Origin of the sequence: Micromonospora sp. LOL_015 (assembly GCF_048060275.1) — a bacterium.
In the GTDB taxonomy this organism is placed as follows: domain Bacteria; phylum Actinomycetota; class Actinomycetes; order Mycobacteriales; family Micromonosporaceae; genus Micromonospora_E.
The window spans coordinates 1-57,671 of the sequence record NZ_JBHMIO010000019.1 but is presented as its reverse complement, the minus strand read 5'-3'; the positions used below and the strand labels follow the sequence as shown (position 1 = coordinate 57,671).

47 protein-coding genes, 1 tRNA gene and 3 pseudogenes (1 of these 51 running past the window's edge) are annotated in these 57,671 nt (G+C 71.0%); 22 read left to right on the top strand and 29 right to left on the bottom strand.

Going from position 1 to position 57,671, the window contains the following annotated elements; all coding sequences use genetic code 11:
* The 3 genes in view from ACFHWU_RS16885 to ACFHWU_RS16875 are tightly spaced (each overlapping or abutting the next) and all read right to left on the bottom strand, a layout consistent with a single transcriptional unit that may run on beyond the window.
* Nucleotides 1-609: the 5' portion of a sugar ABC transporter permease gene (locus tag ACFHWU_RS16885; protein WP_416590992.1), read on the bottom strand. Its footprint begins 252 nt before the window's first position; only the first 609 of its 861 coding nucleotides appear in the window; its start codon is at nt 607-609; its stop codon lies beyond the left edge, outside the window.
* The gene (locus ACFHWU_RS16880) at nt 606-2,147 is read right to left on the bottom strand and encodes an ABC transporter permease subunit (protein ID WP_416590991.1); all 1,542 of its coding nucleotides are present in this window, start codon (nt 2,145-2,147) and stop codon (nt 606-608) included. The genes ACFHWU_RS16885 and ACFHWU_RS16880 overlap by 4 nt, the downstream gene beginning before the upstream one ends.
* The gene (locus ACFHWU_RS16875; protein WP_416590990.1) at nt 2,147-3,406 is read right to left on the bottom strand and encodes a sugar ABC transporter substrate-binding protein; all 1,260 of its coding nucleotides are present in this window, start codon (nt 3,404-3,406) and stop codon (nt 2,147-2,149) included. The genes ACFHWU_RS16880 and ACFHWU_RS16875 overlap by 1 nt, the downstream gene beginning before the upstream one ends.
* A 153-nt stretch (nt 3,407-3,559) precedes the next feature.
* On the opposite strand from ACFHWU_RS16875, the gene ACFHWU_RS16870 reads away from it, so the two are divergent.
* Nucleotides 3,560-4,612 (top strand): LacI family DNA-binding transcriptional regulator, encoded by a 1,053-nt coding sequence (locus tag ACFHWU_RS16870; protein ID WP_416590989.1) that lies wholly within the window; start codon nt 3,560-3,562, stop codon nt 4,610-4,612.
* Nucleotides 4,613-4,743: 131 nt separating this feature from the next.
* Nucleotides 4,744-6,387, top strand: coding sequence for a glycoside hydrolase family 13 protein (locus tag ACFHWU_RS16865; protein WP_416591021.1), 1,644 nt, complete (start codon nt 4,744-4,746; stop codon nt 6,385-6,387).
* Between the two features lie 205 nt (nt 6,388-6,592).
* On the opposite strand, the gene ACFHWU_RS16860 is transcribed toward ACFHWU_RS16865, so the two are convergent.
* The 4 genes and pseudogenes from ACFHWU_RS16860 to trpS all read right to left on the bottom strand — a co-directional run bounded on the left by ACFHWU_RS16860 (nt 6,593) and on the right by trpS (nt 9,625).
* Entirely contained in the window at nt 6,593-7,012 is a 420-nt protein-coding gene (locus tag ACFHWU_RS16860; RefSeq protein ID WP_416556921.1) for a hypothetical protein, read from the bottom strand.
* 108 nt (nt 7,013-7,120) lie between these two features.
* A pseudogene (locus ACFHWU_RS16855) lies at nt 7,121-7,978 on the bottom strand (YihY/virulence factor BrkB family protein); the annotation flags it as partial.
* Nucleotides 7,979-8,048: 70 nt separating this feature from the next.
* Entirely contained in the window at nt 8,049-8,597 is a 549-nt protein-coding gene (locus tag ACFHWU_RS16850; RefSeq protein WP_416590988.1) for a 2'-5' RNA ligase family protein, read from the bottom strand.
* 2 nt (nt 8,598-8,599) lie between these two features.
* Nucleotides 8,600-9,625 (bottom strand): tryptophan--tRNA ligase, encoded by a 1,026-nt coding sequence (trpS, locus tag ACFHWU_RS16845; protein WP_416556908.1) that lies wholly within the window; start codon nt 9,623-9,625, stop codon nt 8,600-8,602.
* Between the two features lie 169 nt (nt 9,626-9,794).
* Here trpS and galK point away from each other — a divergent pair, with 169 nt between their 5' ends.
* Entirely contained in the window at nt 9,795-11,027 is a 1,233-nt protein-coding gene (gene galK, locus ACFHWU_RS16840) for a galactokinase (protein WP_416590987.1), read from the top strand.
* Between the two features lie 44 nt (nt 11,028-11,071).
* Nucleotides 11,072-11,620, top strand: a complete 549-nt coding sequence (locus tag ACFHWU_RS16835) for a hypothetical protein (RefSeq protein ID WP_416568999.1) — start codon at nt 11,072-11,074, stop codon at nt 11,618-11,620.
* Nucleotides 11,621-11,678: 58 nt separating this feature from the next.
* Here the strand turns inward: ACFHWU_RS16835 and ACFHWU_RS16830 are convergent, their stop codons facing one another.
* The 8 genes from ACFHWU_RS16830 to ACFHWU_RS16795 form a co-directional block, all read right to left on the bottom strand.
* Complete coding sequence (locus ACFHWU_RS16830; RefSeq protein ID WP_416556905.1) at nt 11,679-12,968, bottom strand: sulfate adenylyltransferase subunit 1; 1,290 nt, start codon at nt 12,966-12,968, stop codon at nt 11,679-11,681.
* On the bottom strand, nt 12,968-13,879 hold the full coding sequence (gene cysD, locus ACFHWU_RS16825; protein WP_416556904.1) for a sulfate adenylyltransferase subunit CysD: 912 nt from the start codon (nt 13,877-13,879) through the stop codon (nt 12,968-12,970). The genes ACFHWU_RS16830 and cysD overlap by 1 nt, the downstream gene beginning before the upstream one ends.
* Nucleotides 13,880-13,963: 84 nt before the next feature.
* Nucleotides 13,964-14,806 (bottom strand): 3'(2'),5'-bisphosphate nucleotidase CysQ, encoded by an 843-nt coding sequence (locus ACFHWU_RS16820; RefSeq protein ID WP_416556903.1) that lies wholly within the window; start codon nt 14,804-14,806, stop codon nt 13,964-13,966.
* 113 nt (nt 14,807-14,919) lie between these two features.
* On the bottom strand, nt 14,920-15,507 hold the full coding sequence (gene pth, locus ACFHWU_RS16815; protein ID WP_416556902.1) for an aminoacyl-tRNA hydrolase: 588 nt from the start codon (nt 15,505-15,507) through the stop codon (nt 14,920-14,922).
* Between the two features lie 74 nt (nt 15,508-15,581).
* Nucleotides 15,582-16,196, bottom strand: a complete 615-nt coding sequence (locus tag ACFHWU_RS16810) for a 50S ribosomal protein L25/general stress protein Ctc (protein ID WP_416556901.1) — start codon at nt 16,194-16,196, stop codon at nt 15,582-15,584.
* A gap of 295 nt (nt 16,197-16,491) precedes the next feature.
* Nucleotides 16,492-17,472 (bottom strand): ribose-phosphate diphosphokinase, encoded by a 981-nt coding sequence (locus tag ACFHWU_RS16805; RefSeq protein WP_416556900.1) that lies wholly within the window; start codon nt 17,470-17,472, stop codon nt 16,492-16,494.
* A 64-nt stretch (nt 17,473-17,536) separates the two neighbouring features.
* Nucleotides 17,537-19,027, bottom strand: a complete 1,491-nt coding sequence (gene glmU / locus ACFHWU_RS16800; protein ID WP_416556920.1) for a bifunctional UDP-N-acetylglucosamine diphosphorylase/glucosamine-1-phosphate N-acetyltransferase GlmU — start codon at nt 19,025-19,027, stop codon at nt 17,537-17,539.
* Between the two features lie 147 nt (nt 19,028-19,174).
* A tRNA-Gln gene (locus tag ACFHWU_RS16795) sits at nt 19,175-19,246 on the bottom strand.
* A 237-nt stretch (nt 19,247-19,483) separates the two neighbouring features.
* Between ACFHWU_RS16795 and ACFHWU_RS16790 the strand changes: the two genes are divergently transcribed.
* Together ACFHWU_RS16790 and ACFHWU_RS16785 are read left to right on the top strand one after the other, a co-directional pair.
* Entirely contained in the window at nt 19,484-20,449 is a 966-nt protein-coding gene (locus tag ACFHWU_RS16790) for an acyl-CoA desaturase (protein WP_416556899.1), read from the top strand.
* 183 nt (nt 20,450-20,632) lie between these two features.
* The gene (locus ACFHWU_RS16785; protein WP_281555416.1) at nt 20,633-21,238 is read left to right on the top strand and encodes a TetR/AcrR family transcriptional regulator; all 606 of its coding nucleotides are present in this window, start codon (nt 20,633-20,635) and stop codon (nt 21,236-21,238) included.
* A gap of 29 nt (nt 21,239-21,267) precedes the next feature.
* Here the strand turns inward: ACFHWU_RS16785 and ACFHWU_RS16780 are convergent, their stop codons facing one another.
* The 8 genes from ACFHWU_RS16780 to metG form a co-directional block, all read right to left on the bottom strand.
* Nucleotides 21,268-21,750, bottom strand: coding sequence for a DUF4383 domain-containing protein (locus ACFHWU_RS16780; protein ID WP_416556898.1), 483 nt, complete (start codon nt 21,748-21,750; stop codon nt 21,268-21,270).
* A gap of 125 nt (nt 21,751-21,875) precedes the next feature.
* Nucleotides 21,876-22,328, bottom strand: coding sequence for a DUF4383 domain-containing protein (locus ACFHWU_RS16775; RefSeq protein WP_416556897.1), 453 nt, complete (start codon nt 22,326-22,328; stop codon nt 21,876-21,878).
* 91 nt (nt 22,329-22,419) lie between these two features.
* Complete coding sequence (locus tag ACFHWU_RS16770) at nt 22,420-24,282, bottom strand: ABC-F family ATP-binding cassette domain-containing protein (protein WP_416590986.1); 1,863 nt, start codon at nt 24,280-24,282, stop codon at nt 22,420-22,422.
* A complete protein-coding gene (locus ACFHWU_RS16765) occupies nt 24,282-25,238 on the bottom strand; it encodes a 4-(cytidine 5'-diphospho)-2-C-methyl-D-erythritol kinase (protein WP_416590985.1) in 957 nt (318 codons plus the stop codon). Before ACFHWU_RS16765 ends, ACFHWU_RS16770 begins: the two co-directional genes overlap by 1 nt.
* Nucleotides 25,239-25,301: 63 nt before the next feature.
* Nucleotides 25,302-26,186: a 16S rRNA (adenine(1518)-N(6)/adenine(1519)-N(6))-dimethyltransferase RsmA gene (rsmA, locus tag ACFHWU_RS16760; protein ID WP_416556894.1), complete on the bottom strand. Its 885-nt coding sequence runs from the start codon at nt 26,184-26,186 to the stop codon at nt 25,302-25,304.
* A 4-nt stretch (nt 26,187-26,190) separates the two neighbouring features.
* A complete protein-coding gene (locus tag ACFHWU_RS16755; RefSeq protein ID WP_416556893.1) occupies nt 26,191-27,075 on the bottom strand; it encodes a TatD family hydrolase in 885 nt (294 codons plus the stop codon).
* 103 nt (nt 27,076-27,178) lie between these two features.
* Nucleotides 27,179-27,454 carry a hypothetical protein gene (locus ACFHWU_RS16750; protein ID WP_416556892.1) on the bottom strand — a complete coding sequence of 92 codons (276 nt, stop codon included), beginning with the start codon at nt 27,452-27,454 and terminating at the stop codon, nt 27,179-27,181.
* A gap of 3 nt (nt 27,455-27,457) precedes the next feature.
* The gene (gene metG, locus ACFHWU_RS16745; protein WP_416568995.1) at nt 27,458-29,260 is read right to left on the bottom strand and encodes a methionine--tRNA ligase; all 1,803 of its coding nucleotides are present in this window, start codon (nt 29,258-29,260) and stop codon (nt 27,458-27,460) included.
* 120 nt (nt 29,261-29,380) lie between these two features.
* On the opposite strand from metG, the gene ACFHWU_RS16740 reads away from it, so the two are divergent.
* Both ACFHWU_RS16740 and ACFHWU_RS16735 read left to right on the top strand, forming a co-directional pair.
* A complete protein-coding gene (locus ACFHWU_RS16740) occupies nt 29,381-30,226 on the top strand; it encodes a hypothetical protein (protein ID WP_416590984.1) in 846 nt (281 codons plus the stop codon).
* 116 nt (nt 30,227-30,342) lie between these two features.
* Nucleotides 30,343-32,007, top strand: a complete 1,665-nt coding sequence (locus ACFHWU_RS16735) for a dolichyl-phosphate-mannose--protein mannosyltransferase (RefSeq protein ID WP_416556889.1) — start codon at nt 30,343-30,345, stop codon at nt 32,005-32,007.
* A 328-nt stretch (nt 32,008-32,335) separates the two neighbouring features.
* On the opposite strand, the gene ACFHWU_RS16730 is transcribed toward ACFHWU_RS16735, so the two are convergent.
* The 3 genes from ACFHWU_RS16730 to ACFHWU_RS16720 are packed head-to-tail and all read right to left on the bottom strand — an operon-like array spanning nt 32,336 to nt 36,628.
* Entirely contained in the window at nt 32,336-34,213 is a 1,878-nt protein-coding gene (locus ACFHWU_RS16730) for a PAS domain-containing protein (protein ID WP_416590983.1), read from the bottom strand.
* Nucleotides 34,214-34,271: 58 nt separating this feature from the next.
* Nucleotides 34,272-35,864, bottom strand: a complete 1,593-nt coding sequence (locus tag ACFHWU_RS16725; RefSeq protein WP_416556919.1) for an ATP-binding protein — start codon at nt 35,862-35,864, stop codon at nt 34,272-34,274.
* Nucleotides 35,865-35,872: 8 nt separating this feature from the next.
* A complete protein-coding gene (locus tag ACFHWU_RS16720) occupies nt 35,873-36,628 on the bottom strand; it encodes a response regulator transcription factor (protein ID WP_416556887.1) in 756 nt (251 codons plus the stop codon).
* 188 nt (nt 36,629-36,816) lie between these two features.
* Between ACFHWU_RS16720 and ACFHWU_RS16715 the strand changes: the two genes are divergently transcribed.
* The 10 genes and pseudogenes from ACFHWU_RS16715 to ACFHWU_RS16670 form a co-directional block, all read left to right on the top strand.
* Nucleotides 36,817-37,710, top strand: a complete 894-nt coding sequence (locus ACFHWU_RS16715; RefSeq protein ID WP_416590982.1) for a polyphosphate polymerase domain-containing protein — start codon at nt 36,817-36,819, stop codon at nt 37,708-37,710.
* A 1-nt stretch (nt 37,711) separates the two neighbouring features.
* Entirely contained in the window at nt 37,712-38,389 is a 678-nt protein-coding gene (locus tag ACFHWU_RS16710) for a DUF4956 domain-containing protein (RefSeq protein ID WP_416556885.1), read from the top strand.
* Nucleotides 38,389-40,032, top strand: a complete 1,644-nt coding sequence (locus ACFHWU_RS16705) for a CotH kinase family protein (protein WP_416590980.1) — start codon at nt 38,389-38,391, stop codon at nt 40,030-40,032. Before ACFHWU_RS16710 ends, ACFHWU_RS16705 begins: the two co-directional genes overlap by 1 nt.
* 160 nt (nt 40,033-40,192) lie before the next feature.
* The gene (locus ACFHWU_RS16700; protein WP_416556918.1) at nt 40,193-43,171 is read left to right on the top strand and encodes a glycine--tRNA ligase; all 2,979 of its coding nucleotides are present in this window, start codon (nt 40,193-40,195) and stop codon (nt 43,169-43,171) included.
* Nucleotides 43,172-43,318: 147 nt separating this feature from the next.
* Nucleotides 43,319-43,915 (top strand): CDP-alcohol phosphatidyltransferase family protein, encoded by a 597-nt coding sequence (locus ACFHWU_RS16695; protein WP_416556883.1) that lies wholly within the window; start codon nt 43,319-43,321, stop codon nt 43,913-43,915.
* Nucleotides 43,912-44,529 carry a hypothetical protein gene (locus ACFHWU_RS16690; RefSeq protein WP_416556882.1) on the top strand — a complete coding sequence of 206 codons (618 nt, stop codon included), beginning with the start codon at nt 43,912-43,914 and terminating at the stop codon, nt 44,527-44,529. Before ACFHWU_RS16695 ends, ACFHWU_RS16690 begins: the two co-directional genes overlap by 4 nt.
* 249 nt (nt 44,530-44,778) lie before the next feature.
* On the top strand, nt 44,779-50,589 hold the full coding sequence (locus tag ACFHWU_RS16685) for a ThuA domain-containing protein (protein ID WP_416590979.1): 5,811 nt from the start codon (nt 44,779-44,781) through the stop codon (nt 50,587-50,589).
* Between the two features lie 94 nt (nt 50,590-50,683).
* Nucleotides 50,684-51,217 carry a hypothetical protein gene (locus ACFHWU_RS16680; RefSeq protein WP_416590978.1) on the top strand — a complete coding sequence of 178 codons (534 nt, stop codon included), beginning with the start codon at nt 50,684-50,686 and terminating at the stop codon, nt 51,215-51,217.
* 200 nt (nt 51,218-51,417) lie between these two features.
* Entirely contained in the window at nt 51,418-52,317 is a 900-nt protein-coding gene (locus ACFHWU_RS16675) for a sulfotransferase domain-containing protein (protein ID WP_416590977.1), read from the top strand.
* 275 nt (nt 52,318-52,592) lie between these two features.
* A pseudogene (locus tag ACFHWU_RS16670) lies at nt 52,593-52,896 on the top strand (non-reducing end alpha-L-arabinofuranosidase family hydrolase); the annotation flags it as partial.
* Between the two features lie 148 nt (nt 52,897-53,044).
* Here the strand turns inward: ACFHWU_RS16670 and ACFHWU_RS16665 are convergent.
* Nucleotides 53,045-53,455 carry a hypothetical protein gene (locus ACFHWU_RS16665; protein ID WP_416590976.1) on the bottom strand — a complete coding sequence of 137 codons (411 nt, stop codon included), beginning with the start codon at nt 53,453-53,455 and terminating at the stop codon, nt 53,045-53,047.
* Nucleotides 53,452-53,802, bottom strand: a complete 351-nt coding sequence (locus ACFHWU_RS16660; protein ID WP_416556877.1) for a hypothetical protein — start codon at nt 53,800-53,802, stop codon at nt 53,452-53,454. The genes ACFHWU_RS16665 and ACFHWU_RS16660 overlap by 4 nt, the downstream gene beginning before the upstream one ends.
* Nucleotides 53,803-53,911: 109 nt before the next feature.
* Here ACFHWU_RS16660 and ACFHWU_RS16655 point away from each other — a divergent pair, with 109 nt between their 5' ends.
* Nucleotides 53,912-54,781 (top strand): alpha/beta fold hydrolase, encoded by an 870-nt coding sequence (locus ACFHWU_RS16655; RefSeq protein WP_416556876.1) that lies wholly within the window; start codon nt 53,912-53,914, stop codon nt 54,779-54,781.
* Between the two features lie 183 nt (nt 54,782-54,964).
* On the opposite strand, the gene ACFHWU_RS16650 is transcribed toward ACFHWU_RS16655, so the two are convergent.
* Complete coding sequence (locus tag ACFHWU_RS16650) at nt 54,965-55,699, bottom strand: helix-turn-helix domain-containing protein (RefSeq protein ID WP_416569010.1); 735 nt, start codon at nt 55,697-55,699, stop codon at nt 54,965-54,967.
* A 147-nt stretch (nt 55,700-55,846) separates the two neighbouring features.
* On the opposite strand from ACFHWU_RS16650, the gene ACFHWU_RS16645 reads away from it, so the two are divergent.
* The 3 genes and pseudogenes from ACFHWU_RS16645 to ACFHWU_RS16635 form a co-directional block, all read left to right on the top strand.
* Nucleotides 55,847-56,344, top strand: a complete 498-nt coding sequence (locus ACFHWU_RS16645) for a VOC family protein (RefSeq protein ID WP_416590975.1) — start codon at nt 55,847-55,849, stop codon at nt 56,342-56,344.
* 271 nt (nt 56,345-56,615) lie between these two features.
* A pseudogene (locus ACFHWU_RS16640) lies at nt 56,616-57,347 on the top strand (IS110 family transposase); the annotation flags it as partial.
* A 21-nt stretch (nt 57,348-57,368) separates the two neighbouring features.
* A partial coding sequence (locus ACFHWU_RS16635) for a Scr1 family TA system antitoxin-like transcriptional regulator (protein WP_416590974.1) occupies nt 57,369-57,671 on the top strand: 303 nt, incomplete at its 3' end.

Here is a 57,671-nt window from a genome sequence, read left to right as displayed (position 1 = left end):
GATCGGCGCCACCAGCGGCAGCATGATCCGGAAGAACACCTGGGCGTGCGACGCCCCGTCCATGGTGGCCGACTCGTCCAACTCCCTCGGCAGGGTGTCGAAGAAGCCTTTCATCAGCCAGGTGTTCACCCCGAGCGCGCCACCGAGGTACAGCAGCATCAGCCCCCACGGGGTGTTGAACCCGATCGTCGGCCACAGGTCGGTGATCGTCGAGAAGATCAGGAAGATCGCCACGATCGCCAGGAACTGCGGGAACATCTGAATCAGCAGCAGCGACAGCAACCCGACCCGGCGGCCACGGAACCGCATCCGGGAGAAGGCGTACGCCGCCAGCGACGACAGGAACACCGACGCGAACGACGCCAGCCCGGCGATCAGCAGCGAGTTTCCGAACCACCGGCCGAACGACGTGTCGGTGAACAGCCGGCGGAAGTTGTTGCTCGACGCGCCGGTCGGGAACAGGTCGGTCGACGACAGGGTGCCCAGCGGGTTCACCGCCGCCGACAGCACGAACACGATCGGGAACAGCGAGAACGCCACGGCCAGCAGCGCCACCAGGTGCCGCCAGCCGACCCGACCCGCCCAGCGGGTCAGCGAGCGCTGCTTCATCCGTACACCTCTTCCTGTTGCCGGGTGCGCCGGAAGCTGACCGCGGAGATCACCGCGACGAGCGTGAAGATGAAGATCGAGACGGCGGCGGCGAAGCCGTACTGGGCGCCGGCCGCGCCGAACGCCAACCGGTACGTGTAGGTGATCAGCAGGTCCGTCGCGCCGACGCTCGGGTTGTCCGCCGGGAACGGCGCACCCGCGGTCGTCAGGTAGATCGCGTTGAAGTTGTTGAAGTTGAACGCGAACGAGGCGATCAGCAGCGGCGTCAACGCCACCAGCAGCAGCGGCAGCGTCACCCGGCGGAACGCCTGCCACGGGTTGGCGCCGTCGATCGAGCTGGCCTCGGTCAGCTCCTTCGGGATGGCCTGCAGCGCGCCGGTGGCGACCAGGAACATGTACGGATACCCGAGCCACAGCTGTACGCCGATCACCGCCAGCCGGGCCGACCAGTCCTGCCCGAACCAGTCCACAGTCAACCCGAAGAACTGGTTGATCAGCCCGAAGTCGGTGTTGAACATGTCCCGCCAGACCAGCAGCATCGCGAACGACGGCATCGCGTACGGCAGGATCAGCAGCACCCGGTAAAGGTTGCGGCCACGCACTCGGTCGGAGTGCAGGGCGATGGCGCAGAGCAGCCCGAGGGCGAAGGTGCCGCCGGTGGAGCCGATCGCGAAGGCGAAGTTCCAGACCAGGGTGCCGAGGAACGGCCCGGAGATGCTCCGGTCGGTCAGCACCCGGGTGAAGTTGTCCAGCCCGACGCCGACCCGCCAGCCCTGCAGCAGCCGGTCGCCGTCGGCGGAGACGAACGAGCCGGCGTCGTCGTCGGCCGTCCACACCGTGCCCGTCACGGTGTCGGTCACACAGTCACAATCGTCGTCGTACGCCCGGACCGCGACCCCTTCGTACGCCCTCGACAGCCCGATGGAGCGGATCGCCCCGTCGTCGGTCGGCACCGCCAGGTCGGTGATCTCCTGGCTGCGGGCGCTGGCCTGGCCGGCGTTGAGCAGCGTGTACCCGTCGGCCGACGTCACCTTGCCTGCGTCGGTGACGGTGACGTCGCCGGCCGGCAGCTCCCGCAATCCGGAACCGTCACCGGCGTAGACGACCCCGTCGGCCGGGTCGACGACCAGCAGCACCAGGTCACCGGTGGCCGGGTCGCCGACCGTGGCGACGGTCATCGCGTACTCGATGGATCCTGGCACCTGGACCACCGACGTGGCCTGGATGGCCGCGATCGCCTCAGTCTTGCTGCCCCGGTGTCCGTCGCCGAAGTTGGTGAACGCGGTGGAGGCGGTGTAGAGCACCGGGAAGATCTGGAAGGCGATCAGGAACAGGGTGCCGGGGATCAGGTACTTCGCCGGCACGTGTCGCCGACCCAGGTAGAGGTAGCCGATGCCGGCGGTCGTGACGGCCAGGATGCCGAGCCCGACCCACGCCTCGGCGGCGATCAGCGGGAACGCCGCCCAGATCGCGATCGCCGCGACCAGGCCGAGCAGCAGCGCCTTGGCCAGCAGACCGCCGGCTCCGGTGTCGCGCATTACTTGATCTGTTCGGCGATCGTCTGACCGGCGGCGGTCATCGTGCTGGCCACGTCGGCACCGCCGACGATCGCGGCCTCGGCCTTGCCGAACGGGTCCCAGATGGCGGCCATCTCGGGGATCGCCGGCAGCACCGCGCCGCCCTGCCCGGCCTGCTGGAACTTCGCCAGGTCCGGATCGGCACCGGCGACCTGGTCGAGGGCGGCGGTCAGCGCCGGCGGGCGCGGCTCGGCCTCGTAGAGGGCGACGGCCAGGTCGGTCTGGGTGGTGTAGTTGGCGACGAACTCCTGCGCCAGGGCCTTGTTCTCACCCTTGGCGGCCACGTAGAAGGTTTGCACGCCGACGAACGGCTGCGCCGGTGCGCCACCGGCGAAGCCGGGGACCGGGCTGATGTCGTACGCGATGTTCGCGCCCTTGGCGTCGGTGATCGCCCACGGCCCGGAGACCAGGAAGGCGCACTTGCCGCTGGTGAAGGTGGCGATCGAGTTCTCCGGGGTGATGGACCGCTTCAGCGCGCCTGCGCCCTTCTCGCCCAGCGTGGCGATCTTCTCGAACGCGGCGATCGACTCCGGGGTGCCGACGCCGAGCTGCGCCGGGTCGTAGTCGCCTTCGGCGGTGGTGCCGAAGAGGCTGCCGCCTGCCGAGGTGTAGAGCGGGTACAGGTGGTAGGCGTCGCCGTTCTGCCCGACCTGCAGGCAGAGGATCTCCGAGACCTTGCCGTCGGCTTTGAGCTGCTGGCCGGTGGCGACGAGCTCCTCGATGGTGGCCGGGGCGTCGGGGGCGAACGCGGTGTTGCGGATCAGGGCGACGTTCTCCATCGCGTACGGGACGCCGTAGACCTGGCCGTTGAAGGTGACGGCCTGGATGGCGACGTCGGCGAAGCCGGCGGTCTGGTCGGCGGTGAGCTGGACCGGCTCGATGGCCCCGTTCTGCACCAGGTTGCCGATCCAGTCGTGCGCGCCGACCATCACGTCCGGGCCGCTGCCCTGCTGCGACGCGGTGACGAAGGTGGTCTGCTGGTCCTTGGAGATGGCCTGGACCTCGACGGTGACGCCGTTGTCGGCGCCGAACTTCTCGGCGAACGGGGCGAGGGCGGCGCTGCGCTTGTCGTCGGCCCAGATGACCAGGGTGCCGCCGGTGGCGGCGGCGTCGGGGCTGTCGGTGGTGGCGGGTTCGCCGTCGCTGCTGCCGCAGCCGGCGGCGGCCAGCGCGAGCACGGCGGCCAGCCCGGCGGCCACCGTCGTGGTACGGACGCGCATCGGGACTCCTGTCCTGGAAGTTATTGCAGTTCGGTGCCGTGTTTCAGCACGCAGCCTGTCTTGTGTTGCCGGGACGCTAGCAAGACGTTGCAAGCAATGGAAGGGCTTGCAGGCGCAACCGCAAGAACTTGCCGGTGCGCTACCGTGAACGCCATGCGCGCACGACTGTCCGACATCGCCCGCCAGGCCGAGGTCAGCGAGGCCACGGTGTCCCGGGTGCTCAACGACCGCCCCGGGGTGGCCACCGAGACCCGCCAGGCGGTGCTGACCGCGCTCGACGTCCTCGGCTACGAACGCCCGGCCCGGTTGTGCAAACGCAGCGCCGGCCTGGTCGGCCTGGTCGTGCCGGAGCTGGACAACCCGATCTTCCCGGCGTTCGCGCAGACCATCGAGTCGGCGCTGGCCCAGTCCGGCTACACGCCGGTGCTCTGCACCCAGACCCCCGGCGGGGTCACCGAGGACGAGTACGTGGAGATGCTGCTGGACCGGCAGGTCGCCGGCATCGTCTTCGTCTCCGGCCTGCACGCCGACACCGCCGCCGACCACGACCGCTACCGCAAACTGATCGCCCGGCCGCTGCCGATCGTGCTGATCAACGGGTACGCCGACGGCATCGAAGCCCCGTTCGTCTCCTGCGACGACCGGGAAGCCGGCGAGCTGGCCGTGGCCCACCTGGTCTCCCTCGGCCACCGGCGGATCGGGCTGATCACCGGGCCGGACCGGTTCCTGCCGGTGCAGCGCAAACTGGCCGGCTTCCGCGCGGCGATGCAGCGGCTGGTCGGCGCCAGCGACGCCGAGATCGACGAGCTGACCGCCCTGTCACTGTTCGGTGTGGAGGGTGGTAAGGCGGCGGCGAACCGCTTGCTGGACAAGGGGGTCACCGGGATCACCTGCGGCTCCGACCTGATGGCGCTCGGCGCTGTCCGGGCCGCCCGGCAGCGCGGCCTGTCGGTGCCCGGCGATGTGTCGGTGGTCGGCTACGACGACTCGCCGCTGATGGCGTTCACCGATCCGCCGCTGACCACGCTGCGCCAGCCGGTGATCGCGATGGCGGTGGCGGCGGTCCGGGCCCTGGTCGACGAGATCAACGGGCACGCCGCCCCGAACTCGGAGTACGTGTTCCGCCCCGAGCTGGTGGCCCGTGGCTCCACCGGGATCGCTCCACAGGTCACCCACCTCGCCGCCGCCGCTGCCACCACCGGCTGATTGCCTTGCGCAAGGCTTGCTTGACGCTTGCAGCAACTGCCGGGCATCCTCGATAGGGAGCCCAGCACCCGCAGCGCGCTGACTCAACGGCGAGGCCAGCATCGCACCGACAGGACGGGGAACCCGTGACGATCGATCCTGCCCAGGCCCACCCGCGCACCGCCCGGGACGACTGGTGGCGCACCGCCGCCGTCTACCAGGTGTACGTGCGCAGCTTCGCCGACTCCGACGGCGACGGCATCGGTGACCTGCAGGGCATCCGCAGCCGGCTGCCGTACCTGCGCGACCTCGGCGTCGACGCGCTCTGGCTGACCCCGTTCTACCGCTCCCCGATGGTCGACGGCGGCTACGACGTCGCCGACTACCGCGAGGTCGACCCGATGTTCGGCGACCTCACCGACTTCGACGAGATGATCAGCGACGCGCACGCACTCGGCCTGCGGATCATCGTCGACATCGTGCCGAACCACACCTCCGACGTACACCCGTGGTTCGTCGCCGCGCTCGCCGCCGCGCCCGGGTCGCCGGAGCGCGAGCGGTACATGTTCCGCGACGGCCGGGGCGACCACGGCGACCAGCCACCGAACGACTGGGAGTCGATCTTCGGCGGGCCGGCCTGGACCCGACTGCCCGACGGACAGTGGTACCTGCACCTGTTCGACCCGGCCCAGCCGGACCTGAACTGGCGCCACCCGCAGGTGCGCGCCGAGTTCGAGCAGGTGCTGCGCTTCTGGTTGGACCGGGGTGTCGACGGGTTCCGGATCGACGTCGCCCACGGGATGATCAAGGCCGACGGGCTGCCGGACATCGGCTGGACCTCGGCCACCACCGGCCGCCGGCAGATCGAACTGCTCGGCAAGGGCCGGCTGCCCTACTTCGACCAGGACGAGGTGCACGACATCTACCGCACCTGGCGGCCGATCCTGGACAGCTACCCCGGCGGGCGGATGGCGATCGCCGAAGCGTGGGCGGAGACCCCGCAGCGGCTGGCCCGCTACATCGGCCCCGACGAGCTGCACCAGGCGTTCAACTTCGACTTCCTCGACGCCACCTGGTCGGCCGACTCGTTCCACAAGGTGATCGACACCGCGCTCGCCGAAGCGACCATCGTCGGCGCGCCGACCACCTGGGTGTTGTCCAACCACGACAAGCAGCGGCACGTCACCCGGTACGGCGACGGCGAGGTCGGGCTGCGGCGGGCCCGCGCCGCCGCGCTGCTGATGTTCGCCCTGCCCGGCAGCACCTACCTCTACCAGGGTGAGGAGCTGGGCCTGCCGGAGGTCCTCGACCTGCCCGACCACCTGCGGCAGGACCCGGCGTTCGGCCGTACCGGGGCCAGCCGCGACGGCTGCCGGGTGCCGCTGCCGTGGCGCGGCGACACCCCGCCGTACGGCTTCGGGCCGGCCGGCTCGGTCGAATCCTGGCTGCCGGCCCCGGCCGACTGGGCGCCGCTGACCGCACAGGCCCAGGCCGGCGACCCGGACTCGACGCTGCAGCTGTACCGACAGGCCCTGGCCGTCCGGGCCGAGCATCCGGCGCTGCGCGACGCCCCGGCCGGCGACGGCACCGGGCTGACCTGGGTGGAGGCCGGGCCGGGCGTGTTGGCGTTCCGCCGTACCGGCGAGGCGACGCTGGTCTGCGTGGTCAACCTCAGTGGTGCGCCGGTGGCGGTCGACGGGTACGGCGTACCGCTGATCACCAGCGCGCCGCTGGACGGACCGCCCGGTCGCCGACTGCTGCCGGTCGACGCCGCCGCCTGGTTCCAGCCGGCCTGACACCCGTTTCGCCCCCGGCCGGCTGGCAGGGTGCGGCCAGGTTTACGACAGCCTGCCGCCGGGTATGGCTCGGGCAGGAAACACCGGTCGTTCGTCGAGCCGGAAGCGCCGCCGGGCGGCTGGGCAAGGACCCCTTGTGGTGGGGGGCGAAGGTGGTGACGGTGCCCCGGGACCAGAAATGGTCCCGGGGCACCACCACTGACGGTCAGCTTTTGGCGGTCAGCATGTTGGCGATGCGGACCATGCCGGCGCGTACCTCGTCCGGTGACGGCGGCGGCGACGGCTCGACATGCCGCTCCTGCGGTTCGGCGTCGTTGCCGCCGACCAGGTCCTCGAAGTCGTCGTACTCGGCGACGTCCTCGTCGGCGGAGGCCTGGGCGGCGGCCAGTTCGCCGCGGATCTCTTCGACGGTGACCAGGGTCAGCAGCGGCTCGACCACCGCCATCAACTCCTCGTCGGCGACCACCGTCTCGGCCAGGGCCAGCGCGTGCGCCCGTTCGTACGGCCCGCACACCACCGGTTCCCACTCGCCGTCCTGGTCGCCGAGCGGCCCGAAGGTGATGATCCATGGCATCGTGTGCGCCGGCGAGTCGTCCGGCAGCTCAAGCGTGACTAGTGCCCCCACCTGACCGATCATCGTCGTACGCCGGAGACCGTCGACGGCTTTTGCGGCTTTTACTGCTTTTGGCGGTGCCGATCCGGCCGGCCATGGCGTACGCCCCGCCGCCCGCCGGGCTGTCAGGTCGACCACCCGGCCGTGCCGGCTGGTTGCGGCCAGCGCCGCGCCGAACAGCAGCAGCTGGTTGAGCAGGTAGAGATAGATCAGCAGACCGACCGCGCCGGCCACCACGGTGTACGCGGGATTGCGCTCGAACCGGCCGACGTAGAACCGCCCGGCGGTGTTCAGCACGGTCAGCCCGAGCGCCACCACGAGAATCGGGGCGACCAGCCGCCGGGCGGACATCCGCAGCCGGGGCACCGCGACCAGCAGCGCCGAGGCGAGCACCAGGTTGATCACGAAGGCGAGCAGCACGCTCGCGACGGCCGCAGCGGCCGATCCTTCGCCGAGCAGCCAGCCGAGTAGCGACCGCAGCGCGTCGACCGCACCGACCGAGATGCCGATCAGCAGGAATGCCCCGACGAGTACGGCGAGGTCGACGATCTGCCGTACCCCGAAGTAGCCGGGCTGCTGGTCGAGCCGGTAGACGAACCGCTGCGAGGACCGGATCGCCTCCACCCAGCCGATGCCGGTCAACGCGAGCAGCACCAGGCCGACGACGCCGACCTGGCCACTGTTGCGCTGGATCTGGGCCAGGTCCAGAAACGGCAGGTTCTGCAGCAGGAAGTCGGCGACCGCCGCGCTGACCTCGGCGTTGGCCTCCACCAGGGCACCGAACACCCAGTACGCGACCAGACCGAGGGCGAAGACGGCGAAGAACCCGTAGTACGCGATCGCCGCGGCCAGCCGCCCGCCCAGCACCTGGTTGTAGCGTTCCACCGCCCGCCAGAGGTGATCCAGGCGCGGGTACCGCCGCCGGGACCGGTCCAGCGCCCGCTGGGTGCCGGACCAGGCCCGGCCGAAAACGTTCACCCCGTCATCCTGGTGCACCGGTCATCCCGGTGCACCCTTCATCCTGGTGCGCCGGGACGCCGCCGGGTGGTCAGCCGCCGAGTGGAAAATCCCGGCGCGAACGCCACCGCCCCTCACCGCTGTGCGAGAAGAGCGTGAACGAGTCGACCTCGAACTGCGCCTCGAAGCCGGCGAGGTCGTCGTACACCTTGTCCATCGCGTCGGTCGGCACGTCCTGGGCGACGGTCACGTGCGGGTGGTACGCGAACCGGCTCTCCCGGATGAGCTGGTCGGCGGTGCCGATCGCCGAGGCGAGCAGCTCGCACTCGCTGATCCCGGCCGCCACCGCGACGAAGACCACCTCGGTGATCGGCCGGAACGTGCCGGTCCCGCGCAGGTGCAACGGGTACGGCGGATGCGCGGCGGCCACCGCCGCCAGGTGCGCCTCCACCTCGGCCAGCTGATCTTCGACGATGTCGGTCGGGCCGAGCAGGGTGATGTGCGCGGGCACGTACTCGGCGGCCGGGTCGCCGGCCTCGGCCCGGCGGCGGGTCAGCTCCTCGCCCCAGGGCTGCGGGATGTCGATGGCGACGCCGATCCGCACCTGACCGGGAGCTGGTCGCGCGCCGATGACGGACACTGTCAGACAGTCCCCGCGGGTGCCAGGAAGCCGACCCGGTCGTACACGGCGGCGAGCGTCGCGGCCGCCACCGCCTCGGCCTTCCCGGCGCCGATCGCCAGGATCTTGTCCAGCTGGGCCGGGTCGTCGAGGTAGCCGCGGGTGCGCTCCTGGATCGGCCGGACGAACTCCACCGCCACCTCCGCCAGGTCCTTCTTCAGGTCACCGTAGCCCTTGCCCTGGTACGCGGCGGTCAGCTCGTCGAGCGTCCGGCCGCTGAGCGCGGCGTAGATGGTGAGCAGGTTGCTGATACCGGGCTTGCTCTCCGGATCGTAGATGATCTCGCGGCCGGTGTCGGTGACCGCCGAGCGGATCTTCTTCGCCGATTTGGCCGGGTCGTCCAGCAGGTCGATGATGCCGGCCGGGGAGGACGACGACTTGGACATCTTGGCAGTCGGGTCCTGCAGGTCGAGGATCTTGGCGGTGTCCCGGACGATGTACGGGGCCGGCACGGTGAAGGTGGCGCCGAACCGGGTGTTGAACCGCTGGGCCAGGTCCCGGGTGAGCTCCAGGTGCTGCCGCTGGTCCTCGCCGACCGGGACCGCGTCGGCCTGGTAGAGCAGGATGTCGGCGGCCTGCAGCACCGGGTACGTGAACAGCCCCACGCTGGCCCGCTCGGCGCCCTGCTTGGCAGACTTGTCCTTGAACTGGGTCATCCGGCTCGCCTCGCCGAACCCGGTGATGCAGCCCATGACCCAGGCGAGCTGGGCGTGCTGCGGAACCTGGGACTGGACGAACAGGGTGCACCGGCCCGGGTCGAGGCCGGCGGCGAGCAGCTGGGCGGCGGCCACCCGGGTCCGCTGACGCAGCACCTGCGGGTCGTGCCCGGCGGTGATCGCGTGCAGGTCGACCACGCAGTAGAAGGTGTCGTGGGTGTCCTGCATCGCCACCCAGTTGCGCACCGCGCCGAGGTAGTTGCCGAGGTGAAACGAGTCGGCGGTGGGCTGGATGCCGGAGAGCACCCGGGGGCGGGAGGCGGGCTCGGACATGTCGACAATTCTGACAGCACCGGTGGATCGATGTCTCGCCGGTATCCGACCGGCGGCCGCCGGTCGGCAATGTTCGGCTCTGTTGGATTTACCCGTAGCCACTGTTGATTCCTGGCCGGATGTGGTGGAATCTTCACCGGACGACCGGCGGAGTGAAGGGACACCGATCGTGACACTCCCGGTAGCCGGCGGCGGCGCAGGCGACAGCGACGCGGGGCCGGTCACCCGCCGCGCTCACGACGGCTTCCAGCAGCGGTACGGCGTACCGCCAGCCGGTTCGTGGGCGGCACCTGGACGGGTCAACCTGATCGGCGAGCACACCGACTACAACGACGGCTTCGTGCTGCCGTTCGCCCTGCCGCACCGCACCGTCGTCGCGGCGAGCCTGGCAGAGGCAGCCGGAGAGGCCGGCCCGGCAGAGCCCGGCTGGACCGTCTGGTCGGAGCAGTCCGGCGAGGAGATCGCGTTCAGCGCCGCCGACGCGGACCGGCCCGGCGCGGTCGACGGCTGGGGCGGCTACGTCGCCGGCGTGGTGTGGGCGCTGCGCGAGGCCGGGTACCCCGTACCGGCCGTCCGGATGGCGATCGCGTCCGACGTACCGCTCGGCGCCGGTCTGTCGTCGTCGGCCGCGCTGGAGGCCGCGGTGCTGACCGCCCTGGCCGACCTCGGCGGCATCGGCACCGACCAGCTGCCGGTGGCCCGGCGGCCGGCGCTGGCCCAGCGGGCGGAGAACGGCTACGCCGGGGTGCCCTGCGGGATCATGGACCAGTCGGCGTCGATCCGTTGCCGGGCCGGGCATGCGCTGTTCCTGGACTGCCGGTCACTCGACGTCGACCACGTCCCGTTCGACCTGGCCGCCGCCGGGCTGGCCGTCCTGGTGGTCGACACCCGGGCCCCGCACCGGCACGTCTCCGGCGAGTACGCCGCCCGGCGGGCCGCCTGCGAACGGGCGGCCGGGCTGCTCGGCGTGCCGGCGCTGCGCGACGTGCCGGTCGATGGTCTGCCAGCCGCCCTGGACCGGCTGCCGGCCGACCCGATACGACGCCGGGTCCGGCACGTGGTCACCGAGAACCACCGGGTCCGGGAAACGGTCACGCTGCTGCGGGCCGGCCGGATCCGCGAGATCGGTCCACTGCTGACCGCCTCGCACGCGTCGATGCGTGACGACTTCGAGATCACCGTGCCGGAGGTGGACGTCGCGGTGACCGCGGCGTTGGCCGGCGGCGCGTACGGTGCCCGGATGACCGGCGGCGGCTTCGGCGGCTGCGTGTTGGCGCTGGTCGATGCGGATGCCGCCGACCGGGTGGCGGCCACAGTGGGCGCGGCGTACGCCGAGCACGGCTTCCCGCCACCGACGTTCTTCACCGCCCTGCCCTGCGCGGGAGCCAAACGGATCCACTAACCTCGCCGCGACACATTAGACCAGTGGCGGCGGAGGTGCCCGTGGTGCAGGAGATGACCGACCGGCCGGCGGAGGACACCCCGTTCCTGGTCCGGATCGACGGACGCCGGTTCCTGATCTGGGCCGGCGGGCTGGCCGCCGTCTGCTGGTTGCTGGCCGGTGGGCTGCTCGGCGGGGTGGCGTACCTGGCCGCGAGGGAGGCGGCGGCCGGCCGCACGGCGACAATGGCGTTGGCCGGTCTGCCGGTGCTGCTGCTCGGCGGGTTGCTGGCCGCGACGGTTGTCATGTGGCACGGCCGGTTCACCGGCCGGGGCCCGGTGCTGGCCGCCGACCGGACCGGGGTCTGGGTGGCGAACGGAAGTTTCCGCGCCAACCCGGTCTGGCTGCCGTGGGACGCGGTGTCGGCGGTGCAGGTCCGCCGGACCGGGATCGAGGACTTGATCTTCATCGACGCGCAGACGCCGCACCCGGCGGTGCCGCCGGGTGCCCGGCTGATGGTGCCGACCATGCTGCTGGACTGCGGCAGCACCCAGATCGTCGCGGCGCTCGGTGCGCTGGCCGCCGGCCGGGCCCCGGTCTACGGACGCTGGTGAAACTCAGCCACCGGGTCGGGCCCGCCGGTGACAGCGGACCCGACCCGTCGACCCTGGGTCAGCCGGCTTCGATGATCATGCCAGCGGCGGCGGTCCGGTTCGTCGACTCGTCGATCAGGATGAAACCGCCGGTGGTCCGGTTACGCCGGTACTCGTCGGTGAGCAGCGGGACCGTGGTCCGGAAGGTGACCCGACCGATGTCGTTGAGGCCGAGCTGGCTGGCCGCCTCGTCGCGGTGCAACGTGTTGACGTCCAGCCGGTACTGCACGCCACGGACCACGGCGCGGGCGCTGCGGGTGGTGTGCTTGATGGCGTACTTGCCGCCCAACTGCAGCGGCCGCGTCTCGTCCATCCAGCAGATCATCGCCTCGACGTCCTGAGCCGGGGTGGGCGCGTTGTGCGGCCGGCAGATCAGGTCGCCCCGGGAGATGTCCAGCTCGTCGGTGAGCCGTACGGTCACCGACATCGGCGGGAACGCCTCGTCGACCGGGCCGTCGGCGGTCTCGATGCTGGCGATCGTGCTGGTCAGCCCGGACGGCAGCACCATCACCTCGTCGCCGGGCTTGAGCACCCCGGAGGCGACCTGGCCGGCGTAGCCACGGTAGTCGGTGACGGTGGTCGACTGCGGCCGGATCACGTACTGCACCGGGAACCGTACGTCGACCAGGTTGCGGTCGGAGGCGATGTGCACGTGCTCCAGGTGGTGCAGCAGCGACGGTCCTTCGTACCAGGGGCTGCGCTCGGACCGGGTGGCGATGTTGTCACCGTTCAACGCCGAGATCGGGATGACCGACAGATCGGGCACCTCCAGCTTGGCGGCGAACGTGGTGAACTCGTCGGCGATCGCCTCGAAAATCGACTGGTCCCAGTCGACCAGGTCCATCTTGTTGACGCAGAGCACCAGGTGCGGCACCCGCAGCAGCGAGCAGAGGAAGGCATGCCGGCGGGACTGCTCGACCAGACCCTTGCGGGCGTCGACCAGGATCAGCGCCAGGTCGGCAGTGGAGGCACCGGTGACCATGTTGCGGGTGTACTGGGTGTGCCCGGGGGTGTCGGCGATGATGAACTTTCGCCGCGGGGTGGCGAAGTAGCGGTACGCCACGTCGATGGTGATGCCCTGCTCCCGCTCGGCGCGCAGGCCGTCGGTGAGCAGCGCCAGGTTGGTGTACTCGTCGCCCCGGGCCGCACTGACCGCCTCGACCGCTTCCAGCTGGTCGGTGAAGAGCGACTTGGTGTCGTAGAGCAGCCGACCGATGAGGGTCGACTTGCCGTCGTCGACGCTGCCGGCGGTGGCGAACCGCAGCAGGTCCATGGTCCGGGTGGTGGGGGCGTCAGCCGTCACCGTCATCAGAAGTAGCCCTCCCGCTTGCGGTCTTCCATGGCGGCCTCACTGACCCGGTCGTCGCCCCGGGTGGCCCCGCGTTCGGTGATCCGGGTCGCGGCGACCTCGTCGATCACCTTCTCGACGGTGTCCGCCGGGGAGCGGACCGCCGCCGTGCAGGAGGCGTCGCCGACGGTACGGTACCGAACCTTCTCGACGAACGGCGTCTCGCCGGAGCGGGGCTGGATGAACTCGTTGACCGCGTACAGCATGCCGTCGCGCTCGATCACCTCGCGCTCGTGGGCGAAGTAGATCGGTGGCAGCTCGATCCGCTCCCGCGCGATGTAGTGCCAGACGTCCAGCTCGGTCCAGTTGGACAGCGGGAAGACCCGGATCGACTCGCTTGGGTGGTGCCGGCCGTTGTACAGCGACCACAGCTCGGGGCGCTGGTTCTTCGGGTCCCACTGGCCGAACTCGTCGCGGAACGAGAAGACCCGCTCCTTGGCCCGGGCCTTCTCCTCGTCCCGGCGGGCCCCGCCGAACAGGGCGTCGAACCGGTACTTTTCGACCGCGGCCAGCAGCACCGGGGTCTGGATGCGGTTGCGCATCCCGTCCGGCGACTCGCGGACCAGCCCCGATTCCAGGGCTTCCGGCACGCTGGCGACGACCAGCTGCAGGCCGAGCTCGTCGACCCGGCGGTCCCGGTAGTCGAGCACCTCTTGGAAGTTGTGCCCAGTGTCGACGTGCATCACCGGGAACGGGATCCGGGCCGGGGCGAACGCCTTCTGCGCCAGTCGCAGCATGACGATCGAGTCCTTGCCGCCGGAGAAGAGCAGCACCGGCCGCTCCAGCTCGGCGACGACCTCGCGCATGACGAAGATGCTCTCCGCCTCCAGCGCGTCGAGGTGGGAGACGCGGTACGCGGTCGCGTTGGTCATCACACCCACCCCTGGTTGTGGGTCATCCGAAGCTTGGTCATCCGAATACCAGACCTTTCCGGTTGGCAAGCTGGAGATAGAGGGTCAGGATACCTGCAGATGCTGTCGCAACGCTGCGAGCAGTTTGCTGGCAAGATCCCGTCGGCAGACCACCAAATCTGGCAGCCGCGGGTTGGCCTCGTTGTATTGCAGCGCAGATCCGTCGATCCGGGAAGCGTGCAGACCGGTGGCGGTCGCCACGGCGACCGGCGCGGCCGAGTCCCACTCGTACTGGCCGCCGGCGTGCACGTAGGCGTCGGCGTCGCCGGCGATCACCGCGGCGATCTTGGCACCGGCTGAGCCCATCGGCACCAGCTCGGCACCGAGCTGCTCGGCGAGGGCGGTGACGAAGGCCGGTGGCCGGCTGCGGCTGGCGGCCAGCCGGATCGCGCCGCCGGCCGACGCCGCCGCCGGCATCGGCGGGTACGGCGGCGGGTGCTCGGTGCTGATCGTGCGGTGCTGGGCGGGCAGTCCCACCGCGCCGGCGACCAGCCGGTGCGGGGTGGAGCCGCTGCGGGACCAGAGCGCCACGTGCACCGCCCAGTCGGCGCGGCCCTCCTCGGAGAACTCCCGGGTGCCGTCGAGCGGGTCGATGATCCACACCCGGTCGGCGGTGAGCCGGGACGGCCCGGCGTCCGTCGAGATCTCGGCGTCCGGGTCCGGCAGCGCCTGGCGGGCGCCGTCGTCCTCCTCCGACAGCACCGCGTCCGCCGGCCGCCAGCGGGCCAGCTCGGTACGGAGCAGGTCGTGGGAGACCTTGTCACCGGCCGCCTTGAGCGCGGTCGGGTCGGCGTACCCCAGCTCCTCACGGACCTGGAGCAGCGACTCGCCGGCGCGCCCGGCGAGCCATCGGGCGAATGCGGCATCGGTTACCGGCGGCGTGCTCATCTGGCTCCTCTCGTACCTGCCCGGCGGACGCCGGGCCGTCCACCGGAATCCACGGGCGGTGTGCTGCCCGGTTCACGATCCAGCTGTCCCAGATGTAACGCCACAGCCGCCGCTCAGCTGCTGTGGTACGTGTTCTGGGCCCACTCGAGCCCCCGGACGACCACCGCTTCCACCAGGTCAGCGGCCCGATCGACGAGAAAGTCGAGTTCCTTGCGTTCAGTTGTCGAGAAATCTGACAAAACATAATCTGCTGGATCCTGTCGACCGGGCGGACGCCCGATCCCGAACCTGACCCGCAGGTACTCCTTGCTGCCGAGCGACCGGGACATGGAGCGCAGCCCGTTGTGGCCGCCCTCTCCACCGCCCTGCTTCACCCGCAGTCGACCGTAGTCGATATCCAGCTCGTCGTGCACTGTGACGATCTGCTCGACCGGCACCTTGTAGAACTTCGCCAACGCGGCCACCGGGCCGCCGGAGAGGTTCATGTACGTCAGCGGCTTCGCCAGCACCAGCTTCGGGCCGCCCAGGCCGAGTCGCCCCTCGCCGGACTCGGCCGCCGCCCTACGGTGCCGGCTCAACCGGACACCCAGCCGACCGGCGAGCAGGTCCGCGACCATGAACCCGACGTTGTGCCGGTTGCGGGCGTACTCCCGGCCCGGGTTACCCAGCCCCACGACCAGCCACGGCGCCGTCTCCACCACACCTCCTGAAACGGATCAAGGCGTCACGCCGCGGCAGGGCCGGCAGCGGGACGCCCGGATCGTCGAACGGCAGGTCAGACCGGCTGCTCCGCGGCGCCCTCGGCGACGGGCTCCTCGGCCGTCTCCTCGCCGGTCTGGGCGGCGGTCGGTGCGGCGGAGATCACCACGAGCACGGTCGTCGGGTCGACGGCCAGCTCGACCCCGCCCGGCAGCTGAACGTCGCCAGCGGTGACGTGCGAACCGGGCTCCAAGCCCTCGATCGAGACCTCCAGCGACTCCGGCACCCGGGTCGCCTCGGCGCTGACCGACAGCGTGTCGTGCTCGTGCATCACCAGGGTGCCCTTGGCCGGCTCGCCGGCCAGTTGCACCGGGATGTCCACGGTGACCTTCTCACCACGGCGGACCAGCAGCAGGTCGACGTGCTCGAAGGTGTCCTTGACCGGGTCACGCTGGATCGCCTTGGTCAACGCCAGCGCCTGGGTGCCGTCGGTGATGTCGATGGCGAACAGCTGGTTGGCGCCACCGTGCCGGATCGCGGCGGCGAACTCACGGGCGGGCAGCGCGATGTGCTTGGGCTTCTCGCCGTGGCCGTACAGCACGGCGGGCACCTTGCCGGCCCGGCGGGTACGGCGGGCACCACCCTTACCGAACTCGGTGCGGGGCTCGGCGCTGATCTTTACCTCGGACACGGGAGTACTCCTGGAGTTTCGGCAGTGCGTGCGGGGGAACCTGATCCGGCTCCGGAGAGACGGACGCGATGTCGGCGGTGCCGGGCGAAGGGGCACGCTGGGCGCTCGTCCAACTGGGCAGTGCCCGGAGCACCGCGTCGATCACGGTGCTCCGGGCGGCAGCGCTTCGTCAGCAGCGGCCCGCAGGGCACCCTCGCCGTGGCAACCGCACCAGTCTACCCGAGGCTGGTGAACAGATTCAGGCAGTACCCCTGTCCCTGTGCGGGCGGCCCAGCCCGCAGGCGCGGGCCATGAATCAGCTCAGCCCGCCGAACAGCGTCGTCACCGAGCCGTCGTCGAAGACCTCGCGGATCGCCCGGGCCAACAGCGGCGCGATGGACAGTACGGTGAGCTTGTCCAACTGCTTCTCCGCGGGCAACGGCAAGGTGTTGGTCACCACCACCTCGCTGATCCGGCTGTTCTTCAACCGCTCGGTCGCCGGGTCGGACAGCAACGCGTGGGTGGCCGCCACCGCGATGTCCGACGCACCCGCGTCGTAGAGGATCTCCGCCGCCTTGGTGATCGTCCCACCGGTGTCGATCATGTCGTCGACGATCAGGCAGACCCGGCCCTCGACGTCGCCGACCACCCGGTTCGCCACCACCTGGTTCGGCTTGAGCGGGTCCCGGGTCTTGTGAATGAAGGCCAGCGGGCAGCCGCCGAGCCGGTCGGTCCAGCGCTCGGCCACCCGGACCCGGCCGGAGTCCGGCGCGACCACGGTCATCGGCCGCCCGGCGAACCGGCTCTCGACGTAGCCGGCCAGGATGTCCATCGCGAAGAGGTGGTCGACCGGGCCGTCGAAGAAGCCCTGGATCTGCGCGGTGTGTAGATCGACGGTGAGGATCCGGTCCGCGCCGGCGGTGCGCAGCAGGTCGGCGATCAGCCGGGCGGAGATCGGCTCCCGGCCGCGGTGCTTCTTGTCCTGACGCGAGTACGGGTAGAACGGCAGCACCACGGTGATCCGCTTGGCCGAGCCACGTTTCAGCGCGTCGATCATGATCAGGGTCTCCATCACCCAGCGGTTGACACCGTGGGTGACCGACTGGACGACGAACGCGTCCGAGCCGCGGACCGACTCCTTGTACCGGACGAAGATCTCGCCGTTGGAGAACTCGTACGAGTCGGCCGGGGTGGGTGCGATGCCGAGCACTTCACCGATCTCCTCGGCAAGCTCGGGGAAACCCCGGCCGGTGAAAAGCATCAGGCTCTTGCGGTTCTCGGCGACGATGCTGCCCATCGAGACGTCTGCTCCCGTCAGGGTGGTTGCGGACGCCGACCTGGCTGGGCCGTGCGCCGCTGGACTAGTCAGACGCAGTATCTCCCGGAACCGGGTCAGTGGCACCGTGATGGTGGGCCGCTTCACCGTTCCCAGCCCCGACCTGCCCGTTCCCGGCGTCGGCCGGCCCGTTCCCGGCACCGACCGTACCGGCCGTGGCGCGTTCGGCGGCCGTCGCGGCGGCGGTGCCCGGCCGGCGGGACCGCACCCAGCCGTCGACCGTGCGCTGCTGGGCCCGGGTGACGGCGAGCGCGCCGGGCGGCACGTCCCGGTTCACCACGCTGCCTGCTCCGACGTACGCACCGGCGCCGATCTCGACCGGGGCGATCAGGCTGCTGTCACAGCCGACGAAGGCGGACTCCCCCACTGTGGTGTGGCTCTTGTGCACCCCGTCGTAGTTGACGAAGATCGTCGCCGCACCAATGTTGGCCCGGGCGCCGATCGTGGCGTCCCCGACGTAACTCAGATGCGGCACCTTGGCGCCCGCGCCGATCTGCGACTTCTTCACCTCGACGAAGGTGCCGACCTTGGCCCGCTCGTCGAGCTGGGCGTCCGGGCGCAGATAGGCGTACGGCCCGACGCTCGCGCCGGCGCCGATCCGGGCCTGCACGGCGTGCGACCGCAGCACGGTCGCGCCCGCGCCGACGGCGGTGTCGATCAGCGTGACGTCCGGCCCGACGGTGGCCTCGGCACCGACCGTGCTGGTGCCGTACAGCTGGGTGTTCTGCTCGACGACGGCGTCGCGTTCCAGGTGCACTGTCACGTCGATCCAGGTGGTGGCCGGGTCGAGGATGCTCACCCCGGCGCGCATCCAGCCCTCGTTGACCCGGTCGGCGAGCAGCCGGCGCAGCCGGGCCAGCTCCACCCGGTCGTTGCAGCCCAGGGTCTCGGTCACGTCGGTGGCGATGTGCACGCCGACCGGTGCTCCGGCGGCGGCGAGCAGGCCGACGGCGTCGGTCAGGTACTCCTCGCCCTGGTCGTTGTCGGTGGTGAGCTTGCCGAGCGCGTCGCGCAGTCCGGCCGCGTCGAAGGCGTAGATCCCGGCGTTGATCTCGCGGATCCGGCGCTGCTCCGGGCTGGCGTCGCGCTCCTCGACGATGCGTTCCAGGCCGCCGGTTGGGTCGCGGACGATCCGGCCCAGCCCGGTTGGGTCGGCGACCTCGGCGGTCAGGACGGTGGCGGCCGCCCCGGCCGACTCGTGCGCCTCGATCAGCTCGGCCACCGTCTCCGGGCGCAGCAGCGGCACGTCGCCGTTGAGCACCACGACCGTGCCGGTGGCGTCGGGCGCGGCCGCCATCGCCAGCCGGACCGCGTGCCCGGTGCCGTGCTGCTCGGCCTGCAGCACCGGTACGGCCGCCGGGGCGATCTCCGACAGGTGGGCGGTGACCTGCTCGGCGCGGTGTCCGACGACGACCAGGGTGCGCTCGGCGGCGGCGGCCGTGGCGGCGGCGAGGACGTGCCCGACCAGGGTCCGGCCGAGCAGCGGGTGCAGCACCTTGGGTAGCGCCGATTTCATCCGCTTGCCTTCGCCGGCAGCGAGGACGACCACGGTACGGGACCGGGGCTGGATCACGAGAAATGCTCCCGTCAGGGCGGCGGCACGTTCTACTTGACCAGACGAGACACTCAGCATCACGACAGCGAGGCTCAATGTCACGGGAAGCTCGGCCGCTAGGACTCGAACCTAGAATATCGGGACCAAAACCCGAGGTGTTGCCAATTACACCACGGCCGATCGTGCTACGGAGACAGCCTAGCGTGCCGGGCGGAGTCCGGCGTACTCCCGTCGCCCGGCACGGGCGGGCCGGGTGGACACGCACGCCGACCCGGCTCCGGAACTCGACCGTAGAAAACTACGGCTCCGTAGGTTACGGTGACGTAGGCGTAAGTTCCCGTTCTTTCACCGCTGGCCGCCGCACCGGCTGGAACGCCCCGGCGCACCGCGGTCGAACCGTCACCGCTGCGAGGTGCCATGTCAACCGCCCTACTCGAGCCACCACAGACCAACCCCGGACCCGCCCCCAAGCCGCTGACCGTCGGCAAACAGTCGATCGGTGTGCTGATCGTCCTCGGTGCCTTCGTGACCGTCCCGTTCCTGGCGCTGATCGCCGCCGTACCGGTCGCCTGGGGCGGCTGGCTGGGCTGGACCGACGTCGCCATCGGGCTGGTCTTCTACGTGGTGGCCGGACTGGGCATCACCGTCGGGTTCCACCGGTACTTCACCCACGGCTCGTTCAAGGCGAAGCGGTGGCTGCGGATCACCCTGGCGCTCGCCGGCTCGCTGGCGATCGAGGGCAACGTGATCCAGTGGGTCGCCGACCACCGCCGCCACCACGCCTTCAGCGACATCGAAGGTGACCCGCACTCCCCCTGGCGGTTCGGCACCAGCGTCTGGGGGCTGACCAAGGGCCTGCTCTACGCCCACGTCGGCTGGTTGTTCCACCGGGACCTGACCAACCAGAAGCGGTTCACCCCCGACCTGCTCGCCGACAAGGACATCCGTCGCATCGACCAGTTCTTCCCGGCGCTGGTCGTGTTCACCATGCTCGCCCCGGCCGCGATCGGCGGCCTGGTCACCTGGTCCTGGCAGGGTGCGCTGACCGCGTTCTTCTGGGCCGGCCTGGTCCGGGTGGCGATGCTGCACCACATCACCTGGTCGATCAACTCGGTCTGCCACGTCTACGGGGAACGGCCGTTCGAGGTGCGGCAGGGCGACAAGGCGTCGAACTTCTGGCCGCTGGCCATCCTGTCCTTCGGCGAGAGCTGGCACAACCTGCACCACGCCGACCCTACCTGCGCACGGCACGGCGTACTGCGCGGGCAGATCGACATCTCCGCGCGGGTGATCTGGCTGCTGGAGAAGACCGGCGCGGTCTCCAACGTCCGCTGGCCGAAGCCCGATCGGATCGCGGCCAAGCTGGTCAAGCCGGCCGGCTGAGCCGGTCCGCGGCCGGTACGGTTACCCACCGGGTCGGTGCGGGCACCGACCCGGTGGCCCGGCACTGGCAGGATGAGCCAAGTGACGGACAACCCAACCACCAACGGTGACCCTTTACCGGGCGGCACACCGGCACCGCCACCACCACCGGCGGTGCCGGCCAAATCGAACTCCCGGGTCCGCATGTCGGCCGCGCAGCGGCGGGAACAGCTGATCACCATCGGGCGGCAGCTCTTCGCCGAACGGGGGTTCGACGCCACCTCCATCGAGGAGGTCGCCTCTCGGGCGAAGGTATCCAAGCCGGTGGTGTACGAACACTTCGGCGGCAAGGAAGGGCTGTACGCGGTCGTGGTGGACCGGGAGGTCCGCGCCCTGCTCGACCGGATCACCAACGCGCTGACCGCCGGGCACCCACGGGAGCTGCTGGAGCAGGCCGCGCTGGCGCTACTGGACTATATCGAGGCGGAGACGAACGGCTTCCGGGTGCTGGTGCGCGAATCGCCGCTGCTGTCGGCCGCCGGCAACTTCTCCAGCGTGATGAACGACGTGGCGCACCAGGTGGAGCACATCCTCGGTGCCGAGTTCAAGAGCCGGGGGTACGACCCGAAGCTCGCCGAGCTGTACTCCCAGGCGCTGGTCGGGATGGTCGCGCTGACCGGGCGCTGGTGGCTGGAGGTACGCAAGCCGCGCAAGGAGACGGTCGCCGCGCACCTGGTCAACCTGGCCTGGAACGGCCTGTCCCACCTGGAAGCGAAACCCACCCTGCTGACCCGACGCCGCAACCACTGACCGCCGGGTCAGGTCGGGTCTGGGTACGCTCACCGCCGGGCCCGCTCGGCCGGTCGGTGCGCGCCGCGCCGGTAGCGTTCCTCGTCGCCGGCCGCCTCGACCGGCCCCACCTTGTCGTACAGGCCGGTGGCCAGGAAGACCAGCCCGAAGATCAGCGACACGATCACCGTCGACATCGAGAAGTTCAGGAAGTTGGCGTCGGTCTGCAGCAGGGCCATCATCAGCAGGCCGGTGACCATGAAGACCACCGCGATGGTGAGGTTGGCAAGGTGCCCGGCCCGGCCGCCGATGATCGCCCCGATCAGGATCAGCCCGCCGTAGACGATCGAGGAGATTGAGAACGCGAGGTTGGTGCGCAGCCCGAGCACCCAGACGTCGTCCCGGGCAAAAAGCGGATCACCCCAGGTCGCCACCGTTCCGACGATGCCGAAGATCAGCACGTAGAGGCCGGTCAGCCCGGCGATCGTCCGGTAGACCGGCCGCAGCGGGTGATTGACCGGGATGTGCGCCATGGCTGCCGCTCCTGTCGCCGACCAGGGGCCCGCGTCGCGGCGACGCGGGCGTCTTTCCCCGGATTCTCCCGCCGGGAGTGGGCTGCGCGCAGCAGAACCGACCGGTAGGCGGCCGCAGGACCAGGTCAGAGCACCAGCCGGCCGTCCCGCCACGCCTGGGCCTCCTGCTCGGTGCCGGTCCGGCCGTACATGGCGGCCATCAGCAGCACCAGGCCGATGACCATCACGACCAGGCAGGTGCTCACCGTGAAGTTGAGGAAGTTGGCGTCGGTGCGCAGCACCGCCAACTCGGCCAGGCTCAACGCCATCAGACCGTACGCCAGCACCTTGTTGATCGCCGTGTCGATGTTGCGGCCGAGCCCCACGCCGGCCAGTACGGCCACGCCCAGCACCAGACACAGCCCGGAAAAGCCGAGGTTGGCGCCCTGACCGAGCACCCGGCTGTCGTTCTGCGCGAAGAGGGCGTCACCGCTGGTGACGATGATCCCGACGACACCGAAGATCACCAGGTAGAGGCCGGTCAGCGCGGCGACCGCCCGGTAGATCGGCCGGGCGGGGTGGTTGACGGGGGTGTGCATGGGGTCTGCTCCAACGCCGACGGGGGGTGGTCGCCGACGATTGTCGCTCATCGCCCGCGACCAGCGGGGGGTGGCCCCGGCCACCTGCCGTCTAACTCACCTGCTCGGCCAGGGCAAGCCACTGCTCCTCGGTGCGGCTGCGCTGCGCCTGTACCTCACGTAGTCGGGCATCCAGCTCGGCGAGCCGGTTGAAGTCGGTGGCATGCCGGGCCAGCTCCTCGTGCAGCGCTGCCTCTTGCTGCTCCAGCTTGCCGACCTGGCGCTCCAGCCGGGCCAGCTCCTTGCGGGCCGCCCGCAGGTCACCGGCGGACAGCCCGCCACCGGCGGCGTCACCCACCGACCGATCGCCGGCCCCCGCCGGGCCGGCCGTACCCGAACCGGCCGGCCGAACCGCCCCGGAGCCGGCACCGGCGGCCCGCGCCGCCCCGGCACCTGCGGCGCCGCCGGCTCGGGCCAGGTACTCGTCGACTCCGCCCGGCAGGTGCACCAGCCGGCCGTCGCCGAACATGCCGTACGCCTCGTCGGTGACCCGCTCGATCAGGTACCGGTCGTGGCTGGCCACGATCAGCGTGCCCGGCCACGAGTCGAGCAGGTCCTCAAGCGCCGCCAGGGTGTCGGTGTCCAGGTCGTTGGTGGGCTCGTCGAGCAGCAGCACGTTCGGCTCGGCGGCCAGCAGTCGCAGCAGCTGCAGCCGGCGACGCTCGCCACCGGACAGATCTCCGACCGGGGTCCACAGCCGTCGGTCGGTGAAGCCGAACATCTCCGCGAACTGGGTGGCGGCCAACTCCCGGTCGCCGAACACCACCCGGCGCGCGACCTCCTCCACCGCCTCCAGCACCCGCAGCTCGCTGGGCAGTTCGGCCAGCTCCTGGGACAGGAACGCCGGCCGGACCGTCGCCCCGGTGATCACCCGGCCCTGCTGCGGGGCGCGGACCCCGGCCAGCAGCCGCAGCAGTGTGGTCTTGCCGGCCCCGTTGGCGCCGACGATCGCGCACCGGTCCCCCGGACCGATCTGCCAGGTCAGCCCGTCGAGGATCAGCTTGTCCCCGGCGTACGCGGTGACCTCGTCCAGCTCGTAGACCTGCTTGCCGAGCCGGGCGGTGGCCAGCCGGTGCAGCGACGCGGTGTCGCGCGGCGGCGGCACGTCGGCGATCAGCGCGTTCGCCGCCTCGATCCGGAAGCGCGGTTTGGAGGTACGGGCCGGCGGGCCACGGCGCAGCCAGGCGATCTCCTTACGCAGCAGGTTCTGCCGGCGGGCCTCGGTGGCCGCCGCGACCCGCTCCCGTTCGGCGCGGGCCAGCGTCCAGGCGGCGAACCCGCCCTCGTAGGCGCGGACTGTCTGGTCGGCGACCTCCCAGGTGTCGGTGCAGACCTCGTCGAGGAACCACCGGTCGTGGGTGACCACCACCAGCGCGCCCCGGCGACGCTGCACCAGGTACGCGGCGAGCCAGGCCACCCCGGCGACGTCCAGATGGTTGGTCGGTTCGTCCAGGATCAGCAGCTCGGCCGGACGGATCAGCAACGCGGCCAGGGCGATCCGGCGCCGCTCGCCGCCGGACATCGGCCCGACCGGCTGGTCCAGGCCGAGGTGCGGCATGCCGAGACCGTCCAGGACGGTACGCACCCCGGCGTCGCCGGCCCACTCGTGCTCGGCGCCGAACCCCTCGGCCAGCCACCCGGTGCCGAGCACCACGTCCCGTACGGTGGCGTCGCCAGCCAGCTCGAGCGTCTGGGGCAGCGCGGCGACCCGCAGGTCCCGGCGGTGGGTGACCCGCCCGGCGTCGGGTTCCTCGGCCTTGGTGAGCAGCCGCAGCAGGGTCGATTTGCCGGCACCGTTGAGACCGACGACGCCGATCCGGTCGCTGTCGTCCAGGCCCAGCGAGACCTCGGTGAGCAACTGCCCGACTGCGCCGTAGCCCTTGGACACCCGGTCCAGATTGACGATGTTCACCATCAGACCAGCCTCGCCCCGGCGACGGCGCCGTGCGCGAGGTGTACGTCCCGGCAGACCCCGGCGTCGTCGAGCGCGGCCGCGACGGTGCCCGCACCGGCCGCGTCCGCCGCCAGAAAGACACAGGTCGGGCCGGACCCGGAGACCATGCCGGCCAGCGCCCCGGCGGCCACCCCGGTGGCCAGCACCTGCTTGATCGCCGGACGCATGGACAGCGCGGCCGGCTCGAGATCGTTGCCGAGCGCGCCGGCCAGCACCTGCGGATCCCGCTGGCGCAGCGCGGCCAGCAGCTCGTCGGCGGCGCCGACCGGCGGCGGCGCCGCACCGGCCGCCCGCAGCCGGTCCAGCTCGGCGTACACCTCGGGGGTGGACAGGCCGCCGTCGGCGACCGCGACGACCCAGTGCCAGGTGGTGGGTCGGGCCAGCACCGGGCTGATCGCCTCGCCCCTGCCGGTGCCCAGCGCGGTGCCGCCGTGCAGCAGGAACGGCACGTCCGAGCCGAGGCCGGCGGCCAGCCCGGCCAGGTCGTCACGGGACAGCCCGGTCCCCCACAGTTCGTCGCAGGCGACCAGCGCGGCGGCGGCGTCCGCGCTGCCGCCGGCCAGGCCGGCGGCGAGCGGGATCTGCTTGCGCAGGTGCAGTCGGGCGTGCGCGGGGACCCGGGCGTGCGCGGCCAGCGCCCGGGCGGCGCGCAGCACCAGGTTGGAGTCGTCCAGCGCCAGCTCGCCGGTGCCCTCACCGTCCATGGTCAGGATCAGGGTGTCGGCCCGCCGGGCGGTCAGTTCGTCGTAGAGCGCGATCGCGTGGTAGACGGTGCTCACCTCGTGGTAGCCGTCCGGCCGGAGCGGGCCGACGGCCAACCGCAGGTTGATCTTGGCTGGCACCCGTACCTTGACCGAGTTGCGCGCGCCGCGACGGAAACCGTCGTCCTCGTCGCCCGGCCGCCACGCCTCGGTCACCGGGAAATACCCCGGCTGAGGTGGGCCGCGCGGGTACCTCTCATCACGATCACGGGCGCCAGCCTACTCGGCCACCGTTTCGGCCAGCGGCGCCGCCGCAGCGATCGCCGCGAACTGCGCCACGGTCAACGCCTCGCCCCGCGCACCCGGGTCGACCCCGGCCATGGCCAGCACCGCCGCCGCCCGGTCCGCCCCGCCGGCCCAGCCGGCCAGCGCCGCCCGCAGCGTCTTGCGGCGCTGCGCGAACGCGGCGTCCACCACGGCGAAGACCCGCCGCCGGAACCCGTCCACCGGCTGCCCCGCCGGCACCGACGGTGGCTCCCGGCTGGTGAACGCGACCAGCCCGGAGTCGACGTTGGGCACCGGCCAGAACACGCTCGGCGGGACCCGACCCGCGGTGCGGGCGGCGGCGTACCAGGCCAGCTTCACCGACGGTACGCCGTACGTGCGCGAGCCCGGACCGGCGACCAGCCGGTCGGCCACCTCCTTCTGCACCATCACCAGCCCCTGCCGCAGGCTGGGCAGCTCGGCGAGCAGGTGCAGCACCACCGGCACCGCCACGTTGTACGGCAGGTTGGCCACCAGCGCGGTCGGCTTGGGCCCGCCGAGGCCGGCGGCGGTGATCCGCAGCGCGTCGGCGGTGTGCACGGTCAGCCGGGCGAGGTCACCGCCGCAGCCGGCGACGGTCGGCGGCAGCGCGCCGGCCAGCACCGGATCGATCTCCACCGCGTGCAGGTGGCGTACCTGGTCGAGCAGGCCAAGGGTCAGCGAGCCGAGCCCGGGGCCGACCTCCAGCACCACCGCGTCCGGTGGCAGATCGGCGGCGGACACGATCCGCCGGACCGTGTTCGGGTCGTGCACGAAGTTCTGCCCGAGCCGTTTGGTGGGCGCTACCGCCAGCCGGCCGGCCAGCTCCCGGATCTGCGCCGGGCCGAGCAGCTCGGTCACCGGCTCACCACGGCCCGAACACCCGGTCACCGGTGGCCGAGATCGCGGCGCACAGCTCGGCCAGGTCGGTGCCGGTGACCTCGGCCAGCAGCCGGACGGTGTGCGGGATCAGGTAGGAGGCGTTCGGCCGGCCCCGGTGCGGCATCGGCGTCAGGTACGGTGCGTCGGTCTCCACCAGCATCTGCTCGACCGGCGTCACGGCGGCTGCGGCGCGCAGCCCGGCGGCGTTGCCGAAGGTGACCGTACCGGCGAAGCTGAGCACGAAGCCGCGCCGGACGCAGTCGGCGGCGAAATCCGCGTCGCCGGAGAAGCAATGCATCACCACGGTCTGCGGGGCGCCTTCGGAGTCGAGCACCCGCAGCACGTCGGCGTGCGCGTCCCGGTCGTGGATCACCAGCGGCTTGCCGTACCGCTTGGCGATCGCGATGTGCGCCCGGAAGCTGGCCTGCTGCGCGACGAGTCCGTCCGGCCCGGTCCGGAAGTGGTCCAGCCCGGTCTCGCCGACGCCGCGCACCCGGTCGGCGGCGGCCAGCGCCTCGATCTCGCGCAGCGCCTCATCCAGGTCGGTCAGTCGGGGTGCCTCGTTGGGATGCAGGGCGACCGTGGCGACCACCGCCGGCGATCGCGTGGCGAGGTCCGCGCCCCAGCGCGACGACTCCAGGTCGACACCGACCTGGACCAGCCGGTCGACGCCGACCGACGCGGCCCGGGCGATCAGGGTGGCCACCGGGTCACCGCTGTCCCGGCCGGGCACCGCCGGTTCGGCGACGGTCAGGTCCAGGTGGGTGTGGCTGTCGATCACCGGTACGGGCAGCGGGTCGGGTGGCGGCGGGAACTCCCCGGCCCGGCGGGCGGCCCGCTGCCGGCGGGTCTCGGCTGGCTGCGTCATCATCGGACAGCATCACACGTCCCGGTCCGGCCGGTTCACCGGCCCACCCGGGCGGCGTCGCCGATGCCCCGGCCGGCCGGCACGTCCGCTTCGAGGGGGCGGTCTACCCGGCTGAGGAGCTGCCAGCTGGGCGGACGTGCACCAGCTGAGCCAGACGCCGACGGCCGCCGATCACCCGGCGATCACCGTGGTCCGGCGCACGGTCCAGCGTGGCGCCCGGATGAGGAAGGTTCTCTCCGGCCGGCAGGTGGCCGGATTCCGCCCACAGCGCACGCGGCAGGCCGGCCGCCGGCCCCTGGCTGACCACGAAGACGTTCTGCGGCCCGATCGGCATGATCAGGCCGAGGCCGAGCAGCAACCCGGCCAGGTAGTCGGTCACCGGTCAGCCGGTGAGTCGGGCCAGCTCCTCGTCGACGATCGACTCGTCGAGCTTGCGGAACACCGGCTTCGGCGCGGCCAGCGGCCGACCGACCTCGACCGGAGTGGACTCCCACCGGGCACCGTCGCGGTAGTCGCCGGTGAGGATCGGGTAGGCCGGCCCGACGTCGAGGTCGTCAACCTCGACGATCCGGGGCATCGGCGCGTGTACGCCGGTGCCGCCGAGCAGCTCGTGGATCTTCTGCGCCGAGTGCGGCAGGAACGGGGTGAGCAGGGTGTTCGCGTCGGCGACCACCTGCAGGGCGACGTGCAGGACGGTGCCCATCCGGGGCTTGTCCGCCTCGCCCTTGAGCTTCCACGGGGCCTGGTCGGACAGGTACCGGTTGGCCTCGGCGACCACCCGCATCGCCGCACCGATGGCCTGCTTCTGCCGGTGCCGTTCGATCAGCGCGCCGACCGTGCCGAACGCGGCCCGGCTGGTCGCCAGCAGCGCTTCGTCGGCGGCGGTCAGCCCGGCCGGGTCGACCGGCGGGATGGCGCCGAAGTTCTTGGCGGCCATCGAGATCGACCGGTTGACCAGGTTGCCCCAGTCGTTGACCAGCTCGTCGTTGTTGCGGCGCCGGAACTCGGCCCAGGTGAAGTCGGTGTCCTGGCTCTCCGGGCCGGCTACGGCGATGAAGTAGCGCAGCGCGTCGGCGTCGTAGCGGGCCAGGAAGTCCCGCACGTAGATGACCACCTGGCGGGAGGAGGAGAATTTGCGACCCTCCATGGTCAGGAACTCGCTGGAAACCACCTCGGTGGGCAGGTTGAGCCGACCGAGCCGACCGGGCTCGCCGCCGTGGTCGCCCTCGCCGGAGTAGCCGAGCAGCAGCGACGGCCAGATCACCGAGTGGAAGACGATGTTGTCCTTGCCCATGAAGTAGTAGCCACGGGCGTCCTCGCCGTCGGTGTCCGCGATCCACCAGCGGCGCCAGGCGTCCGGGTCACCGGACCGCCGGGCCCACTCGATCGAGGCGGAGAGGTAGCCGATCACCGCGTCGAACCAGACGTAGATCCGCTTGTCGCCGCGCTCGCGCCAGCCGTCCAGCGGAATCGGCACGCCCCACTCCAGGTCCCGGGTGATCGCCCGGGGCTGCAGGTCGTCGAGCAGGTTGCGGGAGAACCGCAGCACGTTGGGCCGCCAGCCGTCGCGGGTGTCCAGCCACTTGCCGAGTGCCTGGGCGAACGCCGGCAGGTCGAGGAAAAAGTGCTCGGTCTCGACGAAGTTCGGCGTCTCCCCGTCGATCTTGGAGCGCGGTTCGATCAGCTGGACCGGGTCGAGCTGGTTGCCGCAGTTGTCGCACTGGTCGCCCCGGGCGGCATCGTAGCCACAGATCGGGCAGGTGCCCTCGATGTAGCGGTCCGGCAGGGTGCGACCGGTCGATGGGGAGATCGCGCCGAGGGTGGTCTCCGCAACGATGTAGCCGTTGCGGTGCAACGTCTCGAACAGCTCCTGGACCACCCGGTAGTGGTTGCCGGTGGTGGTCCGGGTGAACAGGTCGTAGGACAGACCGAGCCCGTGCAGGTCCTCGACGATCACCCGGTTGTACCGGTCGGCCAGCTCGCGCGGCTTGAGCCCTTCGCTGTCGGCCTGCACCTGGATCGGCGTGCCGTGCTCGTCGGTGCCGGAGATCATGAGCACGTCGTGACCGGCCATCCGCATGTACCGGCTGAACACGTCGGAGGGCACCCCGAAACCGGAGACGTGGCCGATGTGGCGGGGCCCGTTGGCGTAGGGCCAGGCGACCGCCGCGAGAACGTGACTCATGCGACCAGCCTAGTTAGTGTCACCAGGCGTACGCGAACGGGTTGCCGAGCCGCCCGACGGAGCGCGACACGCCCGGAGGGGTTCGCCCCGGCTTCACGTACCGGGGTGTGGAATGGCGAGGTGACCGGGGAACCCAGCATGCCGGAGTCCGACGGGCCGACGACCGCCCGGCCCACCCGGGAGCCGGCGAGCGCTCCCGGGCAGCGTCGGCGGCGGCCGAGCCCCTGGGCGACTACCGGGCCGGAGGGCACCTGGTGGCACGGCGGCGAATCAGCCGCCGCCCAACCGGCCACGCCGGTGACCCCGGACGCCGACGAGCCGGCGGACACCGGCGGACCGGCCGACACCCGCGAACCGGGTGCCGGCGCAGCGACCCGGGACGGCAGACCGGTGCGGACCGTGGCACCGGTAGCGGAGCGGCCGCTGGATCGCCCGGTCGCCCAGCAGCGGCGGACGCGGACCCGGCGGACCCGGCGGCCGGCGACCGGCATCGCCTGGATCGTGGTCGTCGCGGCGGCGGCGGCGTTCCTCGGCTGGGTCAGCGCCGAACCGCTGTGGCTGGCCGTCGGCCGGGGCGTCCCCGGCACCGCCACGGTCACCGACTGCACCGGCGACGGGTTGGGCCGACGGTGTCTCGGCGAGTTCGCCGCACAGACCGGCTTCACCGTCGACCAGGTACGGCTGTTCGGCGTACCGCCGGTGGACCAGGCCGTCGGCGCCGAGCTGACCGCCCGGATGTTGCACCGGGAACGGGACACCGCGTACGTCGTGGCCGATCTGGTCGTGCTGCACCTGCGGTGGTCGGTCGGCTGGGGGCTGACCGTGCTGCTCGGCGTACTGCTGATCTGGGGCAGCGGTGCCCGCCGGCTGGCCAGCGCGGCGGCCCGCCGGGGCGCCACGGTCGCCGCGTTGCTGGCACCGGTCCTGCTGGCCGCCGGGTTTCTGGCCGCCGCCTGGAGCGTCTGACATCGACCGACCGGGGCACGACGGCGACCACCCGAGGACACAGAGCATCGACGACCCGAAATATATTCTTCGGCGGGGAGGTCCCGCGACATCGGGCGGCGGCCTACGATCACGGGGTGATCTCGGCGGCAGACTCGGATGCGGCAAGCGGTGAACCAGCGGTGACGGTGACAGCGGACCGGCCGGTCCGTCCACCGGACGCCGGCCCGACGGGCCCCCACCCGGGCGGCGCCGGGGCGTCGGGGCCGTCGGGGCCGACCGGCGGGGTCGGGCTGCCGGCCGTGGTCCGCCGCCGGCTGGCACCGCTGGACAACTGGCTGGAGCCGTGGTCCTGGCTGGCCACCGCCGTGGTGGTGACCATCGCCGGCGTACTGCGGCTGGTCAACCTGAGCCACCCGCCGGGCCTGATCTTCGACGAGCTCTACTACGCCAACGAGGCCAACGAGCTGCGCCAGTACGGCTTCGAGTGGGACGAGACCAACAACACCCCGGCGTACGTGGTGCATCCGCCGCTCGGCAAGTGGATCATCTCGCTCGGCGTCCGCTTGTTCGACTTCACCGAGTTCGGCTGGCGGATCTCGGCGGCAGTGGTCGGCATCCTGATGGTGCTGATCATCACCCGGACGGCTCGGCGGTTGTTCCGCTCCACGGTCCTCGGCTGCACGGCCGGGCTGCTGCTCGCCCTGGACGGCTTCCATCTGGTGCTGTCCCGGACCGCCCTGCTCGACATCTTCCTCGCGTTCTTCGTGCTCGCTGCCTTCGCCGCGCTGGTCGTCGACCGGGACTGGAGTCGGCGGCGGTGGCTGCGGGCGGTCGACGCCGGGCTCGACCCGACTCTGCCGGGCCGGGCCGGCCGACCGCCGTTCGCCGTACCGTGGTGGCGGCTGATCGCGGCCCTGCTGCTCGGCTGCGGTCTCGCCGTCAAGTGGAGCGCGCTGTGGTTCATCCCGGTGTTCGGCCTGCTGGTGATCTGGTGGGAGGCCGGTGCCCGCCGGTCCGCCGGGGTCCGCCGGCCGTGGCTGGACGCGGTGCTCGGCGAGATCGGCTGGCTGGTCCTCGGCGGGGTGCTGATCCTCGGCACCTACCTCGCCAGCTGGTCGGGCTGGCTGGCGACCGACGGCGGCTACCTGCGGCACTGGCGGGCGGACAACGGCATGTCCGAGGCGCCGGTCATCGGCGCCCTGCAGAACCTCTGGCACTACCACACCCAGGCGTACGGCTTCCACAGCACATTGGAGACGGAGCACCGCTACCAGTCGTGGCCGTGGCAGTGGCTGCTGCTGGGCCGCCCGGTCGCCTTCCACTGGACCGACCAGACCGCCTGCGGAGCACCCAGCTGCGCCGAGGAGGTACTGCTGCTCGGCACTCCGCTGCTGTGGTGGTCGTTCCTGCCGGCCCTGGCTGCGCTGGTCTGGCTCGGTATCGCCCGGCGGGACTGGCGGGCCGGTGCGATCCTCGCCGGAGTGACCGCCGGGCTGCTGCCGTGGTTCTACTACGCCACCGAGGGCCGGACGATGTTCTCCTTCTACACCGCGCCGGCGCTGCCGTTCCTGATCCTCGCGGTGACCTATGTGCTCGGCGCGATCGTCACACCGTCGGGTGGGACGGCGGTCGCCGATCCGGCCGGCAACGACCGGCGGTTGGTCGGCGCGGTGGTCGCCGGCACCTACGTTCTGCTGGTCGCCGTCTGCTTCGCGTACTTCTACCCGATCTTCGTCGGTGAGCCGCTGCCGTACGAGGACTGGTCGGCGCGGATGTGGCTCGGCGGGCGCTGGATCTGACCATCGCGCCGGCTGCTCCCGGCCCGCTGCCCGTCCGGTGGTCGACGACCGCCGGACGGGTGCCGTCAGCCGATCATGGACGCTCCCGGCCCAAGTCTCCACTGTGATCAGTAGCGTCGGCTGAGACAGCAGGTGGGCGAGGGTGCCGGAGAGTGTTGAAAGACAAAAGAAGCGCGCCCCGATCGCCTGCCACGGGGGAAGCGGGCGATAGGGGCGCGCATGAAAAGCTTAACCAGGTCGACCCCTGCCGCACAACGGGCCAGGCAAGGCTAGTTTGCGGTTCAGCACGGAACGGAACAACCACCAAAAGCGACATCCACTGTCATAGTCAGCGAAAGCGGCGGCGGAGACTGCGTCGGTTCTGCCCCGGCGCGCTGCGGTCGATCCGGCGAAGCGCCAGCTCCGAGTCACGGCGACGCTGATCAGCCAGATCACTGAAGGTCAGCACCAGGCCGCGTACCCCCGGCACCCGCCGCAGATCCCGGCACCGCACCTCGAGCAGCACATGGCTGCCGTCCGGCCGGCGCAGCACCCACTGGTCACCCACCGCCGAACCGTCGTCCCGGTCACCGGCCGCGCCGAGGGTCCGGGACACCTGCGCCTGATCGGCGGGGTGCACCAGGTCCCGCCAGTCGGCGAGGACCGCCGGCTCGAGGCCGAACAACCGGCTGCACGGCGGACTTGCGTACCGGATCCGGTCGTCCGCTCCGACGATCACCACCGCGTCGCCGGCGGTGCCCGCGACCAGATTGAGGTAGCGGTCCCGGTCCCGCCGGGCGGCCTCCTCGGTCGCGGCGATCCGGTGCAGGGCCAGCGCCGCCTGAGCGACGACCACCTCGATCGCGTCCCGACAGGCGGCCAGCACCCCGCCCGCCGCCCCGACCAGCAGCGCGGTACCGGTCCCGGCGGACGGGGCCGGCGCGGCCAGGCCGGCCACCAGGGCGGCCGGTGCCGGGGTGAGCCGGTCAGCCAGGTCGGGATGCAACAGCCGGGTCGGCATGATCCGGGTACGCCGCCGCGCCGCGTCCACCGGCAACGGGTCGCCGACGACGACCTGTGGCTGCCAGTCGGCCACCGACTCCGGGTCGGGCGGCTCGCCGCCGGCCCCCGCCACCGGGCGACGCACGGCGAACAGGATCTGATGATCAGTCCCGGCCGGCAGCAGCTCACCGACCGACCGGCGGACCATCTCGGCCACCTGCGCGGTCGTGGTGGCCGACAGCAGCCGCATCCCGGCGCTGCGCAGTGACCGTTCCCGGTGCACCGCGGCCCGGTGCCCGGTCACCGAATCGACCACCCGGGCCACCGCGAGCAACATGGTGAGACCGGCCGCCGCAGCGGTGACCAGCCCGTCGGGCAGCTCGGCCGGCTCTGCGGCGAACGCCTGGATCACCAGCAGGAACGGCACGGTCAGACAGGTGATCGTCAACAGACCGACCCGCATCGCGACGATGTCGTCCGGGCCCGGATCGGACCGGGTGGCCAGCCGGGCCATGTTCGGATGCAGGGCGGCGACCCCCCAACTGACGTAGAAGACGTACCAGCCGAGTTCGGCCGGGTGCCCCGGCTGCCAGCCGCCGTTGAGTTCGGCGGTCGCGTACCAGACGTCGGCGGCGAACATGCTGGTCGCGCCGGCGGCCAGCCCGATCACCGTCGGATCCCGCCAGGCGGCGGCCGCCAGCCGCAGCATCACCACGACGACCAGCACCCCACCGAGGCCCTGTAAGGCCAGCAGTGCCTTCTCCGTCGCCGGCAGAGCCACATCGGTGACCGCCGGGCCGACCACCAGGGTCCAGGTGACCAGGCCGGTCATCACGACCAGCACCAGCGTGTCCAGCAGAGCGGACCGGTCCCGCGACGCCGCCGTGATCCGGGTCAGGCTGAGCACCCCGGCGGCGAGCAGACCGAAAGTCGCCAGGTAGGCGAGGTCGGCGATCAGCGACAGAACGTCGCCGGTGGCGCCCACCGTACGCCGCGACAGCTCGTAGTGGACATCGCCGACCGCCAACGCCCCGGCACCGCCGGCCAGCAGCAGCCAGGGAAGCCGACGAGGCGGCCGGTGCCGGTGGATTCCCCAACCGACCGCGGTCACGCTGACGACGCCGATCGCCCCCCACCAGGCGGCGGCGACAGCCGGGGCCCCGAAGACCGCCGCGCCGAGGACAGCCTGCACCGCGAGGTAACCGGTCAGGACGCGCCGTGGCACCGGGACTCCTCCAACAAACTGGCCGGCCGCCCGGACCGCGGACCGCACCGACCCCCGGCTACAGCATGAGGGCCGGCGCGGGCCGGCACAACATCGGCCCGGGCAGCAGTACGCGGAACACGGCACCACCGCCCGGCCGGTCGTACAGCTCGATCCGGCCGGCGTGACCGGCCACGATCGCCGCGACGATCGCCAGCCCGAGGCCGGAGCCGCCGCCCCGCCCCCGGGTGCGGCTGGGATCCACCCGGTACAGCCGCTCGAAGACCCGCCCGGCGTGCGCCGCCGGCACGCCGGGACCGGTGTCGGTCACCTCGATCACCGCCAGCGGCGCGTCCGCCGGCAGGTCCCGCCCGACCGCCGCGAGCGGTCGGTCCGACACGGCACCGCCAGCGCCGGCCGGCAGATACCCCACCCGTACGGTGATCTCGGCCGTCGGCGGGGTGTGCTGCAGCGCGTTCGCCACCAGGTTGGCTGCCACCTGGCGCAGCGCCGGCTCGTCCCCCGGCACCGAGACCGGCTGCAGTTCGGGTGCGACCGGCTGCAGTTCGGGTGCGGTGGAGCCGACCGGTCCGGCCGGTGCCATCCGGACCCGACGATCGGGGGCCCGTGCGGACGCGTCGCGGATCGTGTCGGCGGCGACCGCGAGCAGATCCACCGGTCGACGCACCGGCTCCCGACGCTGGTCGAGCCGGGCCAGCAGCAGCAGGTCCTCCACCAGCAGCCCCATCCGGGCCGCCTCCGCCTCGATCCGGCGCATCGCCTCGTCGAGTTCCGGGCCGGGCGTCGCCCCGCCCCGCCGGTACAGTTCGGCGAATCCCCGGATCGAGGTGAGCGGGGTGCGCAGTTCGTGCGACGCGTCCGCGACGAACTGCCGGAGTCGCTGCTCCGAGGCGGTCCGGGCGGCAACCTCGGACCCGATCCGGTCGAGCATCGAGTTCAGCGCGCCGCCGAGCCGGCCGACCTCGGTGTGCGGGTCGGCGTCGAGGACCCGCCGGGCCAGGCTGCCGCCGGTGATCTCGGCGGCGATGCGTTCCATCCGGGTCAGCGGGCGCAGCCCGAGCCGGACCGTCGCGGCGGCGACCATACCGAGCAGGACCAGGATCAGCAGCACCACCGCGACGTCGATCATGAGCAGCGTGTCGGCGGTCGCGTCGACCTGGCGCAGCGAGACGCCGACCACCGCGAGCCCGCCGTCGGCACGCGGCACCGCGAGCACCCGCCAGGACCCGTCACCGTCGACGGCGGGCACTGTGTAGGAACGCCGGGCAGCGGCCCGCTCGACCAGCGCCGGATAGTCGTCCACCTCCGGCAGGGCGGCATCCGGGTCGGAGGAGAACTGCTGGGTGAGGGTCCCGTCGGCGGCGTACAGCAGGACCGACTGGGCCGGTTGCAAAGAGGCACCGGGGAACAGGCGGGGTCGGTGACCGTCCGGGTCGAGGGCGGGCGACGCGGACCCCGCGTACGGTCGGCTCATCAGCCGCAACTGCTCGTCGAGCCGGTCGGTCAGGCTCTGCCGCAGCAGCACCAACCCGGCCGTGTTGGCCAGCAGCAGGGCGACGGCGGTGAGGACCGCGGTGGCCAGCACCAGCCGGGACCGCAGCGTCCAGTGCGACCACCGCCGCACGGTGATCCGGGAGCGGAACCGGTTCAGGTGCCGCATCAGGCGCCGCCCGATCGGGGTAGTCGCAGCGTGTAGCCGACCCCCCGGACGGTGTGGATCAGCGCCGGCTCATGCTGGTCGATCTTCTTACGCAGGTAGTAGACGTACGACTCGACGATCCGGCCGTCGCCGTCGAAGTCATAGTTCCACACCCGGTCCAGGATCTGGCTCTTGCTGACCACCCGGCCGGCGTTGACCAGCAGATACCGCAGCAGGTTGAACTCGGTCGGCGACAGGTCCACACGCTGGCCGGCCCGGCGTACCTCGTGGGCGTCCTCGTCCAGCTCCAGGTCGGCGTAGCGCAGCACCCGGTCGGTCGGCTCGGGCTCGTCGGCGACGCCGCTACGCCGCAGGATCGCCCGGATCCGCAGCACCACCTCCTCCAGGCTGAAGGGCTTGGCGACGTAGTCGTCGGCTCCGACGGTCAGCCCGGCGATCCGGTCCTGCACGGCGTCCCGCGCGGTCAGGAACAGCACAGGGACATGCCGGCGGCCGCCCCGGCGCATCGTCCGGGCCACCTCGAAGCCGTCAAGATCCGGCATCATCACGTCGAGGACAACCAGATCCGGCTCGAACTCCTCGATCGCCACCAGAGCGGCTCGGCCACCGTCGACCACCCGGACGTCGAACCGAATCAGCCGCAACGTGGCGGCGAGCAGGGCACAGATGTTCGGCTCGTCGTCGACGACCAGGATCCGGGGAGCCCGGTCCGGTCCGGCGTCGGCTGCCTGGCCGATCTCGGCGGATGAGGTCATCCGCCATGCATACCGGCGGAGTCTCGGAGCCGGCTGGGAGCCGGCTGTGGGGTGGCCGAGCAGCGGCCACCTTCCCGACATCTGCCGTCCGCTGTGAGTTCGCAGTCCGTTCCGAGGTTGTTTTGATCTGCGCGGTGTTTCCTCACCTTCACACCGAATCCGCCCTACCTGAAGGTGAGGACCTGCCCATGCGACCCGATTCGGCACCGCCGACGGCCACTGGCCACGGCACGGACGACCGGGCCGGCCACGCGCTGCGGGGCGTCACCCGGCTGCACGCGTTCAACCGGTACGAGATCAAGTACCTGGTCGACAACGCGGCGGTACCCGCCCTGCGTGACCAGCTCGCCCGCCGGCTCGACCGGGACAGCCATGCGGGGACCACCGGGTACGGGGTGTGGAGCCTCTACTACGACACCGACGACCTGCGCTTCTACTGGGAGAAGATCGAAGGGCTGCGGTTCCGCCGCAAACTGCGGATCCGGCACTACGGCGACCGGACCGGCATCGACGACGACACCACCGTCCACGTCGAGATCAAGCAGCGGGTCAACCGGGTCACCCAGAAACGGCGGATCGCGCTGCCGTACCGACTGGCCCGTCAACTCTGCGACGGCCGCGCCATGATCGACCACGCCGAGCCGCAGCGGGGCTTCGTGCAGGAGGTCCTCGGCCTGGTCAGCGGTCTGGACCTGCGCCCGGTGGCGATCACCGGCTACCACCGGCAGGCGTTCGTCGGCACCGGTGCCGATCTCGGCCTGCGGGTCACCCTGGACACCCGGGTCCGGGGTCGGGACCGTGACCTGCACCTGGGCGTCGACGCCGAAAACCGGTTCATCGTCCCGCCGTGGCGTTCGATCATGGAGGTGAAGGCGAACGAACGGGTCCCGTACTGGCTGACCGACCTCGCCGCGCAGGCCAACCTGTCGGTCGTGCGGGTCAGCAAGTACTGCCAGTGCGTCGAGGCGTTCGGGCGGGCCCCGCGGTCGGTGTTCCACCTGCCGGCCGACGCGCCACCGGCGGAGCCGGACCGGCCGGCCGGCGAGCTGCTGGCCGTCGGCGCGAGCGGCGGGCGGGCCTGACATGGACATCACCTTCCAGGACCTGTCCAGCACGTTCAGCCTCGGCGACATCGCCGCGTCGCTGGCGCTTTCCTTCGTGCTCAGCGCGATCATCGGCTGGGTCTACCGGGCCACCCACCGCAACGTGTCGTACAGCCAGTCGTACGTTCAGACACTGATCATCCTCGGCATGCTGATCTCGTTGATCATGCTGGTCGTCGGCTCCAACATCGCCCGGGCCTTCGCCCTGGTCGGCGCGCTGTCCGTGGTCCGGTTCCGCAACGCGATCAAGGAGACCCGCGACGTCGGCTTCATCTTCCTGGTGATGGGCGTCGGCATGGCCTGCGGCACCCGGTTCTACCTGCTCGCGGTGATCGCCACGGTCGCGATCTGCCTGATCATCGGGGTGATGTACCGCTTCAACTGGTTCGCGCTCAACGTGCAACGCCAGGTGGTGAAGGTGCAGGTGCCACCGGACCGCGACCACACGCACGCCGTACAGGACGTGCTGCTGCGGCTGACCACCGAGTTCGAGCTGGTCAGCATCGAGTCCATCCGGGGCGGAGCGCTGACCGAGCTGATGTACACGGTCAGGTTGAACAAGGGCAGCGAGCCGGGTGAACTGATCGCCAGTCTGAGCGAGCTGACCGGCGGCCAGCGGGTCACCGTGCTCACCGGCTACGACCAGACGGACCTCTGATGCGCGGTACGCCGTCCGCCCCGAATCCACCGGCCGGGCCGCCGGTCGCTGCGCCGAAGCGTCGGTTACGGCACCGGATCCCGCTGCGGATCCGGCACAACTACCGGCTGCTGGCCAGCTGCGCCGTATTCCTGCTGGTGGTCACGGTCGCGCTGGGCAGCACCCGGATCCGGCCGTACGTCACCAGCGCGGCGAACGCCGCGACGGACGTGGTGACGGTCGACATCGCCGGCACCGTCGACCTGTTCGACTCGACGGTGGCACACGAGATCTCCCTGGTCTTCCGCGACGACGACTACCAACGGATGCTCGACGCCTACTTCGACGACGGCGAGAAGGAGTACGTCGAGGCGGACCTGGTGATCGACTCGACCACGATCCCGAGCGTGGGAATCCGGCTCAAAGGCAACTCCACCCTGTCCGGTCTGACCCGCGACGGTGAAACCGCGCAACGCGGCGGGGCCGCCCCCGACGGCGGCCGGTTCGACGGCGGCCAGCGACCCGACGGCGGCCAGCGACCCGACGGTGGGCAGGGACAGCGGCAGGGCGCAGGCGGGCCGGGCGGCGGCATGGGCCGGGCCGGGCTGGCCGCTGAGGAGCCGGAAACCCTGCCCTGGCTGATCAGCTTCGACACGTTTGTCGAGGGACGGCGCTACCAGGGACTGCAGGAGATCGCAGTGCGGGTCGGCGGAATGGGCGGCGGCAGCGCCGTGGCCAACGAGGCCCTCGCCCTGTCGCTGCTGGCCACCGCCGGTATGGCCACCCAGCGGTACGCGTACAGCGCGTTCACGGTCAACGACCGGCCGACCACCGCCCGCCTCGTGGTGGAACACCCCGACGAGCACTACGCCGCCGGGCTGGGCGACAGTGGCGTGCTCTACAAGTCGTTGGCCGGCGGTTCGTTCACCTACCAGGGCGAGGATCCGGTCGAGTACCAGGACGACTTCAAGCAGATCAACCTCACCGGAAGCCAGGACCTACAGCCGGTGATCAACCTGACCCGCTGGGTATCCGAGGCGTCCGACGACGAGTTCGACGACGAGCTGGCCGATCACGTCGACGTCGAGTCGTTCGCCCGCTACGTCGCCGCCCAGAACCTGCTGCTCAACTTCGACGACATGGCCGGTCCCGGCCGCAACTACTACCTTTGGTACGACCTGGCCACCCGGAAGTTCACGGTGGTCAGCTGGGACCACAACCTGACGTTCAGTGGCGACGCCAACCTCGGGCCGCAGGACGCGGTGACCATGGGCGGTGGCCGGTTCGGTGGTGGCGACGGCGGGGCCACGCCGCAGAACGGCACGGCACCACAGGACAGGTTCGAGCCACCCGACGGATTCCAGCCACCCGACAGGGCCGGCTCCGGGGCGGCGCCGCAGGGCGGCGGTCCCGGCCGGTCGACAGGGCACCCGCTCAAGGAACGGTTCCTGGCCAGCGACGCGTTCACCGAGGTGTACGAGGCCGCGTACCGCGATCTCTATCAGCGGATGTTCGCCAGCGGCGCGGCGACGGCCGCGCTGGACGACCTGGCCGCCGTCCTGGCAACCGTCGACGGTCAGAACGGCTCGGTGGTCGCGACCGAGCTGGAACAGCTGCGGACCACGGTTGAGCAACGGACGGAAGGCCTGCGCGATCAGGTGTGAGTGCTGAACCTCCGCTCCCAGCGGACCGCCCACCGGTGCACGGTCACGGCCCGTTCAGGTTGGTCGCGGCCGGGCAAATAGAATGGCCCGGAATCAACCGCCGCCGGCCGGTACCCGACGTACCGTCCGTCACCGACCTTGGGAGCAATTCGTGCTGACGATGCAGGACGCGCTGGCCCGCCTCGCGGCGTACTGGGCCGAGCAGGGTTGCCTGACGGTCCAGCCGATGAACACCGAGGTCGGCGCCGGCACGCTCAACCCGGCCACGTTCCTGCGGGTGCTCGGTCCCGAGCCGTGGCGGGTCGCCTACGTCGAGCCGTCGGTGCGCCCGGACGACGCCCGGTACGGCGAGAACCCGAACCGGATCCAGACCCACACCCAGTTCCAGGTGATCCTCAAGCCGGAGCCGGGCGACGCGCAGGAGCTCTACCTCGGCAGCCTGGCCGCGCTCGGCATCGACGTGGCCGCGCACGACGTCCGGTTCGTCGAGGACAACTGGGCCTCACCGGCGCTCGGCGCCTGGGGTCTGGGCTGGGAGGTCTGGCTGGACGGGCTGGAGATCACCCAGTTCACCTACTTCCAGCAGGCCGGTGGGATCAACCTCGAGGTGCCGTCGGTGGAGATCACCTACGGCATCGAGCGGATCATGATGGCGTTGCAGGGGGTCCGGCACTTCAAGGAGATCGCGTACGCGCCGGGCATCTCCTACGGCGAGATCTTCGGCCCCGGCGAGTACGAGATGTCTCGCTACTACCTCGACGACGCCGACGTCACCACCAACCGGCAGCTGCTCGACCTGTACGCCGCCGAGGCGCAGCGGATGATCGACGCCGGGCTGCCGGTCCCGGCGCACAGCTTCGTGCTCAAGTGCTCGCAGGCGTTCAACGTACTGGACGCGCGGGGCGCGGTCTCCACCGCCGAGCGGGCGACGGAGTTCGCCCGGATGCGCCGGCTGGCCGGCGAGGTGGCGCAGCTGTGGGTGCGCCGCCGCGACGAGCTGGGCCACCCACTCGGCGTGGTGCCGCCGGCACCGGCCGGGCAGGCCGACGGGGCAGCCGTGCCGTCCGGTGAGTCGGCCCCGGCCCGGCAGCTGGTCTTCGAGATCGGCACCGAGGAGTTGCCGCCGTCGGAGGTCCGCTCGGCCCGCCAGCAGGTCGCCAAGCTGGTCGCCGACCGGCTGGCCGCCACCCGGCTGGCGCACGGCGACGTCCGGGTGCTGGCCACCCCGCGCCGGCTGGTCGCCGTCGTCGACGCGGTCGCCGCCCGCGAGCCCGACCACACCCGCACGGTACGCGGCCCGAAGGTCGCCGCCGGGTTCCGCCCGGACGGCACGCCCACCCCGGCTGCGGCGGGCTTCGCCCGTTCCCAGGGGGCCGAGGTGGCCGACCTGGCCCGGGTGGAAATCGGCGGCGTACCGCATCTGGCGGTGCTGCGCGACGAGCCCGGCCGCACCGCGACGGAGGTCCTCACCGAGGTGCTCGCCGGGGTGGTGACCGGCCTGCGCTCGGCGAAGAACATGCGATGGCGGGATCCGCAGCTGGCGTTCACCCGTCCGGTCCGGTGGCTGCTGGCGCTCTGGGGTGACGTGGTGGTGCCGGTCGAGGTGTCCACGCTGGCCGCCGGCCGGACCACCCGGGTGCACCGGACCGCCGCGACGTCGACCGTCGAGGTGGCCGACGCGGAGAGCTACCTGGCGACGGTCCGTGACGCCGGCATCGTGGTGGACCCAGAGGAACGCCGGGCGATCGTCACCGCCGCCGCCGGTGAGCTGGCCGCTGGCGTAGGCGGTCAGGTCGACCTGGCCGCCGAAGCCGGTCTGCTCACCCAGGTGGTGGACCTGATCGAGCAGCCCACGCCGCTGCTCGGCGGGTTCGAGGAACGCTACCTGGAGCTACCTGAGGCGGTGCTGGCCACCGTGATGCGCAAGCACCAGCGGTACCTGCCGGTGCGTGGTGCGGACAGTGCCCTGTTGCCGCACTTCGTGGCGGTCGCCAACGGCGCGATCGACACCGATCTGGTACGGGCCGGCAACGAGGCGGTGCTGCGGGCCCGGTACGAGGACGCGGCGTTCTTCTACCGCGCGGACCGGGCGACCCCGCTGGCCGAGCTGCGGTCCCGACTGAACCGGTTGACCTTCACCGACAAGCTGGGGTCGATGGCGGACCGGGCCGACCGGATCGCCGGGCTGGCCGGCGACCTGGCCGAGATGATCGCACTGTCCGATGCCGACCGGGCGACCTTGGACCGCGCGGCCGAGCTGGTCAAGTTCGACCTCGGCTCGCAGATGGTCACCGAGATGACCAGTCTCGCCGGGGTGATGGCCCGTGACTACGCCGAGCACGCCGGGGAGCCGGCGGCGGTCGCGCAGGCGGTGTTCGAGGCCGAGCTGCCGCGCAGCACCGGTGACCAGCTGCCGCAGTCGCTGCCGGGGGCGCTGCTGTCGCTGGCCGACCGGCTGGATCTGGTGACCGGGCTGGCTGCCACGGTCGGCATGCCGACCGGCAGCAGCGACCCGTTCGCGATCCGGCGGGCGGTGCTGGGGCTGTTGGCGGTGCACCGGAGTCAGCCAGGGCTGGCCGGGGTCTCGCTGGCCGCCGGGCTCGCGGCTGCCGCCCGGCGGCAGCCGGTGCCGGTCGACGATCCGGTGCTGGCCGAGATCGTCGAGTTCCTGACCCGCCGGGTGGAGCAACTGCTGACCGAGGAGGGCCAGCCGGTGGACCGGGTCCGCGCGGTGCTGGCGCACGCCGACCGGCCGCAGCTGGTCGACCGGCTGCTGAGCCAGCTGGACCGGCTGCTGGCCGACGAGCAGTTCCGGGCACTCGCCGAGGCGCTGCAGCGGGCCCGGCGGATCGTCCCGGCCGACGTGCCCGCCGAGTACGACCCGGCGCTACTCACCGAGCCGGCCGAGGTGCGGCTCCACGAGGTGGTCAAGCAGGTGCGGGCCGACCTGGACCACAGCACGGACCTCGACCGGTTCACCAGGATCGCCGGGCAGCTGACCGCGCCGGTGAACGCCTTCTTCGACGACGTCTTCGTGATGGCCGAGGATCCGCAGCTGCGTCAGGCCCGGCTGGGTCTGCTCGCCACGGTCGCGGCGCTCGCCGCCGACGTGCTGGACTGGCCACAGCTACGGATGTGACTCGGGGGCGGGGTCCGCCGGCCGTGCTACCGTCTGTCAGTCCACACTCGGTGTCGACGAGGAAGGCGGGGGCCGGCCATCACGTCTCCGGGAGCCTGCGACACGCACCCGTCCGCCGGTGCCGCCACGGCCGCGCCGCACGGTTGGGTGGACGGGCCTGCCGGGCCGGTCCGCAACGTACCGAATCTGATCACCACGGTCCGGACCGTGGTCGCCGTCGGCCTGGCCGTGCTGGCCGTCGTCGGCGGCAGCGCGGTGCTCACCGGTGTCGCGATCGCCTGCTACTGGATCGGTGACATGGCGGACGGTCTGGCCGCCCGGCGGCTACGGCAGGAGACCCGGTTCGGCGCCGTCTATGACATCGTCTGCGACCGGATCTGTTGCCTGGCGGTCGCCGCCGCGCTGATTCCGCTGCTGCCGTCGATGGGCGTACCGCTGGGCATCTTCGTCGTGCAGTTCGTCGTGGTGGACCTGGTGTTGAGCCTGAGTTTCCTGCGGTGGCCGTTGCTGAGCCCGAACTACTTCCATCTTGTGCACACCCAGGTGTACCGGTTCAACTGGTCGCCGGTGGCGAAGGCGTTGAACACCGGCGGCCTGGTGCTGCTGGTGGTGCTGGCACCGTCGCCGGTGCTTCCGGTGGCTTTCACCTTGGCGATCGCCGCGGTGAAGCTCGCTTCGCTCGTCGTGGTGGCCCGGATCCCGCTCGCTGTCGACCTTCCGGGTCTGCGCGCCGCCTCCTCGTGATCGCGGTTCTGCTGGCCACCGTCGCGGTGGGTGCGTTGTCGGCGGTGTCGCCGGTGACTCCGATCGAGCCGTACCTGATCGCGTTGACCGCCACCACGTCCCATCAGCCGGTCGCGTTGGGCGTCGCTGCGGCGCTCGGTCAGACCGCCGCCAAGCTCGCCATGTTCCTGGCGTCGCGGGGGGTGATCCGGTCGCCGTGGCTACGCCGGTGGCTGGACAAGCGGACCGCGCCGAAGGCGGCGGCCACGGCCAGCGCGGTAGCGGCCGACGGCACGACGACGGCGGACCCGACGACGGCGGACGGCAGGTCGCGGGTCCAATGGTTCCGCCGGATCGGTCCGGCGATCGGCGACCGGCTGCCGCAGGGGCTGCGCAGCAGGTTGTCCGGCTGGGCGGGCTGGGTGGCCCGGGAGCACCGCCGACTGTACGAGCCGGCGTTCGTCATCCCGACCCTGTTCGCGAGCAGCGTGATCGGCGTGCCTCCGCTACTGGTCACGACGGTGGTGGCCGGTGGCACCCGGATGCCGGCCAGCGTGTTCACAGTGGTCTGCTTCATCGGCAGATCGATCCGATTCGTCGCACTTGCGATGGTTCCCAGCTGGTTCACCGGCTGAGCGTTTATCAAACCGTTACACGCATAGCACTTGCCGGAAACAGAGCCGGCAGTCCCTAATTTGTCCAACGGCTTAACAAAATCTCGGTGACCGCGTCGTGGCAGCGCGTTCACCGGGCCAGACGGGACGGCCATCGGCGGGTCGGCCCACCCGACAGTGTGTTCACCAGGACTAGGAGACCACGTGTCCCGAACCCGCCGACGCCACCTTGAACGTGGCCCGCTAACCGCTGCAATACTTTCGCTCTCCATGTTGTCTACCGCCCTGCTCGGTGCCCCCGCCGCGCAGGCCGCACCGGGCACCCCGGGCACCCCTGGCAACCCGGTCGATCCGGCCCCCGCCGTGCAGGCCGGCACGGGCGATTTCGAGACGGCCGCCGACGAGCCGTACTCGGTGCTCGTCTTCTCCAAGACCGCCGGCTTCCGGCACGGCTCCATCCCGGCTGGCATCGCCGCGATCGAGCAGCTCGGTGCCGACAACGGCTTCACCGTCGACACCACCGAGGACGGCGCCGACTTCACCGACGCCAACCTGGCCAACTACCGGGCGGTCATCTGGCTGTCCACCACCGGCGACGTCCTCGACACCGCCCAGCAGGCCGCCTTCGAGCGCTACGTCCAGGCCGGTGGCGGGTACGTCGGAATCCACGCCGCCTCCGACACCGAGTACAGCTGGCCCTGGTACGGCGAACTGGTCGGTGCCTACTTCTCCGGCCACCCGGCCAACCAGAACGCCGTGGTGAAGGTCGAGGACCCGGCCCACCCGTCCACCGACGGACTGCCCGCCGAGTGGGTCCGCTACGACGAGTGGTACAACTTCCAGACCAACCCGCGCGGCGACGTGCACGTACTGGCCAGCCTGGACGAGACCAGCTACACCCCCGGTGCCGGCGCGATGGGCGCCGACCACCCGATCGCCTGGTGCAGCGACTACGACGGCGGCCGGGCCTGGTACACCGGCGGCGGCCACACCAACGAGTCGTTCGCCGAACCGGAGTTCCTCGACCACCTGCTCGGCGGCATCCAGACCGCCGCCGGGGTCGTCGACTCCGACTGCGGCGCCTCGCTGACCGAGAGCTTCGAGAAGATCACCCTGGACAACAACACCAGCAACCCGATGGAGCTGGACATCGCCCCGGACGGGCGGGTGTTCTACATCGAGCGGGACGGCCGGGTGCAGATCGTCAAGCCGGACACCGGCAACACGGTCACCGCGATCGACCTCGACGTATTCACCGGCAACGAGGACGGCCTGATCGGTATCCGGCTCGACCCGGACTTCGCCGACAACGGCTGGGTGTACCTCTACTACGCCCCCAACGACGGCGTGGCCCGCAACCTGCTGTCCCGGTTCACGGTGGTCGGCGACAGCATCGACCCGGCCAGCGAAAAGGCCGTGCTGCAGGTCGACACCCAGCGCAACACCTGCTGTCACGCCGGCGGCACCATGACCTTCGACAGCCAGGGCAACCTCTACCTGGCCACCGGGGACAACACCAATCCGTTCGAGTCCAGCGCCTACACTCCGATCGACGAGCGGACCGGACGGCAGGACTACGACGCGCAGCGTACCTCTGGCAACACCAACGACCTGCGCGGCAAGGTGATCCGGATCCACCCGGAGGACGACGGGACGTACAGCATCCCGGAGGGCAACCTGTTCGCGCCGGGCACCGCGCAGACCCGCCCGGAAATCTACGCGATGGGTTTCCGCAACCCGTTCCGAATCGGCGTGGACCCGGCCACCGACACGCTGTATGTGGCGGACTACGGCCCGGACGCCAACTCGGACAACCCCGACCGGGGTCCCCGGGGCCTGGTCGAATGGAACATCGTCGACACCCCCGGCAACTACGGCTGGCCGTACTGCACCGGGACGAACGAGGCGTACAACGACTATCAGTTCCCGTCCGGCCCCAGCGGCGCGAAGTTCGACTGCTCGGCACCGGTCAACGACTCCCCCAACAACACCGGCCTGACCGAGTTGCCGCCGGTGATCCCCGCCACCGTCGACTACGGCTACAGCGGTGACCCGCGCTACCCCGAAATCGGTGGCGGCGGTGCGCCAATGGGTGGACCGGTCTACCGCTACGACACCGAGCTGGCCTCGGACCGCAAGTGGCCGGCGTACTACGACGGCAAGGCGCTGCTGGGCGAGTGGAACCAGTCGAAGATGTACACCATGCAGGTGTCCACTGGCGGCACCGAGCTGGTGGACATCAACCAGCTGCTGACCGGGATGAGCTTCATCCGCCCGATGGACTTCGAGTTCGGCCCCGACGGCGCCCTGTACCTGATCGAATGGGGCAGCGGCTTCGGCGGTAACAACGACGACTCGGGGGTCTACCGGATCGACTACATCGCCGGTAGCCGGGCACCAATCGCGGAGGCCAGCGCCACCCCGACCTCCGGCCAGGCACCGCTTACCGTGCAGTTCTCCAGCGCGGGCTCGCGCGACCCGGACGGGGGCACGCTGACCTACGCCTGGGCGTTCGGTGACGGCGGGACCTCCGCCGAGGCCAACCCGACCCACACCTACACCGAGGCCGGCAACTACACCGCGCAGTTGACGGTGACCAACCCCAACGAGCGCACGGCGGTTGCCAACGTGCCGGTGACAGTCGGTAACACCGCACCGACGGTGACCATCGACTTCCCGCCGGCCGGCGGCTTCTTCAACTGGGGCGACCAGGTCGAGTACACGATCACCGTGACCGACCCGGAGGACGGCGAGATCGACTGTGACCGGGTGGAGCTGCAGGTGCTGCTCGGCCACGACGAGCACGCCCACCCGTTGGAGCAGCACACCGGCTGCTCCGGCACAGTGCAGACCCAGCTCGCCGCCGGCCATGGCGCCGAGGCGAACGTCTTCGGCGTGTTCGAGGCCACCTACACCGACGACGGCGGTGTCGGCGGTGCCGCACCACTGACCGGCCGGGCGATCGAGCTGCTGCAGCCCAAGCGCAAGCAGGCCGAGTACTTCAGCTCGACCGGACGGGTGGACGGCGCCACCGGCGACGACGACCCGGGCGTACGGATCGAGACCACCAGCGACCCGGCCGGTGGCGGCGAGAACATCGGCTTCATCGAGGACGGCGACTGGTGGTCGGTCGACCCGGCCAACCTGACCAACGTCGACTCGATCCGGTTCCGGGTCGCGTCGGCGACGGCCGGCGGCCGGATCGAGGTCCGCGCTGACGCCGTCGACGGTCCGGTGGTCGCCTCCGCTGACATCGCGGGTACCGGCGGCTGGCAGACCTGGACCGACGTGACCGCGCCAGTCACCGGCGGCGCCGACGCGGCGGTGCTGTACTTCGTCGCCCGGGATCCGGGTGGCGGTGCCGATTCGCTGTTCAACGTCAACTGGATGGATTTCCTCGGCCGAGGCGTCACCGAGAACGCGCCGCCGCAGGTCAGCGTCGCCGCGACGCCGACGTCCGGCACCGCGCCGCTCACCGTGGCGTTTGACGGCACGGCCAACGACGCCGAGGGCGACACCCCGTTGACGTACGCCTGGGACTTCGGTGACGGCGGTACCGCTGACACCCTGGACGCCAGCCACACCTACACCGCACCGGGCACCTTCGTCGCCACCCTGGTGGTGACCGACGCCCGGGGCGCGACCGCATCGGCGTACACGTCGGTGCGGGTCGAGGCGCCGAACACGTCCTGCTTCGGGGCGCGGTCGGACGACTTCCTCGGCGACGAACTGGACCGTGACCGGTGGACGGTGGTCCGGGAGAGCCAGGTGTACTCGCTGGCCGACGGCGCGCTGCTGTTGCCGACCGGCGTCGGTGACCTGTACGGCGGCCGCAACGACGCCACCAACCTGGTCCTGCAGCCCGCGCCGGACGGTGCCTGGCAGGCCACCACCAAGGTCACGTTGCCGGTGACCGCCAACTACCAGCAGGCTGGTCTGCTGGTCTACGGCGACGACGACAACTACGCCAAGCTGGATCTGCTGTTCAACGGCAGTCGCCGGGTGGAGTTCATCCGGGAGACTGCCGGCACCCCGCGCAACGAGGGTGCCGACGCCACCGACGCGCCCACAGGTGACACCCTCTATCTGCGGGTGACCAGCGACGGGACGAACCTGACGGCGGCCATGTCGGCCGACGGTCAGACCTTCACCCCGGTCGGCCGGTCGGCGGCGCTGGCTGGCATCGAGAACCCGCAGTTCGGCGTGTTCGCGCTCAACGGTGGGACCGAGGCTCCGGTGGTCGACGCCGCCTTCGACTGGTTCCAGGTGACGCCGGATGAGCCGGCCGGGCCGGTCGAGCCGTCCGACGAGTTCGACGGCAACGCGCTGGACAAGTGCCGGTGGGACGCCATCGTGCGGGAGGACTCGGCCGCCTACCGGGTAGTCGACGGGTCGTTGTTCATCGACGTGCCCAACGGCGACATCTACACCGGCGACAACACCGGGCCGACGAACTTCATCCTGCAGACCGCGCCGGAGGGCGACTGGACGATCGAGACGAAGATCGACGGCAGCCTGCTGGACGAGCAGTACCAGCAGGCCGGTCTGCTGGTGTACGCCGATGACGACAACTACCTGAAGCTGGACTTCGTCACCGACAACTCGCCCGGTTCGGCAGTCAGCCGGCGGATCGAGTTCCGTAGCGAGATCGACGCGGTGATCCAGAACCCGCAGCCGGGGGCCACCGGTTTGACCTCGGGTGTGTGGTACCTGCGGGTGTCCCGTGCCGGTGACGTCTTCACCGCCGCTTACTCGGCGGACAGCACCGACTGGACAGAGTTCGAGTCGCTGACCAGCGCGGTCGTCGGGGCCATCCCGAAGATCGGTGTATTCACCCTCAGCGGCAACCAGACGGAGTCGAAGACCGCGTCGTTCGACTACTTCCGGTTGACCACGGAGGTTTCGGAGGAGGACACCACGGCGCCGGTGACCGAGGCCGAGGTCGTCGGGACCGGAGAGCCGGCTGATCCGGTCGAGGGCTGGTACCCGGGGCCGGTCGCGGTCACCCTGACCGCCACCGACGAAGACGGTGGCAGCGGGGTGGCGGGTACCGAGTACTCGCTCGACGACGAGACCGGGTGGACGGCGTACACCGAGCCGGTAGCGGTGAGTGGGGACGGTAGCCACGAGCTGCGGTTCCGGTCCACCGACGCCGCCGGCAACGTGGAGCAGACCCAGTCGGTCACCTTCCAGATCGACGCCACGGCGCCGGTCAGCTCGGCGGAGTTCGCCCCGGCGAACGACAACGGCTGGCACGACGGCACCATCCCGGTGGTGCTCTCCTCCACTGACGACGGTTCCGGGGTCGAGCTGCTGGAGTGGTCGCTCGACGGCGGTGACTGGACGCCGTACGACGAGCCGGTCGAGGTGACCGGCGACGGTGACCACGAGCTGCTCTACCGGGCCACCGACCTCGCCGGCAACGTCGAGGCGCTGAAGTCGGCCGTGGTGAAGATCGACGGCAGCAAGCCGACCCTGCTGATCTCCGGGCTGGCCGACGGCCAGCTGTACGGCGACAGCCAGGACGTACGGGTGTCGTGGCAGGCGGTCGACCCGACCTCCGGCATCGACACCGTCGTCGGCACGCTGGACGGGCAGCCGTACGCGAACGACACCCTGCAGGTGATGTACGACCTGCCGCTCGGCCTGCACGAGCTGACCGTGACCGCGACCGACAAGGCGGGCAACGACACCACCTCGACGGTCCGGTTCTTCGTCACCACGTCGTTCCGGGACATGCAGAACCTGATCGACAGGTTCAAGTCGACCGGACGGTTGTCCAAGAAGGCGGACCGCAAGCTGTCCAACAAGCTGGACGCGGTCCGGCTGTCGGAGGCGGCTGGCAAGGACAAGCGAGCGATTCAGCAGCTGACCGCGTTCAAGGCCCTCGCCGCCGACCCGGATCTGGTCACCGACGCCGACGTTCGGGACACCCTGGTCCGTGACGCCGACTCCATGATCGAACGGCTCGGTGGCACGGCGAGCTCGGCCGGGGTGCAGGCGAACGGCGGAAAGCCGGTCACCGGTGCCGGTCGGCTGGCGGAGGACCCCACCCGGATCGACCCCGACCAGCAACTCTGATCCGCGGTGGCCCCGCCCGGTCCTCGGTGCCGGGCGGGGCCAGCGTCCTATCAACGGGTCACCGACCCGTCTACGAGACAGGAAGGAAGACACCATGCGTCGTACGCGTGGATCGGCCGCCGTTCTGTTCGGCCTGTTGCTGGCGGTGCTACCGGTAGCCGGTCCCGCGCAGGCGCACAACGGCAAACTTGACCTGGAGGTGGCCGGCGACGGCGCCACCGGGGTGACCGTGCAGGCCGTCCATGAGGACGGGCACCGGCTCGACCTTCCGGTCCGGCTGGTGCTGACCGCCACCGCCGACGGTGGGCGGTCGGTCGGCCCGCTGCAGCTCGAACCGGCCGGTGAAGGGCAGGGCTTCTACGCCAGCGGCCCGGTGCTCAGCCCGGGTGACTGGCAGGTGACGGTGAGCGCTCCGGCGCCGTACGACAGTGCGACGACGGTCGATGTACAGGCGGTGGAGGGTCAGGCGCCGCCGGTCGCCGATCTGGCCGCCGCAGCGGTCGAGGACGAATCCGGCGGTACGGCCGGATCCGGTTGGTGGCGTTGGGCATGGCCGATCGGCCTCGCCGCCCCGGCGGTGGCCGCTCTGGCCGTGGCCGTCCGCCGGCCACGATCCAGACAGCCCTGATCACGACGGGGCCAGGGCGCAGACGGCGACGGGGCCAGCCGGGTTCGGCTGGCCCCGTCGCCGTCTGGTCAGGTGCCGTGTTCTTCACCCGACTCTGGACATCGCTACACTGTGGAGATTACGGTCTGGATTGGACGAGTCGACCAACTCAGGCTGGAGGGCCGGTGCGCCAACCCACGGTTCGGTACCACAATGCGATCATGGACAGCGCCCGATGGGAGGGGTTCCCCTTCCGCGACGGCGACATCGTGATCTCGACACCCGCCAAATGCGGCACGACGTGGACCCAGACGATCTGCGCTCTGTTGATCTTCCAGACACCGGAGCTGCCCCGCCCGCTGGACGACATCACCATCTGGCCGGACATGAAGACGCGCAGCCAGGCCGACGTGCTCGCGTTCTACGAGGCGCAGCAGCACCGACGCATCATCAAGACCCACACCCCGTTCGACGGTCTGCCGATCCACGACGGGGTCACCTACATCGCCGTCGGCCGGGACCCGCGGGACGTCGCCCTGTCCTGGGATGCACATTTCCGCAACACCGACTACGACGTGGTCCTGAAGCTGCGCGACGAGGCGGTCGGCAACGACGACCTGACCGGCGAGCTCACCGACGACGCGCCACCGCAGCTGGAGTCCGAGTACGACCGGTTCTGGGCCTGGATGGAACACCCCGACGTGCAGATCGGCCTGCCGTCGATGCTGCACCACATGTCGGGTTTCTGGGCGGAGCGTGAGCGGTCAAACGTCCTGCTGCTGCACTACGACGAGCTGAAGTCCGACCTTGAGGGCCAGATGCGGGCAATCGCCAAACGGCTCGACATCGAGGTGCCCGAACAGCGCTGGCCGGAGCTGGTGCAGGCAGCCACCTTCGATTCCATGCGCAACCGCGCCAAGGAGTTCGCCCCCGTCCTGGCGATGTGGCGGGACCCGAAGCAGTTCTTCAACCGGGGCGCCACCGGCCAGTGGCGTGACCTGCTCGATGACGACGACCTGCGGCGCTACGAGGAGCAGGTCGCCGAGCTCGCCGTACCGGAGCTGGTCGACTGGCTGCACCGCGGCCCGATCACCGCCACCGCGACGACAGCGGGCCGCTGAGTGACCCACTGTTGCCCCGAGGCCGCAGAACCGGCGGCGGCCTCGTCATGATCACGTGAGCGCCATGGACCTCAAGACCGTGCGGTGAGGTCCATGGCGCTCACATGATTTTGGGGGGGCACCGGCCGGCGCTACCGGTGGCCCGATCGCGGCATGTTACGGCTTGACGAGCGAGATTGCTCGCCCACAGCCTATGTCCAAGAGCGATGGCACCTGCGGCTCACCGGGCGAGCCCGCCTCGTCGGACCCTGCACCAGGTGTGCCGCCAGGGCAAGCGGTACATCTGGGTTCTCGCCTACCAGTGGGGCGGCCCCGCCTTCTCCTACCGCACCTCCACCAACCCGGCCGACGTCAACAGCTGGTCCGCCCACCAGACCCTCTTCACCGGCAGCATCAGCAACTCCGGCACCGGACCCATCGACCAGGCACTCATCGGCGACGACCAGAACAGGTACCTCTTCTTCGCCAGCGACAACGGCCGCATATACCGCGCCAGCATGCCCATCGGCAACTTCCATCACGACCGACACCACCAACAACCTCTTCGAAGGCGTCCGGGTCTACAAACTCCAAGGCCAGGCGCCACCTGGACCCAACACCACACCATGACACGCCGGGCCCGCCCACGCCGGTGGGTCGTGATCAAGACGGCTCAGCCGACCTGGTGTCGGCGTGTCGAGTCGATAGGGCGTAGTGGATCAACCCTCACGGCAGCCGTCCCCCGGGATCAGCCACCGGGGCAGCTACGGCCACCGCTGGTCGGGATGCACTGCGTGACCTGCGGCGCTGGCTCGTTGCCGGTCGGCGTCCAACCGATCAGCGGCGTCGTGGCCGCCTGCCCGGCTATCGCGACAGCACAGTAGATCAGCGCCGCCCCCACCAGAGCCCCGACGAAGTGGCGAATCCAGTACCGGTCGCAGCGGATGAGCCAGGCGAGCAACATCCCCGCCGCCGGGAGCACCAGGTTGAGCACCAGGGCCGTGGTCAGGATGGTGTCGGTGGTCGCGCCGAACGCCTGTGCCTGTGCACGGGTGTCGAGATAGGGCGACGACGTACGTCGAATCAGCCCGACGATGAGCAGGAACGGCACGCCGTAGAGCCAACCGAGGAGCAACACGCCGAGTCCGATGCGCTTCACGGGGCACCCTGCCAGACCGCGACGACTACCGCCACGACAGCGACGCTGCCCAGCACCGGAAGAGTGCCGACGACGATCGGAGAAGGGATCAGGCGGGCCAGCAGACCGGTGACCGCCAGTGTGCAGACCAGCAGGCCGAGGAGGACCGGACTGCCGACGAGCAGCAGCAGATCTATCTCCTCCTGCGGTGTCAGGCAGCTGAACATCACCGAGCAGTCGGTGCGCAGCGCAGCCGGTATCCCTGACTGCCCGACGAGAACCGCAGTGATCACTGTGACGTACCAGCCGAGCGCGACGAGCAGGCTGCGCCCGTACGGTGCCCGACGCGGGGCATCATCGACATCCATGTACGACAATCTGCCACGAGCCTCACGGCGGGTACATCCGTCTTCGTACCCATTCGGCGGGTCGGCGGGTCGGTGCCTCATGCCCGACCGCCACCGCGACAATGACCCGATGAGCCTGGATGTCCGCAGCGACGACGGCTGTCGGTTGTGGGCCGAGCAGTCGGGCACCGGACCGCCGCTGGTGCTCTGTCACGGCGGTCCGGGTCTGTGGGACTACTTCGACCCGCTCGCCCGGCTCCTCGAAGATCACGCTCGCATCATCCGGTGGGACCAACGCGGCTGCGGGCGATCACAGCGGCGTGGGCCGTACCGCATCGCCCGCTTCGTCGCCGACCTCGACGCGGTACGCGACCAGCTGGCCGGGCCGCGCATGGCCCTGCTCGGCCACTCCTGGGGGGCCCACCTGACGTTGCGGTACGCCATCGCGTACCCCGAGCGGGTCAGTCAGCTGATCTACGTGTCCGGGACCGGCATCGACCCTGGGCGGGACTGGCATCCGCACTACGAACGGAATCTGCGGCTCCGGCTCGGGGATCGTCTGGCCCGGTGGGAGACTCTGGGCGCCCGCTCCCGTACCCCCGCCGAGGAACGTGAGTGGGCGGTCCTGCAGTGGTCGGCCGACTTCGCCGACCAGGACACCGCGCTCAGTCACGCCCAACGCATGGCCGAACCATGGTTGGGCATCAGCTACGACTGCAGCCGGGCCATCAACGCCGAGGTCAAGCGGGAACTCGCCAAGACCGAGATAGCCGTACGCTGCCGGGCGCTCGATCTACCAGTGTTGATCATCGACGGCGCCGAGGACATCCGCCCTCGCTGGGCTGTGGACTCGCTGCACCGGACGCTGCCCAACAGTCAGCGCGTGATCCTCACCGGGTCCGCCCACCTGCCGTGGGTAGAGCGTCCGGACGACTTCCGCCTAGCGGTAACGACCTCCCTGACAGGGCAAAGGCCGCAGTCACCTGTCGTCCGGGAGTAGCCGGAACGCTGGATGCGGAGTCAGCGGTCGCAGCGCTCGAAAGTCCCGCCGATCCAAGGCCAACAGGGTGTCGGTCTGGTAGCGGGCGGCCAGCGCGACATTGACTGCGCTGACGAGCAGCGTCCAGCCTCCGTACGTCGGCTACGAGGACGCGATCCTCGTCGTCAAGCGGAGGCTGCGTCGTCAGGACGGCGTGGACTCCCGACGGTACGCGCTCGGGGTGTAGCCGAGCACCGTCCGGAACTCGTTGGCCAGGTGGGCCTGGTCGGCGTACCCGAGTTGGGCCGCCAGACCCGCCAGGTCGGTGGCCGGATCGGTCCGCAGCAGCTGCGCCGCCTCCTGCAACCGCCGTCGGCGGATCATCATCGACGGCGGCAGGCCGACGTGGCGGCGGGCCAGCCGCTGCACCGTACGGGCCGACACGTGCAGTCGGGCGGCGACGTCCTCGACCCGCAGCACCGTGTGGTCGGTGTCGACGAGCTCCGCCAAGGTGTTGGCCAGCAGCGCCTCCGGACCGGGCGGCCCGACCGTGGCGCTCAGCCAGTCGGCGAACGCCGCCACCGCACCAGCGTGCCGCTGCGGAGCGTCAACGGCACCGGTCATCGCGTCGACCACCGGCGGCCGAAGATCGGGCAGGTCCAGCCGGCGGGAGGCATCCCGCAGCGCCGCCGGCTCCGGGGTGAAGTGCGGCACCGCCGCCGGGCGCAGCAGCGCCCCGACCGCCCAGCCGGTGCCGGTCAGGTCCCGGTACGAGACCTGGGTCGTCGGACCGGCCAGCTCCACGCCGTCTGGGCCGACCACCAGATTGCAGGCCGGGAACGACAGGATCTGCTGCCGGGAGGTACGGCCCGGCGCGATCCGCCACTCGGGGATCCAGAACCAGCGGACCAGCGACGCGACCTGCTCTGGCGGCGGCAGCCGGGCGAAGGTCGGCAGCCGGGACGGGTACAGGATGCCGCGCTGCGCCGAGTCCACGGCTGCCAGGCTACGGCCTGCGGCACCGACGGCTGTCGGCTGTCGCGAATCTTCAAGTCACCACACCCGCACGCTGCCTAGGGTCGGGACATGTCCGACACTTTCCCGGCCGCCGACGGCCGATACACCACCAACGGTACGCCGCACGGCGTCACCAGCCTCACTCCGTTCCTGGCCCTTCCGGACGCACGCGGCGCTATCGCCTTCTACCGGGACGTGTTCGGCGCCCGAGTGGTCGACGTGACCGAGATGGGCGGCGCCGTGGTGCACGCGGTGCTCGACTTCGGCAACGGCCAACTGCAGCTCGGCGAGCCGTCCCCGGCGTACGGGCTGGTTGCCCCACCGGCTGGCGACGAGGACTGCTACTCGATTGGCCGGTACTGCCCGGACGTCGACGCCATGCTCACCCGCGCGGTAGCGGCCGGCGCAACGGTGCGGGAGCCGGCGACAACCTTCGTCTCCGGTGACCGGTTCGCCAGCATCCGCGACCCGTACGGGGTGCGCTGGTCGATCATGACCCGGGTCGAGGACCTCTCCGAGTCCGAAAGCGCCCGCCGGGTCGCCGAATGGGCCGCCCAGCAGGGCTGACATCCGCCTGCGGTAGAGCTGAGGAGTGCCCTGTTACCTTACTGATCGTCCCCACAGGGGACTGCTCGGTCGCCCGGCTCGGTATGACTGACTGCCCCTGTCGTGCGCATGATCCGGGGGGTGTTGTCGCCGGGCCGGGTGGCGTCGGCGGACCGCTGATAGGGACCCGGCCACCCCCGTCCGGTGGCAGGTCTCCTCGTAACGTGGATGCCGGCAGTGTGGCGCCGTGACCAGCGGCCGAGCCAGGCCATCGCGGTGAGGAGGGCAGACTGTGCACGACGGGTTCGGCGTCTTCATCGGACTCGACGCCGGCAAAGAAGGACACCACGCGGTCGCGTTGAACCGCCACGGCAAGCGGCTGCACGACGCGACACTGCCCAACACCGAAGCCGGGCTACGGAAACTGTTCGACAAACTCGCCCGACACGGCCGGATCCTGGCCGTGGTCGACCAGCCCGCCCCGATCGGCGCGCTGCCCGTCGCGGCCGCCCGCGCCTACGGCCACCAGGTGGCCTACCTGCCCGGTCTGGTCATGCGCCGGCTGGCCGACCTGCACCCCGGCACCGCGAAGACCGACGCCCGCGACGCCTACGTCATCGCCGACGCCGCCCGCACCCTGCCCCACACCCTGCGCCGGGTCGACACCGGCGAAGAGACCCTCGCCGAACTGGAGGTGATGGTCGGCTACGACGACGACCTCGCCGGCGACGTCACCCGCGTGGGCAACCGCATCCGGGGCCTGCTCACCCAGATCCACCCACCCCCGGAACGCGTCCTCGGCCCGAAACTGCAGCACCCCGCCGTACTCGAGGCACTCTCACGGTGCGGCGGACCCACCGGGCTGCGCAGGGCCGGCCGGGCGAAACTCACCGAGATCGTCAAAGCCCGCGCGCCACGCATGGGCGCCCGCCCGGTCGACCAGATCCTCACCGCGCTCAACGCGCACCCTCTCGCCCCGGTCCTGACCTCGATGCCCGGCATCGGCGTCAGGACCGCAGCCCGCACCAGATGATCACGGACCTGCATGGCAGACACACACGGCGTCGCTCCATGGCCGCAGCGCTTCGAAGCCGGCGCGCACCTGGCCGACAGCAGCGGATTCGCCCTGCTCAGCTTCGAGCGGGACGATCCACCACTCGGCTACATCGAGACCCTGGCCGGTGAGCTGTTCCTTGAGTCGACCCGTGACCTGGCCCGGGTCTCGGCGGCGTACGAAAATCTGAGGATGCTGGCAATGTCGCCCGCCGAGTCGGTCAAGCTGATCAAGGGCTACTACCAGGCCACCAAGCACGCGTTGGAGGCGATCGGCGACTCGCTGCGGCACGAG

Excerpts from the sequence above, each read along its gene's own strand:
- ACFHWU_RS16880 (WP_416590991.1), bottom strand. The coding sequence starts at position 2,147 with ATGCGCGACACCGGAGCCGGCGGTCTGCTGGCCAAGGCGCTGCTGCTC.
- ACFHWU_RS16875 (WP_416590990.1), bottom strand. The coding sequence starts at position 3,406 with ATGCGCGTCCGTACCACGACGGTGGCCGCCGGGCTGGCCGCCGTGCTC.
- ACFHWU_RS16870 (WP_416590989.1), top strand. The coding sequence starts at position 3,560 with ATGCGCGCACGACTGTCCGACATCGCCCGCCAGGCCGAGGTCAGCGAG.
- trpS (WP_416556908.1), bottom strand. The coding sequence starts at position 9,625 with ATGTCCGAGCCCGCCTCCCGCCCCCGGGTGCTCTCCGGCATCCAGCCC.
- ACFHWU_RS16830 (WP_416556905.1), bottom strand. The coding sequence starts at position 12,968 with ATGACGGTGACGGCTGACGCCCCCACCACCCGGACCATGGACCTGCTG.
- cysD (WP_416556904.1), bottom strand. The coding sequence starts at position 13,879 with ATGACCAACGCGACCGCGTACCGCGTCTCCCACCTCGACGCGCTGGAG.
- ACFHWU_RS16820 (WP_416556903.1), bottom strand. The coding sequence starts at position 14,806 with ATGAGCACGCCGCCGGTAACCGATGCCGCATTCGCCCGATGGCTCGCC.
- ACFHWU_RS16805 (WP_416556900.1), bottom strand. The coding sequence starts at position 17,472 with ATGGGCAGCATCGTCGCCGAGAACCGCAAGAGCCTGATGCTTTTCACC.
- glmU (WP_416556920.1), bottom strand. The coding sequence starts at position 19,027 with ATGAAATCGGCGCTACCCAAGGTGCTGCACCCGCTGCTCGGCCGGACC.
- ACFHWU_RS16790 (WP_416556899.1), top strand. The coding sequence starts at position 19,484 with ATGTCAACCGCCCTACTCGAGCCACCACAGACCAACCCCGGACCCGCC.
- ACFHWU_RS16785 (WP_281555416.1), top strand. The coding sequence starts at position 20,633 with ATGTCGGCCGCGCAGCGGCGGGAACAGCTGATCACCATCGGGCGGCAG.
- ACFHWU_RS16780 (WP_416556898.1), bottom strand. The coding sequence starts at position 21,750 with ATGGCGCACATCCCGGTCAATCACCCGCTGCGGCCGGTCTACCGGACG.
- ACFHWU_RS16775 (WP_416556897.1), bottom strand. The coding sequence starts at position 22,328 with ATGCACACCCCCGTCAACCACCCCGCCCGGCCGATCTACCGGGCGGTC.
- ACFHWU_RS16770 (WP_416590986.1), bottom strand. The coding sequence starts at position 24,282 with ATGGTGAACATCGTCAATCTGGACCGGGTGTCCAAGGGCTACGGCGCA.
- ACFHWU_RS16755 (WP_416556893.1), bottom strand. The coding sequence starts at position 27,075 with ATGACGCAGCCAGCCGAGACCCGCCGGCAGCGGGCCGCCCGCCGGGCC.
- metG (WP_416568995.1), bottom strand. The coding sequence starts at position 29,260 with ATGAGTCACGTTCTCGCGGCGGTCGCCTGGCCCTACGCCAACGGGCCC.
- ACFHWU_RS16720 (WP_416556887.1), bottom strand. The coding sequence starts at position 36,628 with ATGACCTCATCCGCCGAGATCGGCCAGGCAGCCGACGCCGGACCGGAC.
- ACFHWU_RS16715 (WP_416590982.1), top strand. The coding sequence starts at position 36,817 with ATGCGACCCGATTCGGCACCGCCGACGGCCACTGGCCACGGCACGGAC.
- ACFHWU_RS16710 (WP_416556885.1), top strand. The coding sequence starts at position 37,712 with ATGGACATCACCTTCCAGGACCTGTCCAGCACGTTCAGCCTCGGCGAC.
- ACFHWU_RS16705 (WP_416590980.1), top strand. The coding sequence starts at position 38,389 with ATGCGCGGTACGCCGTCCGCCCCGAATCCACCGGCCGGGCCGCCGGTC.
- ACFHWU_RS16700 (WP_416556918.1), top strand. The coding sequence starts at position 40,193 with ATGCAGGACGCGCTGGCCCGCCTCGCGGCGTACTGGGCCGAGCAGGGT.
- ACFHWU_RS16685 (WP_416590979.1), top strand. The coding sequence starts at position 44,779 with ATGTTGTCTACCGCCCTGCTCGGTGCCCCCGCCGCGCAGGCCGCACCG.
- ACFHWU_RS16680 (WP_416590978.1), top strand. The coding sequence starts at position 50,684 with ATGCGTCGTACGCGTGGATCGGCCGCCGTTCTGTTCGGCCTGTTGCTG.
- ACFHWU_RS16675 (WP_416590977.1), top strand. The coding sequence starts at position 51,418 with ATGGACAGCGCCCGATGGGAGGGGTTCCCCTTCCGCGACGGCGACATC.
- ACFHWU_RS16660 (WP_416556877.1), bottom strand. The coding sequence starts at position 53,802 with ATGGATGTCGATGATGCCCCGCGTCGGGCACCGTACGGGCGCAGCCTG.
- ACFHWU_RS16655 (WP_416556876.1), top strand. The coding sequence starts at position 53,912 with ATGAGCCTGGATGTCCGCAGCGACGACGGCTGTCGGTTGTGGGCCGAG.
- ACFHWU_RS16645 (WP_416590975.1), top strand. The coding sequence starts at position 55,847 with ATGTCCGACACTTTCCCGGCCGCCGACGGCCGATACACCACCAACGGT.